This is a genomic window from Vibrio mimicus CAIM 602, assembly GCF_000338875.1.
In the GTDB taxonomy this organism is placed as follows: domain Bacteria; phylum Pseudomonadota; class Gammaproteobacteria; order Enterobacterales; family Vibrionaceae; genus Vibrio; species Vibrio mimicus.
This window is the reverse complement of record NZ_AOMO01000029.1, coordinates 115,343-159,054: the sequence shown is the minus strand read 5'-3', so window position 1 is coordinate 159,054 and position 43,712 is coordinate 115,343. Positions and strand designations below refer to the sequence as shown.

The window sequence follows — 43,712 nt, the reverse complement described above, 5'->3', positions numbered from 1 at the left end:
CCAGCAGTAAAGCAGCGATCCCGCCCATCATCCAGAGTGCACTCAGCCAATCACCACTGCTGTTACCCGCAAGAATCGGCAGCAGAGCCAACATGGGAATAACGGCAATATCTTGAAAAAGCAGTACAGCGAACCCTGAATGTCCAGCTTCGGTGTGGGTAAGCTCATGTTCTTCTATCACGCGTAGCGCAATCGCGGTTGAAGAGAGTGCCAGCCCCATACCAATCACTAAAGCACCTTGCCAACTCAGCCCAAGTAAATGAGCCACACTGGCGAGCACTGCGGTCGTCACCACAACCTGCGCACCGCCCAGACCTAAAATTGGCCCACGCAAATTCCACAGTTTTTTCGGGTTCAGTTCTAAACCAATCAGAAAAAGTAGGAGCACCACACCAAACTCGGCAAAGTGCATGATGGCTTCCACATCGCGGATTAAGCCCAATCCCCATGGACCAATCGCCACCCCCGCCAACAAATAGCCAAGCACGGAACCTAATCCAGCTCGTTGCGCTATGGGTACTGCAATCACTGCGGCGGCCAGAAACACCACGCTGCTACTGAGAAAATCACTGGTCAGTGGCGTCATAGGGCTCTCCTTGCCAGTGGGCGATCTCTTGTAACCATTGCCGATAGCGCCGCGCATGCTGCTCACGCTCTTCATCACTGATGTTGCGTGACCAGTAGAGCACCAAAGGCTCTACCCAATCCATCTGACACAAAGCGGCACTGAGTTCAAACGGCTGCAGGATTTCATTGAGCGGATAACGGTTATAACCGCGTTGATCATAAGCGGTATGGTTGCCACCAGTGGTGATCACGCTACGCCACAATTTACCTTTCAGCGCGCTATTTTTACCGAAAGCAAAGCCTTTACTCAGAACGCGATCGATCCACTCTTTCAAGAGCGCAGGGCAGGAATACATGTACAGTGGATGCTGCAATACCAGCACATCATGCTCACGCAGGCGTTGCTGTTCGACATGCACATCAATAAAGAAATTGGGGTAAGTGGCGTAGAGGTCGACAATCGATACATGCTCTAAATCCGCAATGTGTTCAATCATCACCTTATTGGCAACGGAGTTTTGTGGATCGGGGTGCGCATACACCACCAACACTTTGGCTTTCGTTTGCTCTCGGTTGACCAAGTTGCGCACTCCGCTTATTTGTTACTAATCCGTTACTAAGCATCATAACCCAATTTGTATAATGATCGACATTTATCCTTATTCCTCCTACTATTCCGGGCGAAAATTCAACGGGCGATAAAACGATTTTTATGATTACCTTCTCTGAGATTCAGCTACTGCGCGGCGGAAAACCGCTCCTTGAGCAAGCTTCGGCAACCATTCATCCCGGCGACAAAGTGGGTTTAGTGGGTAAAAACGGTTGTGGTAAATCCACCCTGTTTGCATTACTGAAAGATGAACTGACTATTGATGCAGGCTCCTTCAGCAAACCCGCCTACTGGGAACTTGCTTGGGTAGCGCAGGAAACCCCCGCTCTGGATCGCAGTGCGCTGGAATACGTGATCGATGGCGATCGCGAATATCGCGAACTAGAACGCCAATTGATAGAAGCCGAAGCGGCAGACAACGGCACCAAAGTGGCCGATCTGCATGGCAAAATCGAGATGGTAGGTGGTTATAGCATTCGCGCCCGAGCCTCTGAGTTACTTGACGGCTTAGGCTTTACACAAGAACAGATGAGCTGGAGTCTGACCCAATTTTCTGGTGGTTGGCGAATGCGTTTGAACTTGGCGCAAGCACTGATTTGTCGCTCTGACTTACTGCTGCTCGACGAACCGACCAACCACTTGGATTTGGATGCCGTCATGTGGCTGGAGCGTTGGCTGCAAAGCTACCCCGGAACGCTGATCCTGATTTCGCATGACCGCGATTTCCTCGACCCGATCGTCAATCGCATTGTGCATATTGAAAATCAGACGCTGAATGAATACACGGGGAACTACTCGTCGTTTGAAACTCAGCGCGCGCAAAAAATGCTTCAGCAACAAGCCATCTATCAAAAGCAACAAAAGCAGATGGCGCACATGCAAAGCTACATTGATCGCTTCCGCTATAAAGCTTCTAAAGCTCGCCAAGCACAAAGCCGGATCAAAGCGCTGGAACGGATGGAAAAAGTGCTGCCCGCCCAGTTTGATAACCCATTCAGTTTTGAATTTCGTGAACCCGCTGCACTACCTAACCCGATCCTGATGATGGATCAAGTCTCGGCTGGCTACGGCGATAACTTAATCCTTGAGAAAATCCGCCTCAACCTGGTGCCGGGCAGTCGTATCGGTTTGCTTGGTCGCAACGGTGCAGGTAAATCAACCTTGATTAAACTGCTCTCGGGTGAGCTCAAGCCTCAATCGGGTGACTGCACTTACTCGCAAGGGGTGAAAATTGGCTACTTTGCGCAGCATCAGTTGGAAACGCTGCATCCGGAAGAAACACCTCTACAACACATGATGCAAATCGCGCCAGACAAAAATGAGCTGGAACTGCGTAACTACTTAGGCAGCTTTGGTTTCCATGGCGATAAAGCGCTCGAAAAAGTCGCGCCCTTCTCTGGCGGTGAAAAAGCCCGTTTAGTGCTGGCGCTGATTGTGTGGCAAAAGCCCAACTTACTGCTGCTCGACGAACCCACCAACCATCTGGATTTGGATATGCGTCAAGCACTGACGCTTGCGCTGCAAAGCTATGAAGGCGCAATGGTGATCGTCAGCCATGATCGCTACTTGCTGCGTGCCACCACCGATGATCTCTATTTAGTACATGATCACCAAGTCGGCCCGTTTGATGGTGACTTGAATGACTACTACAAATGGCTAACCGATCAGCAAAAAGCAGAACGCAAAGAAGCCCAACCGACCAATACCGCGAATAGCGCTAACAGTGCTGCTGCGAAAAAAGAACAAAAGCGTCGTGAAGCAGATTTTCGCAAGCTCACTGCGCCAATTCGCAAAAAGCTGACACAGTTAGAAGAGAAACTCGATAAGTTGAACCACGTTGTCGGTGAGATGGAAGCACAATTGTCGGACACCTCACTGTACGAAGCACAGAATAAAGCGACACTGACTGAGGTGTTGGCTAAGCAAGCCGCCGCCAAATCCGAGCTAGAGCAAGTCGAGCTAGAATGGATGGCCGAGCAGGAAACCTTGGAAGAGATGGAACGGGAGTTCAACGGTTAAATGAATGATGAGCACGCCAAACCAAGATTAACACTGGAAAGACTCTGGCAATTCAGTTTGCAGTATTACAGTGTACGCGAGGTGAAAGAGGCGTGCTTACGATTGCAAAATAGCCATAACGGCAATGTCAATCTGCTGCTGTTGCTCAAATGGCTGGATGAACAGCAGCTTACATTAACCGAAGCCGACTGGCCGACCGTGCTCGAATGTCTCAATCATTCAGAAAATCTGTTGCACGGTTTTCGCGATTTGCGACGTCGGCTCAAAACCCATCTTCCGGACACCCTCTATCGCGAAGCGCTGCAGTTTGAACTACAACTGGAAAAGCAGCAGCAAGCAGATTTGGTAGAATGTCTCAATCGGTTAACACTCTATCCCACGCACGCTATACCGCTCACTCAGCAATACTGTAAAATGCTCGGCGCTGAATACTTAGCCGAGCAATTTTCTGCTCCGCACTGTGAACACAATAATTCAAAATCATGACTCATTTTATTGCTGCCAAGGGGCTTGCTAATCCCCATTTACAAACTCTGCTGCCACGCTTACTGCGTAAACAGCCGCTGTTTGCTGCCGAATGGCAAACCCTATTCACTCCAGATGGTGACTTCCTCGATTTAGCATGGAGTGAAGACTGGCGTACGCCAAACGCGCAGCACAAGCCACTGTTTGTTCTGTTTCACGGCTTAGAAGGCAGCTTTAATAGCCCCTATGCCAACGGATTGATGCACGCGTTTGCGAGGCAAGGCTGGCTCTCGGTCATGATGCATTTCCGCGGTTGCAGTGGTAAACCCAACCACTTAGCACGGGCTTACCATTCTGGTGAAACGGGTGATGCGCGTTTTGTGCTTGAGTACCTACGTAAACAATTACCGGGTCGCCCTATCGTTGCAGTCGGTGTTTCTCTCGGCGGCAACATGCTCGCGAACTATCTTGCGCAGTATCGTGATGATCCTATCGTCAGCGCCGCCACCTTGATTTCCGCTCCACTCGATTTAGCCGCCTGCTCACAACGTATCGAGCAAGGTTTCTCTAAAGTGTATCGCGCGTATCTGCTCTCTTCTTTGAAGAAAAATGCCATGGCTAAATACGCACTATTGGAAAATGCTTTGCCACTGAGCTCAGAGCGGATCAACGCCATCGCTAAACTCGCTGAGTTTGATGATGTGATCACCGCGCCACTACACGGCTTTAATGATGCGGCAGATTACTATCAGCAATGTTCGGGACTCAAGCAACTCACCCAGATCCGCGTCCCAACACAGATCATTCATGCCAAAGACGACCCATTTATGACCGAAGCCGTGATCCCAAATTTCCCACTGCCAGCGAACATCGATTACCGTTTGTTTGAGCATGGCGGCCATGTGGGTTTTCTGAGTGGATCATGGCTAAAGCCCCGCTTTTGGCTAGAGCAAACCCTGCCCGAGTATTATTCACATCTGCGTGATGACTTTCTGCATCAATCCTAACGCGCCCCTCCTCTTTTAATGCAGTATCATTGTAAGGGGAAAGACTCAAACGACTTGGAGTTAACGCTCCAAGTCGAGTTGGGAACCGTCATAAAATAAAGAGGTATTTATGATCATTCCATGGCAACAAATTGCGCCGGAAACACTCGACAATTTGATCCGTGAATTTGTGCTGCGTGAAGGCACAGATTATGGTGATGTAGAAGTGTCGCTGGAGGAAAAAATTGCTCAAGTACGCACGCAGTTACAATCAGGGCAAGCTGTGATCGTCTATTCAGAATTGCATGAAACCGTCGATATTAAATGCCATCCGTTTTAGCCAAGCAGTGACGGCTCCATTTTCCGTGCTATAGTGATTTTCCGGGTGGTGCCTGAGTTAGCACCAAAATCAAGGACTTAAGGACAAGGTTTGTCATGTCAGCCAAACATCCGATTATTGCGGTAACGGGGTCTTCCGGCGCCGGTACCACAACCACCTCTGAAGCCTTTCGCAAGATGTTCAATATGATGAGCATCAAGCCTGCTTGGGTTGAAGGGGACAGTTTTCATCGCTTCACCCGTCCAGAAATGGATGTGGAAATCCGCAAAGCGCGCGAGCAAGGTCGCCATATCAGTTACTTTGGTCCCCAAGCCAACGATTTCCCAACCCTTGAAGAATTCTTCCGCCAATACGGAAAAGTAGGCACCGGCCAAGTGCGCCGCTACTTGCACACCTTTGATGAAGCGGTGCCGTATAACCAGATGCCCGGCACGTTTACGCCTTGGCAATCACTGCCCGAAAACTCAGATGTGCTGTTTTATGAAGGCTTACACGGCGGTGTGGTCGATGGTGATGTCAATGTCGCACAACACGTCGACTTTTTGATTGGCATGGTGCCGATCGTTAACCTTGAGTGGATTCAGAAATACGTACGCGATACGCGCGATCGCGGCCATTCACGTGAAGCGGTGATGGATTCCATCGTACGTTCAATGGACGACTACCTCAAATTCATCACCCCGCAGTTTTCACGCACCCACATTAACTTTCAGCGCGTACCAACGGTCGATACCTCTAACCCGCTCAATGCCAAAGGCATTCCGACATTGGATGAAAGTTTTGTGGTCATTCGCTTTCGTGGGATCAAAAACGTCGATTTCCCGTACTTGCTTGCGATGATTGATGGTTCATTCATGTCGCGCCACAACACCATTGTGGTTCCGGGCGGCAAGATGAGTTTTGCAATGGATTTGATTGTGCGGCCGCTACTGCAACAACTGATCGAAACCGGAAAAATCGGCTAGATCCGACCAGTGATGGATGCTTACTTTTCATACCGTGATCATGTGCACAATTTTGCGTAGCAAATCGGACTAGTGACACGATTAAAATCAAGAAATCGATTTCGAAAAAGGATACTATTCTTAACCGAAACATAAGATAGCTTGCAGCCTTGGGTAACACCTCTTATTCTAGTAAGCCCAATTGAGGCTTCGCTAAAATATGGATAGCGGCAAGCGTACCCTGCAGAGGAAGTGAGATTATTATGGTTCTAGGTAAACCTCAAACCGATCCAACACTAGAGTGGTTTCTTTCACATTGTCACATTCATAAGTACCCATCAAAAAGCACGCTGATCCATGCGGGTGAGAAAGCGGAAACGCTGTACTACATCGTTAAAGGTTCAGTTGCGGTACTGATTAAAGATGAAGAAGGTAAAGAGATGATCCTCTCTTACCTGAACCAAGGTGACTTCATCGGTGAGCTTGGCTTGTTTGAAGAAGGCCAAGAGCGTACCGCTTGGGTTCGTGCTAAAACACCGTGTGAAGTGGCTGAGATCTCATTTAAGAAATTCCGTCAGTTGATCCAAGTAAACCCTGACATCTTGATGCGCCTTTCAGGTCAAATGGCTCGTCGTCTGCAAGTGACCAGCCAGAAAGTTGGCGACCTTGCGTTCCTAGACGTAACTGGCCGTATCGCTCAAACTCTGCTGAACCTTGCGCGTCAGCCAGACGCGATGACTCACCCAGATGGCATGCAAATCAAGATCACTCGTCAAGAGATCGGTCAAATCGTTGGCTGTTCTCGTGAAACCGTTGGCCGCATCCTGAAGATGCTGGAAGAGCAGAACCTGATCTCTGCCCACGGTAAAACCATCGTGGTTTACGGTACTCGCTAAGCATTCCGTTATAAAAAATAGCCACCCAGCGGTGGCTATTTTTTTGCTTGTATCACACGACAACCTTAGCGGTTCGTGCTTTCAAAAATCTTATCCGCCGATGCTTCGACAAATCCGGGGTAGAGCAACCCATTTGCCATTGGGTAGCGTTTGGCGAACTCATAAAAACCACCGGGGATCATCTCCGCGCCTTCGTTAAAACGCACTAAGACTTTATCCGCCATAGTTGAAGATTGCTCTAGCAGCACTTCCGGCGTGCCTTTCACTTCCCCACCCGATTCATTAATGCTAAATCCATGCTGACGCAGATGGTCATTGACCTGTTTGACTTCATGCAAAGCGTTGAGCTGATTGACACTCACCGTAAAGTGGTTTGCACCATAGCCGTGTGCGGCGAGCCAAGCCGCGTACTCACTCTCTTTAGCTAAGGTGAGATAATCGGCATGGCTTAAGCTCCATAAACGACCACCATACAGAAAGTCCTCTCCTGCTAACGCTTCGTCATCTACCTGAGCAACCAACTTCGTCACAATGGCTTGCAGCGCTGGTGAACACTCTTCGACTTTCAGTTCACTGATGAAGACTTTCGGTTGCAAAGGGTCCGGATGTTCAAAATGCTTGGCTGCCAGCTTTTTGCTTTTGAATTCATACTCACCACACGGCTGATAGCCGAGCGCTAAAAACGGCTTCGCCAAAGTTTCTAAACCCAGCGGTGCAACATTAAAAGTCCGCAGCGCGATGTGATCATTAATCAGTGGCTCATCTTCTTGTAGTAGTTGATGCACTTTCTCTGCCGACGGGCAAAGGCGCTCAATATAATCATTCCAGAGCGATTGAAATAAAGCTGTTGGCGTCATAACGCCTCCTTGTTAATCCAGTGGCAAGAGTAAAAAATATCAACCTGTGACGAAAAAAGTGCCCGCTTGGCTGCGCAGGCACAACGTAAATTATGCTTAGAGTTCGATTCCCGGGCTCAAAGTAGCAGGCAACTGAGTTGCATCACCTTCCATAGATGCCATCGGATAAGCGCAATAATCGGCGGCATAAAAAGCACTCGGGCGTAAATTGCCTGACGCGCCAGGGCCACCAAACGGTGCATCACCACTTGCTCCGGTGAGCTGGCGGTTACGATTGACTATGCCAGCGCGAATATGATCAACAAAGTACTCCCACTCTTCATCTTGTGTTGAGACAAGTCCGGCGGATAAGCCAAAGCGGGTATCATTGGCTAGTTCCACCGCTTGCACCAAGGTTTGATAACGCACCACTTGTAGCAAAGGCCCGAAATATTCATCATCCGGTAAAAACTCAATCGCTGTGACATCAATGATCGCAGGTGTGATAAACGCAGCATGCAAAGCGCGAGCTTCAAGCAGACTTTTACCGCCTAATGCTTGTAGATGGGATTGCGCATTGAGGATCGCTTGTGCCGCAGCTTCAGAAACTAACGGCCCCATAAACGGTGCGGGCTCAGCAAATGGCTGATCGATACGGAGCTTAGCAGTTACGGCAACCAGTTTCTCAAGCAGCGCATCCCCTTTCACCCCAAGTGGAACATACAAACGGCGCGCACAGGTACAGCGTTGACCACTGCTGATAAACGCGGATTGAATAATGGTGTAGACGGTCGCGTCCAAATCGCCATAGTGCTCCGAAATCACCATGGGGTTATTGCCGCCCATTTCCAGAGCCAGCATTTTGTCCGGCTGACCAGCAAATTGGCGGTGCAACAGATGCCCGGTATTGGCGCTGCCCGTAAACAATAAGCCATCAATGCCCCGCGATTGCGCCAGCGCGATCCCTGTCTCTTTCGAGCCTTGTACCAGATTGATCACACCAGCCGGAATGCCCGCTTCTTGCCACAGAGACATTAAGACTTCACCAGTCCACGGCGTTTGTTCGGAAGGTTTGAAAACCACGGTATTGCCCGCGAGCAGAGCTGGCACTATATGCCCATTGGGCAAGTGGCCGGGGAAGTTATAGGGTCCAAAAACCGCCATTACCCCTAAAGGGCGATGGCGCAATACCAACTGATTACCCGCCGCTTCACGCACGTTTTCTCCGGTACGCTCATGATAAGCACGAATCGAGATCGCGATTTTTCCGGCAATCGAAGTTGCCTCAGTGCGCGTTTCCCAAAGCGGTTTTCCCGTTTCTTGGGCAATCACTTTCGCAATACGCTCACTGTTGGCTTTTACTAACTCCGCAAACGCCAGCACGATCTGTTCACGCTCTGCAAACGAGCGTTTTTTCCAATCGAGAAAAGCCAAACGAGCCGCACTCACTGCCTCTTCTACCTGCTTATCACTGGCGCTGTAGCCTTGCCATAAAAGCTCATGGCTATAAGGCGTATGTGATTCCAGCTTGTCACCCGTTCCCGTAACCCATTCGCCTGCTATCCAATGTGTCATTGCTATCCCCTACTGCGCCAAAATCCGTAAATAATCCCCAGTGCTCACTTCTAATGCCGCGGCAACTTTGGGCGAAATGATCACCGCGTTATCTTCTTGGCTATAAGCCGCTTTGGCAGCCGTAGCGCGGAAGTTCTCAAACGAGGTATTACACATCAAAAAGTTCTGTGAGCTCGAGTGTTCCGCGACTTCTACCATCGCGCGCACTGAGTGGCGCACCGATTCGATATTGCTCAGCTCACACTCCACGGTTGGACCTGCATCAAAAATGTCGACGTAATTTCGGCAGGTAAAACCCTCTTTCTCAAGCAATACCAAGGCAGGTCGCGTGTTTTCATGCACTTGACCAATCACCGCTTGCGCTTCTTTACTCAACAAGTTGACGTAAATCGGTAATTTTGGCATTAAGTCTGCGATAAAGCCTTTCTTGCCAATGCCAGTGAGATAATCGGCCAAAGTGAAATCAATCGAGAAAAAGTGCTCTTGCAACCATTTCCAGAATGGCGAGTTACCTTCTTCATCTGATACGCCGCGCATCTCCGCAAAAATGGTTTTTGAAAAGCGGTGCGGATGTTCAGCCATCATCAGAAAACGGCACTTGGACATCAAACGTCCATTCAAGCCTTGGCGAAATTGCGGACGCAAAAACAGAGTGCAGATTTCGCTGCATCCAGTGTAGTTGTTACCGAAGGTCAGCAGCTTAACCACATTGTTGACACCCAGTTTGGGGGAAGAGTGCACTATGGTGCTGATGTGATAGGAATAAAAAGGGACATCCCAACCAATGGAGGCTTCAATGCCCGTGGTTCCGGCCACTTGCCCAGTTTCACTATCCACCCCCACCATCAAGTAGCCTTCATCCCCCGGCGTGGTTACGTTCGGTTTACTGAAGCTGTATTCTGAATGGGTAATGCGATTGGTCAACAGTTCTTGATCAACCGGTAATGAGGTGAAGCCATGTCCAGACTCGACGGCGCACGTATGCAGCGCCTCATAGTCCGCCATGCTAATAGGACGAACAACCAACATCTTTACTCCCTCCCGATGCGTATTCTCTGCATTTTCGAAAGAGGGCGAACGATTTTAGCTCTCCGTTCGCCCCAGATCCTTGATGCAGTGAGTGATAGCGCAAACCTCCGAGGTTCGCGGTCAGGGCTTGCAGTACAAGCCCATCGCTATCACACCAGTGTGGCGATCGCTTTGTCTAAGCGAGCCATACCTTCTTCTATTTCTTGTTGGCTGATGATTAGTGATGGCGTGAAACGAACGACGCTCGCCCCTGCCACCAACACCATCAAGCCTTGCTTGCCTGCGGCAACCAGAATGTCACGTGCACGGCCTTGCCACTCATCGTTCAGTGCTACACCGAGCAACAAACCTTTACCACGGATCTCTTTGAAAATATGGTATTTCTCATTGAGTTTGGTGAGTTCAGCGCGCATCCACTGCTCACGCTGCTTCACACCCGCTAGAATTTCAGGCTGGGCAACGAAATCCACCACAGCTTCTGCCACGGCACACGCCAACGGGTTACCACCGTATGTCGAACCGTGTACGCCAACTTTCATGTGTTCAGCAATTTTGGTTGTGGTTAGCATGGCACCAATCGGGAAGCCACCACCGAGTGATTTGGCGGTTGCCAGAATATCTGGCGTAACGCCAATGCCTTGATAAGCATAGAAATCACCGGTGCGGCCATTACCCGTCTGCACTTCATCGAACACCAGTAGCGCATTGTGTTTGTCACACAGCTCACGTACGGCTTGCACAAATTCAGCACTAGGCGAAATAATGCCACCTTCTCCTTGCAGTGGTTCCATCATTACCGCGCAGGTACGATCCGAAATCTGTGCTTGCAGCGCAGCAAGATCGTTATAAGGCAGGTGAACAATGTCGCCCGGTTTAGGACCAAAGCCATCCGAGTAAGTCGCTTGGCCACCAACAGAGACAGTAAAGAAAGTACGTCCGTGGAAACCTTGGTTAAAGGCAATAATTTCAGACTTCTCAGGGCCATACACATCGGCCGCATAGCGGCGTGCCAGTTTCAGCGCCGCTTCGTTTGCTTCGGCACCTGAGTTAGCAAAAAAGACTTTCTCAGCAAAGCTCACTTGGATGAGCTTTTTCGCCAGACGCAGCGCTGGCTCATTGGTCATTACGTTGCTTAAATGCCACAGCTTATTGGCTTGCGTGGTCAGAGCTTGCACCATCACTGGGTGACAATGTCCCAAACAACTCACCGCAATCCCGCCAGCGAAGTCAATGTACTCATGACCTTGCTGATCCCAAATCCGTGAACCAAAACCTTTTACCGGAATAAACTCCATCGGGTTGTAGCAAGGTACCATCACCTCATCAAACGAACTCCGATTCACACTCATTTCCACCGTCATTACCCATTCCTTCTTGATACCGCATGCCTAGAGATAAGCAAATCTTCCACAAAATGCCCCTGTGTTAGATTATGTATTTACTTAAAGCATTTGCAGCATTGTATTTACAATTATTTAACCATTTCAATGGTGAAATATCCTGTATCCGATACAAGACGCCATCAACAACACACCACGAATGACTATTTATGCAATAAAAAAGATTAATTATGAAGCTATTTTTATAAAAAGAAGGAAAATGAATAAGCGATGCAGGAAAATCAATCACTGGAAGAGATAGCAGAATCCACTATGAATAAGCACAAAAAGCCATCAAATCATTTTAAATGTTTGATAAAAAGCGAAAAAAGTGATCGGCGTCAGAGCTTATGCCCTACACATAAGCCTTCTAGATAGGCGAAAAAATCAAATCCAACACCCTGAACATCGTTAAAGTAAAATGCTGCGTATACATCTATCGATATTAAGGCAGAGAGTGTTAACGGCGTAAGAAATTGGCCAATAACTGATGCCCTTGCTCAGTTTTGATCGACTCAGGATGAAACTGCACTGCCTCAAGCGGTAAGGTTTTGTGTTGAAAGCCCATGATTTCGTCGATACTGCCATCACTGAGTTCTGTCCATGCAGTCAATTCAAAGCACTCTGGTAAAGTATCATTTTTTACGACCAGTGAATGGTAGCGAGTCACCGTGAGTGGATTGTTCAGCCCAGAGAATAGGCCTTGCCCAGTATGGCGAATAGGTGACGTTTTACCATGCATGACCTGACGAGCACGCACTACTTGCCCACCAAAAACTTGTGCGATCGCTTGATGCCCTAAGCAGACCCCTAAAATCGGTAGCTGCCCAGCAAACGCGTCAATCGCCGCGAGCGAGATCCCCGCTTCATTGGGAGTACATGGCCCAGGAGAAATCACCAAATGTGTCGGTGCTAGAGCGCGGATCCCATCAAGATCGATTTCATCATTGCGCACTACTTTCACCTGAGCCCCTAACTCACAAAAGTATTGGTACAGGTTGTAGGTGAATGAATCGTAGTTATCGATCATGAGTAGCATAAGCATCCTTCTTCGCGGCGGGAAATCAGTGGCATTCTACGAATCTCACCCACACTTTCAATGGAAACCTCTTCATGATGCCATAGCAGCTCACCCTGCCGATAACTAACCCTTTGCTAGCTCGTCCTCTTTGTCCACTTTTTGTTCATTTTTTCTGCTTCACCTCTATTCAATTTTTTCTTGTCAGTTATAATTCGCCGACTTTTTAGACCCCGCTCACGTTCTCTGTTGCCTGCGTTTGCAACATCGAATCAGCAGGCGAATAAACCATAATTAGGTAGCACACAGAGCAATGACAGTTCAGACTTTTACGCCAAATCAAACCACAACTCTAGAGACGGCGAAAAAAACCATCGCAGAGCAAAGCCAAAACAGCCAAACCACTGGCAACAAGATTGGTTTTGTTTCGTTAGGTTGCCCGAAAAACTTAGTGGATTCAGAACGCATTCTGACCCAACTGCGTACCGAAGGTTATGAGATCGTCAACAGCTACCACGATTCTGATGTGGTGATCGTCAACACCTGTGGTTTTATCGACAGTGCGGTACAAGAGTCTCTGGATACCATTGGCGAAGCGTTGAAAGAGAACGGCAAAGTGATTGTGACTGGCTGCCTAGGTGCACGCGAAGATGAAATTCGCCAAGTACACCCGAACGTACTCGGCATCACAGGCCCACACGCTTATCAAAACGTGTTGGAGCATGTACACCAATACGCGCCAAAACCAGTACATAACCCGTTTACCAGCCTAGTGCCGGATCACGGTGTAAAACTGACACCAAAGCATTACGCCTACCTGAAAATTTCTGAAGGCTGCAACCATCGTTGTACTTTCTGCATCATTCCATCGATGCGTGGTGACTTAGTCAGCCGCCCAGTGGGTGAAATTATTGGTGAAGCAGAACGCCTGAAAAACGCGGGTGTGAAAGAGCTGCTCGTGATCAGCCAAGACACCAGTGCTTACGGTGTGGATACCAAACACAGCTTAGGTTTCGCCAACGGTTCTCCTGTACGCCATAACATCAAGGCACTGAGCGAAGAACTGGGCAAAATGGGCATTTGGGTTCGTCTGCACTACGTTTACCCTTACCCACATGTGGATGAAATCATCCCATTGATGGCTGAAGGAAAAGTGTTGCCTTACTTGGATATTCCATTCCAACACGCCAGCCCACGTGTTCTGAAAATGATGAAGCGTCCGGGCCAAGCTGAGCGCACTTTAGAACGCATCAAAAAATGGCGTGAGATCTGCCCAGAGCTCGTGATCCGCTCAACCTTTATCGTGGGCTTCCCGGGCGAAACTGAAGAAGATTTCCAAATCCTGCTTGATTGGCTGAAAGAAGCACAACTCGATCGCGTTGGCTGCTTTAAGTATTCACCAGTTGAAGGCGCTATGGCGAATGAGATTGAAGACCAGATCCCAGAAGAAGTGAAACAAGATCGTTTCGAACGCTTTATGCTGGTGCAGCAAGAGATCAGTGCCGCCAAACTGCAAAAACGCATCGGCAGCACCATGCAAGTGCTGATTGATGAAGTCGATGAAGAAGGCGCGATCGGCCGTACTTATGCCGATGCACCGGAGATCGATGGTTTAGTTTACCTCAACAGTGAAACCAATCTGAAACCGGGTGAATTGGTCAACGTTGTGATTGAACACGCCGATGAATATGACCTGTGGGGCAGCGTACTGCACGAAGCGCAGTAAGTTGATGCCATAAACTCATAAAGCAAAAAGGCTAGCGCAAGCTAGCCTTTTGTTTATCAATAATATCGCTTTCTATTTCTAGCGACGGCGACGCCACATTCCAAGACCGAATAGGCCAAGCAATGCGCCTAAACCTAGTGAGCCACCGTAGATGTTAAGCTCCAGTACTGCTGGATCATGATCCGAGGCGCGGAACTGATCGCTGTATTTCGGCAAGTTGCCTTTGAACTCATTGTTGTAGTCAAACAGCGTCGATTCCGCACCATTGATGTGCCAATCGGTCGCATCCACCACATTGTTTTTGAGGCTTGGGCTGACCAACAGATGATCCAGCGCGCCGACTTCATCATTAAACGAGTAGCTCCAGCTGTCTGGGTGCTTCATCGCAACTGCGTTGAGATAGCCGTAACTGTGTTTGATCTCTGCGCCCGCATCACCAAACTGCTCAACACCCGCAATGTAAGTATTGCGTGCTGCGCGAATGGTTTTACCGTATTTTTCTGGCGTGTAGTCAGTCAATATCAGCATTGGATCTTCCATGCCGTATGAATTCATATCGCCTAGAATGACTTTGTGCCCATCAATTTTGCTGAGCGCATCACCCAACGCGACTGCCGCAGCCACACGGAAGTTCTCACAAGCGCCTTGGTAATCCAAATCTTGACCACCTTGTCCGCCTTGCTCAACTGGTGCGGCATCCTCCCAACAGGCTGAACCTTTAGATTTGAGGTGATTCACCGCTACTGTGATTTTCTCGTTGCCACCTTTCACTTTAAAAGTAGGAGCTAAGGTATCACGCTGGTAGTTCTTGCCATCTTCAATCACTTTACCGTTCGCATCCACCACTTCTGGTGCTTGCTGACTTGGCATTGGAATGACACGATTTTTCGCCAACTTCACCACTTTATCGCGGTAGATGACACCTGTTGTGATCACATCTGTGCCCAGTGAATCCGCTGCATCGGTTTTGCCATCGCCATTAGAATCAATCGCTACAAAGCGGTAATGTTTTTTCTTATCCGCTATTTGGCTGTTGAGCTGGTTAACCAACTGTGCAATTGCAGAACCTTCACCAAAGCCGTTATTTTCAATTTCCATTAAGCCGACGATATCGGCATCCAAACGGACAATCGCATTCACAATCTTAGCTTGCTGTACTTCAAACTCGGCAAGGTTGCTTGCACCACGGCTGCCACCATGCTGATTAGCATCACCACCAAATGGCGAGTTGAAGTAGTTAAGAACGTTGAAGGTTGCGATGCGCAGATCACCTTCATCCATATCTGGCTTTGCTTCACGTGGCGCGTTATGCACCAAATTTTCCTGAGTGATGGTGTTCGTCGCAATTAGGCGATATTCGTTATAGCTGTAGCTCAGTACCCCTTCGAGACCTGAAACCGTGTCATCAATACGCAGGTAATCTTCGGTTGAGCCATCTTGATCCACATCGGTGCGACCAAACGTTGGGTAATACGGAATTTGACCATCAGGTGCTTTGACATCCGATTCCACAAACAAGCGTCGCTGTGCGTTATCCTGCTTCTGCTGCTGAGCTTGCTCTGAACCCGCAGGATGTTGTTGGTTTGGCTGCATATTAATGCGACCTTGCGCCAACACCATATTGTTACGGCGAGCATCATAGTCATAACCAAAAGTACGAGTCACACGCATATCCAGCTCAGGCGTGGTTTTCACCAACATGCCTTCGTAGCGCTCTAACGTTTGCGCAAAATGCTCGTCCGATGAAAGGATGTCTATCGCTTGCGCTTCTGGTGCGGCTTGCTGGCCTTGCTTCACCCACTGATTGTTTTCCGCCTTCAGCTGAGTCAGGTTGTAATACTCTTGCACCTTGCCTTTTACGCACACCACATCGCCCGGCACGAGATCGGAACTACTTTGGTTAGTGAAGACAAACAGACCCTCAGATGTATTCGGGTTGTAATCATCTTCCAGAGCTTGAAGATAGAAGCCTTTGGTGAGACCTGTTGTTACTGCACTAACAACGCCTTTCACGAAGAACTCTTCATTGGTGATGTAAGGGTAACCTTGAATATACGGAGATGTGCTACCTTCACCTTGAATTTGCTGGATAGTTGTAAAGCTTGGTTCTGCACCATCAACCGTACAATTGAATGCGGTAGGTGGTGTGCTGGTATCAAGCGCGCCAAGGCCATCAATATTGTCTTTGCCTTGCGATGCCCAATCCCCAGCCTGGTAAGTGGCACTTGGTGTTAGCTTAGTTCTTGCTAACGTGTTGTCTTTAGCAAAATCTGTCCCGCCCATGTTGCCGACAACATCATGCACGCTGCCATCGCTATTGAGCAACGCAACCGGATCATTACCGTTGAAATTAACCACCGTATTATTGGTGATATCAGCGGTCGCAAGAATCGCACCGCTGGCACTGCCGTGTGCAATCACCAGAACATCGTGTGCTGCAATTACCTGTCCATCGAGCGGCAGGGTTTTATCCCAGTTACCACTGCCATTGGTTGACATTGCCAGTTGGTAGCCATTGAGGCTGACGACTTGATCGGAAGTATTAGCAATTTCAATCGCCTTATTGAAACTACTGCCTTCAACGTACTGGGAAATCAATACATCGGCATACGTTGGCGCAGCCAAGCCGAATGTGATGGCCAATGCCAATGTAGAACGCGTTAAATTAGGGGTTGATCTCATTTCCATGATGCACCTTTTTCTCCCTGTTCTTTACCAATCGTAAACAGGGTGTTTTTAGTCACTGTTTGGTTGAAGCAAAAACCACTTTGCGCGATGAGTGTTGCCATTTTTCATGCAACACGGAAACATTCATCATTAGTATTGAGATATCCATCTCATCACCTGAGCAAATACTTGAATCGGGAGCAAAGTTTCAACAAGCAAGGTAAGTGGGTTTTACAACCAGCAGATGTCAGTAGGATTAAGATTTGAATGCATCAAAAGAGCTGAAGAATGGGCACGTTTTCCTATAGCTCAAAGGGCTATTGAGGAGATTTCAAAACGAGGTAGCGATCAAACACCATTTGGGCATGACCTGTTTTTTGAGCTTCCAGAATGTATTGATTCAAGCCTTCAACAAGTAGTAACGCATTAGGCAAGCTGCGGCGAACCTGAATATGGTACTGTTTATATTGACCAAGAGATTGGTGAACAATAGAACGCTCTAATTCGTAGATTCCTAGCTGAATCCCACCGTAGATAGGCTCCACTTCACTCACAAACCAGTCACAACGCTCTTTTTGCAGCATGTTGAGTGCGTGTTGTACCGAATTTAAATAGAGCGATGGCTTTCGGGGTAACGTGAAGTTTTCATAGTTAAAACCATTCACTCCACACAATACCCCCTCTGTTGTAGAGGCGGAGAGTAAATCCTTCTTTTGATCTGCGAGAGTGAAATACCCTAATTGAATGGTGTAGAGCGGCACAGAGAAATAGCTGTACACTTCTCGTTCCATTTGGTGGCTGGCATCCCACGTCAGATCGCAACGGCCGCTATCATGAGCCAGTTCATGCTGAATCCGCGCCCAAGGCATAAACTTAAGCTGATAATCAATATGCTGAGCTTTTAACGCTTCAAACACCAATGTGGTTGCTGAACCTGTCAATGATGCCGTTTTCTCTTGCTCTGAGGTTCCCTGCCAATAGGTAAAAGGTGGCCAAACATTCACATCCCCCACACAAATACGCAGCGGATTAGCAAAAGCGCCATTTGCGATCAAAGCTAACCCCAGCAACAAAAGATGTCTCATATGCAAAACTCATCGTGGTGACTATGACTTAAAGTGTAGCCTTCTACCTATGAAAGGAATGCATAAGAGAAAACGCCTGCGACAGAAAAGAATAAAGCTAGATAACCTAGCTTTATTCTTGATCTTATTGTCACATTTGCCAATACAACTTATGGACGAGCAACAAAACCGACGGCTGCGTACACTTTTTTCAGAGTTTGCAGTGCTTTAGCAGAGGCTTTTTCTGCACCATCACGCATTACGCTGTTGAGGTATTCACGATCATTACGAATACGGTGGTATTCCGCCTGAACAGGCTCAAGCATAGCGACAATCGCCTCACCCACATCTTTCTTAAATGGGCCGTACATTTCTACGCCAGCATACTGAGCTTCAATCTCTGCGAAGGTTTTCCCTGTTGCAGCAGAATAGAGTCCCATCAAGTTCGCGATGCCCGCTTTGTTTTCGACATCGTAAGCGATGCGAGGTGGTGTTTCGGCATCAGTCTGCGCTTTATTGATCTTCTTGATGATCGATTTAGGGTCTTCCAGCAAGGTGATCACGTTCTTGCGGTTATCGTCTGATTTCGACATTTTCTTTGTCGCATCTTGCAGACTCATTACACGTGCATTCACTGTTGGAATATAAGGCTCAGGAATCGTAAAAATTGGCTGTTCTGGGCTGTAGATATTATTGAAACGGGTAGCAATATCACGCGCCAATTCAAGATGTTGTTTCTGGTCGCTGCCCACCGGTACTTGGTGTGCACCATACAACAGAATATCCGCCGCCATCAGCACTGGATAACCAAACAGACCCGCGTTGACATCGTTGGCGTAACGAGCGGATTTGTCTTTAAACTGAGTCATACGGCTGAGTTCACCCATCTGTGTATAACAGTTCAAAACCCAACCCAATTGAGCATGCTCAGGTACATGTGACTGAACAAATAGCGTGCTCTTTTTCGGATCAACACCAACAGCTAGACAGATAGCCAAAGCATCTAATGTCGCTTCATGCAGTGCTTTCGGATCTTGGCGAACCGTAATCGCATGCAAATCAACAACACAGTACTGGCAGTCATAGTCATCTTGCATCTGTTGCCATTGACGTAGAGCACCCAAGTAGTTACCGATACTTAGTTCACCTGACGGTTGAACACCACTCAATACAATGGGTTTGCTCATGGGTTTGATTTCCTTGTGACTGAAATTGAAATTACACAAAACAAAGTGAGAAAAACCGCGCACGGAGTCTGCGCGGTTCAAGCAGTGTACTCATTAACGAGTATTTTACTAGTGCGTACGGCAACTTTTACGCCGAAACGAGCACCACTTCAAGCAGTGCCGCGATGTCATCGGCCACAAAGTCTGGGCCCGCATCAGCAATAGGTTCACCATGGTTGTAACCGTAGGTCAAACCAAAAGAAGGGCAACCTGCATTTTTAGCTGCCAGAATGTCGTTTTTCGAATCACCAACCATCAACATTTGCTGTGCAGTGAGTTGATGCTTTTCGAGCAACCAGTTCAGTGCCATAGGATCCGGCTTCTTATTTGGGAAAGTATCGCCACCAATCACATCACTAAAAAAGTGGTCGATACCATGCTGCTCAAGCACTTCAGGAACGAACTTGGAAGGCTTATTGGTCACGAGTGCTAAAGTAAATCCCGCATTCTTCAGCTCAGTTAATGTTGACTTTACATTGGCATACAAGTGGCTCAACTTATGACCTGTTTGCGCGTAAAAACCATCAAATAGGTGGCGAGCTTGCTCACGCAGCTCTGTGCTGAGTTCTGGATTAATAGTGAGACTCTGGCTTAATGCGCGTGCAACTAACACATCAGCACCATTGCCCACATAATCACGCACTTGCGCTTCGCTTACCCCTGGGTAGCCAACAGCTTGTACGGCTTGATCTGCTGCAACCGCCAAATCTGGCACGCTATCGAGCAGCGTACCATCCAAATCAAAAGCAATTAATTTTATTGATTTCAAAACAACATCCTAGAAGAGATTAAATCTTGGCTTTCGCCAGTTCTGCGCGCATCTGCTCAATTACGGCGTGGTAATCTGGCTGACCAAAAATGGCGGAACCTGCAACAAACATATCCGCGCCCGCTTCTGCGATTTCACGGATATTATCCACTTTGACACCACCATCAATTTCCAAACGAATTTGGCGACCGCTTTGCTTAATACGCTCACGCACCGCACGCAGTTTATCTAAGGTGTGGGGAATGAAAGATTGACCACCAAAGCCAGGGTTCACCGACATCAGCAGAATCAAATCGACTTTATCCATGATGTAGTCGAGGTGATGCAAAGGCGTTGCTGGGTTGAGTACCACGCCGGCCTGACAACCACACTCTTTGATCAGTTGCAAAGTACGATCAACATGCTCTGATGCTTCCACGTGGAAAGTGATCATCGATGCGCCCGCTTTAGCAAAATCCGGAATAATGCGATCGACAGGTTTTACCATCAAATGCACATCAATCGGCGCAGTAATGCCGTAATCACGTAATGCTTTACAAATCGGCGCGCCAAAAGTCAGGTTCGGTACGTAGTGGTTGTCCATCACATCGAAATGCACCACATCCGCGCCTGCGGCGAGTACCTTTTCAACGTCTTCGCCTAAACGGGCAAAATCTGCGGAGAGAATGGATGGAGCAATTAGAAAATCTTTCATACCGACCTCATTAGGAATTGAATGCGAGCTGAACACAATGTGGCCGCCATTCTACCTAAGCTCGCTACGAGATCCTAGCGCACTGCTTGCAGCTAATCGGCGAAATCCGCCGCTTAGCCCACAAGATCACTGATTGTGTTGAAGGCCGGGAGTGAATAAAGCCAATAGCTCATCAACTTTATTGCGCCCAGCACCATTACGGCTGATGGTACGGTTCACTTTGACCACACTAAGCCGTGCATTTTGATAAATTTCTCGAGTCTGAGCCGTATCATGATTGGAAATCAGCACAGGAATTCTACGCTCTTTTGCCGTGTTATCGGCCATATCAGCCAAGGCTTTCTGATCAAGCATAGTGAAACCATTACCTGCATAAGAGGTAAAGTTGGCCGTATTCGATAACGGTGCGTAAGGGGGATCACAATAGATCACGCTATCGCTTTGCGCGCGGGCAAATGTCTCACCATAAGAGGCGCAGATAAACGTTGCACGCTGTGCTTTGTTGGCAAAAAACTCCAGCTCTTGCTCTGGAAAATAGGGCTTTTTGTAGGAACCAAACGGCACATTGAAGCCCCCTTTCTTGTTGTAACGGCACAGGCCGTTAAAACCAAATCGGTTCATGTACAGAAAGGCAAGCGAACGAAACATTACATCATCGCTTTGGTTAAACTGCTTGCGAATATCGAGATAGGCTTCTTTGCGGTTATTTTCCGGCACGAACCAACGCTTGGCTTCCGAAATGTAAGACTGCGGCTGCGTTTTCAGCAGGTTGTAGAAATTGATCAGATCAGGATTGATGTCCGCCAGCAGATAACGCTCGAAATCGGTGTTAAGAAAAACCGAACCAGCGCCAACAAAAGGCTCCACGAGCTCACGAGCCTCTGGTAGATGACGTTGAATGTCCTCTACTAGGCTATATTTACCCCCAGCCCATTTCAGAAAGGCGCGCTGCTTTTTCATCTACTGCTCTAATCTTTCGCCACAAAATAAGGCTGCGGAATGTAACATATTTTTCAGTGAAGCTCAGGTTTATTTCTTACGCTCAATTTCCCGCTGTACTTGGCTGAGCGATTTCGCCCAAGGGCCTAAAGCTTGTAGCGGAGCAGAGAGTTTTTCCGAAGCATCCCGCGCCATTTGAATGGTCGGATAATTCCCCATTGTGACGATAAACCACTCCACATCATTACGCAGTGTTGGATAGACGTAGGCTTTGTTTTCCAGCTTGTGCTCATCAATAAATGCCTGAACATCTGACATTGAATTCATGGCAGCGAGCTGGAGGGTGTAGCTGCGTGGCGACATGGCTTTCAGTTCATCACGCGCAAAAGAAAATCGAACGGATTTAGGCTGAGAGGTTTGAGCGGGCGTTTGCTCCAAGGTTTGAGTTTTCAGCTCTGTTGCCGCTTGGGTTGATTCAACCAGATTATTGATAGCCGAAGTATCGGCAGTTTCTGCTTTACCTTGCAGTAGTGCATCCACCACATCAGAGTTAATCACGACGCGCTTACCATCATCTTCGATGCCTACGCTCGCGGTAGTATCGACTACATCAGGCGGTAAAGCGGCAGAGTCATCCACTGCGCCAAAATCATCTCCATTATTTGAAGTCGATTCTGAGCCAGACGCAGCATCACCTTGGCCTGTATTCCCAGTCGTTGTGTTAAGTGTTGGAATGGCTGTTTGTTCGCTCCCTGTCGTTTCAGAGGCAAGCCCGTCTTCAGGTACAGGTTTAGAAAGTAGCCACCAATAGCCACCGCCGAGTAATAACAGCAGTAACAACACAACTAAAGCAATGTTAAACGGTGAACCGACAATCGAGCGGATCACGACTCGTTTTTCACTTTTGGTTTCCGCCAACGCCATAATTTCCCCCGGTAACGGATTCACTTTTTTATAAGCATTACGCACTTTACGCTCAAGTTGCGAATCAACATAGCGCATGACTCTATTTTCGAATAAGCGATCCGCTTCGTCTTCGGACAACATCTCAATTTCTAAATCGACGGGCTTATGCTCTTGGCCATAGCTAAGACGAGTGAGCAATGCATCAAGGCCATTATCTTGAGCAAATAAGACGACATTGACGTTCCAACGCGGATTACCTTGCGCTTCCAGCACCAGCATCCATAACTCGGAAACTAAAGATTCATTAAGGAGATGCGCATCATCAACCACGATCACTATATCGCAGCTAAGATCAGCAAACAGGCGAGTAAAACTCTCCACCAAAGAATCTTTCGGGTTATACAGCGGTTCGGAAACCAACTGTGACAGTACCGTTACTCGACGCTGTTCATCATTTTGATTTGGATGACACATCAGCAAAGACTGGTTTTTATCTTGTGCCCAACTCTCTAAAAAGCGTTGGGCAAGCCAAGATTTACCCGCCCCTTGACGACCACAAACATTCACCAAATTAGAACCAAAGCGAGTCAGCAGTTGCAACCGCTCCAATAGTTCAGTTTGAGATTCTAAATCCAGTTCATGTGCCAAACTCATTGGGCCATCCTAATGACAATTGTCTGATATCAAAATGTTTCGCAAATACCTAGTTATACGGTGCGGCAATATTCTATGGCTTGTTCAATCACCGCTTCAGGCACACCTTTAACCACTGCCGAAGTACCGATACTGGTCGGTAAAACTAAACGTAGCTCACCTGAGAGTACCTTTTTATCACGCATCATATGCTGCATAAAATCCGCAAAGGTCATGCTATCGGGTGTGCGAATAGGTAATTGTGCTTTTTTCAGTATAGCCACGATGCGCTCAAACTGGGTTTGATCGATAAGACCATGTAGCAACGCTGTTTTTGCGGCCATCACAGTGCCAGCCGCAACGGCTTCACCGTGGAGCCAGTTGCCGTAGCCCATGTGTGCTTCAATCGCATGGCCAAAGGTGTGACCAAGATTGAGTAAAGCTCGGATTCCCGACTCTTTTTCATCTTGCGCCACGACATCTGCTTTAATTTGGCAACAGCGAGCAATCGCATAGGTTAAGGCTTGTTCATCCAGAGCATACAAGGCATCCATTTGCTCTTCTAACCAGTAGAAAAACGCTTCATCGTAGATGATGCCGTACTTGATGACTTCGGCCATACCCGCCGCGAACTCACGCTTTGGCAGTGTGGCTAAACAATTAGTATCAATCACTACCGCTTTCGGTTGGTAAAAGGCACCAATCATGTTCTTACCGAGCGGGTGATTAACCGCCGTTTTCCCCCCAACCGAAGAATCAACTTGCGACAATAAGGTGGTGGGAATTTGAATGAAATCGACCCCTCGCTGATAACAAGCCGCAGCAAAACCGACTAAATCGCCAATCACACCACCACCAAGCGCAATGATCATCACATCGCGGCTGTAATTGTGCTCAAGCAAAAAACTCATCACTGTGTTGAAGGTTTCTAGGGTTTTATATTGCTCTCCATCAGGCAACTCAAGCAAAGCATGCTGACAGCCGATCTGTTCGAGCAGGGAGATAATGGAAGAAGCATACAGAGGGGCAACCGTTTGATTGGTGATAATCACCACCTTCTGTTTTGCCGAAAGAGAAAGAAGCGCCGGATTGGCAAACAATCCGGCACCGATTGAGATTGGGTAGCTACGTTCACCTAAGTTGACCGTAATCCGCTCCATGGTTTTGCACTCCAATTCGAAGAAACATTACATTATGTGTTCTTCTAGCATTTTTACGATCTGGTTGGCTACCACTTTTGCACTTTGATCGTCGGTACGTACAGTGATATCAGCGATCTCTTCGTACAGAGGATTACGATCTTCGGCCAATTGCTCTAACACATCTCGTGGGCAATCAGTCTGCAGTAGTGGACGCTTTTTATCGCGATTGGTACGTGCTAGTTGTTTTTCGATAGTGGTCTCAAGATATACCACGATGCCACGAGCAGACAGTCGGTTGCGGTTCTCTTTACTAATTACTGAGCCACCACCCGTCGCCAGTACGATACCCTGTTGCTCGGTTAGATCGTTAATGACGGCTTCTTCGCGTTTGCGGAAACCTTCTTCACCTTCAACATCAAAAACCCATGCGATATCCGCTCCGGTACGTTCTTCGATAACCGTATCAGAGTCGATAAACTCCATGTGCAGTTGTTGAGCTAGGTGTCTACCAATTGTGCTTTTGCCAGCGCCCATAGGGCCAACAAGGAAAATATTGCGTTTCTCAGCCATGTTCAGCAGTAATTTACAACGTTAATTCAATGACATCGCCACAAGAGTTGCTGGACATACGCCAACTATAGGAATGCTTGTGGCACCTATTCCTCACCGATATTTCGTGATAAGACCCGAAATTATCTAGATATGGTGCCACTATTGCAACTTTAATTTTTGTTCGCTTGTTACACACACGCTAAGTTATTGAATGACCACTTTCGGTGTGACGAAAATCAGCAGCTCACTTTTGCCCATTTGTTCGTAAGTTCGTCTAAACAACGCACCTAAAACAGGGAGATCACCTAGCAACGGCACCTTATCCACTGAATTATTGATGCTGTGTTGGAAAATGCCACCCAACACGACGGTTTCACCATTATTGACCAGAACTTGTGTACCAATACGCTGTGTATCGATCGATACCGCTTCACCTGTTCCTGTTTTCACCGTTTCGCCACGACGGTCCTGAGTCACACTCAAATCCAGTACTAAACGATTATCCGGCGTAATTTGTGGTGTCACTTTCAAGCTCAACACGGCTTTCTTGAACGATACGGTTGTTGCACCACTAGATGAAGATTCGAGATAAGGAATTTCAGTACCTTGTTCAATATACGCAGGCTGTTTATTGGTCGTAATCAAACGAGGGCTAGAAATGATTTCTGCCTTCGATTCATTTTGTAACGCAGATAGCTCTAAATCCAATAAGGTATCTGAGCCCAACTTAGCAACTTGGAAAGCGATAGAAGAGGCATTAGCGGACGTAGAAGCTAAGTTAACATTCAAAAATTCATCAACTGGAAACTCATCTTCCGCCAGCAGTCCTTGTTGCCATAAGTTACTTTCAATTGTTCCACCCACAGAGTGGCTGCCGTTGGTTGACATAACACCCCAACGCACACCAAGCTCATCCAAGTTACCTTCTTTTACGGTGACAATACGTGCTTCAATCTGGACTTGCTTGACCGGAATATCTAGCGATTCGATGATTTCACGGATCACCGCGATATTATCGGGCAATTCACGAATCAGCAGTGAGTTAGTACGCTCATCAATACTGATCGTGCCACGCTCAGACAGCATATTGACGTTACCTTCACCACCAATCATTGATGCGATATCAGATGCTTTGGCAAAATTAATTTTGATGATTTCAGATTTTAAATCACCTAACTCTTCTGCCATACGTGCTTTTTCTAACGCTTGTTTCTCACGCAAATCCAGCTCTTCTTTTGGCGCAATCAGGATTACATTGCCATCAACGCGTTTATCAAGCCCTTTAACCTGCAGGATAATATCCAGCACTTGCTGCCAAGGTACACCATCCAAACGCAAAGTCAGATTGCCCGAGACTGAGTCTGAAACAACGAGGTTGAAACCGTTATAATCAGCAATCAACTGCAGTACGTTACGCACTGGAATGTCTTGGAAGTTAATCGAGATCAGCTTGCCCTCTTTTTCCAAAATACTTTTAGGCTGAGGCTTCTCGTCTGCTTTGAGCTTGCTGATTACCACCTCAAGGTATTTCCCTTTTAAAGTGTAGTCATGCTTAAACTCACCTTCGATGGTTGCAATAAGCTGGGTACTGGGTTCTTTACGGAAGACTTCTACGCTTTGTACTGGTGTAGAGAAATCCTTCACATCCAATAAATAGAGTTTGTCATCTGCCACATCGGTTTTCAGGAGCTCAATACTCAGCCCTTCTTGGACTTTTTGTACATCCACCACCGCTGATGGCGAAGCCAATTCGACAATCAACACAGCCGCTTTGTCTTTATTGACCCGAAAATCAATGTTCTCTAGTTGATTGGCGGAAGCTGATTCAGCGCTAATCGCCAAGGAAGAAGCACAAAGTGCCAAGCCTGCCCATAAGGTCAGCCAAGTCTGTGCGACATAAGTTTTCAATCCATTTCTCATCATTATATCTCTATACTTCAACCAATTATTTTAAAGCCAGCTTGACGTTACGCTGATTCCAACACCCTAAGCCATCAGGCAAAGTTTCGTTAATTAATAAATAGTTATCATCCACTCGTGTAATTTTTCCGTTATTGTTACCCACGTACTGTCCTGCTTTAACTTTGACGACATTACCCGCGGGGGTTTGCACTAACGCCGAGATGGATCCGCCACTGCTCATTACCCCTTTCAGGCGCAATTGACTTAATGGATAACGCTCTAATGGGCCATTTTTAGCTCGTGGAGAAGGCTGCCAGCAGTCTGATTTCGCAACAGGTTGGTTTTGCACCAAAGCTTCTTTAGGTAACACAAATGGCTCACGTCCTGAGTGCTGTTGATAGGCCGTCACTTCAAATTCCAAAATCGGTTTGAGTTTAGTGACTTCCTTGCGTGCCTCACGTTCTACTTGTGCGACATAACCGGCCAGATCTTCTTGATTAGCCTTACACCCCACCAACAGAAACAAGGTGATGAGAGACAACCATGCAGGGTTATTTTTCATCTTCAACCTCCTGTTTAAACTGGTAGGTGTAAGCTTTTACCCGGAAGTGTAGAGTGCTACTTTCTTGGCTCACCCGCTGCCAATCCACGTCATCGAAATTGATGATGCGCGGTAGTTTGGCAATCGCCTCTGAAAAATCGCCGATATCGTGATAGTTACCCGTCAGTTCAATATTGAGCGGTAGACGGTAGAGGAATTCTTGTGTTTGGCGCTCACCCCAGTCGATACGCGTAAAGGTCAGCGAATTATCGAGACCAAGTTGGTTAACGGAGGCAAGCATGCTGGCCAGCTCTTTTTGAACTGGTAATTGTCGCAATAGAAAATCATAACGCTCTTTCAATTCATCTAACTGAGCTTGGATCTGCGGTAACGCTGCTACTTTATTGGCTTTGATCCTTAAGGTCGCTTTTACCGTTTCCTCTTCTTGTTTTAACGCCACAATTTCATCTTGCTTGGGCATAAGATAAAACCAGTAGCCAGCGCCTTGAATTAGCAACATCAACAACAAGATAACAAGCAGCTGAGGCAGCAATGGCCATTCTGCAATTTCATCCAATTCTAATTCTTGAAAACTAGCCATTATGCGTACCTCCATTTTTCAGGTCAGGGACTGGCGTCAGAATTTGAAATGAGACTTTGAATGTCTGGAATTGCTTACCAAAGCGTTTATTACCCGAAACAATCTCATGCATCTCCACCTCACCTAACTTGGCGGATTTTTCCAGGTTATCGAGCATGGTCGCTAAGCGCGCGGTGGAATCGCTGATCCCCGAAATCTCAATGTCATGACCATTCATTTTGATCTTGTCGACATAAACTCCCTCGGGAATAAGAGTCGGCATTTGGTTCATAAAGTCTGTAGTCTTATTGCGTTTTTGCTGCAACTGCTCAACAACAGTAAGACGAGTCAGCAGCGCTTTATGCTCTTCCTCGGCCATTTTGAGTTTAGCGATTTGCTGATCCAACGAGAAGATGTGTTGCTTCAAATAGCCAATTCGTTCCTGCTGCTTTGCAACTTGACTGCTTAAGTATTCTCCAGCCCCAAATTGCATGAGTACAGCCATCAAAACGCCAAGAACAACGAGCCCTAAAAAACGCCGTTTATGTGCTTCGCGACGCTCATCTCGCCACGGTAATAAGTTAATGTTATGCAGCATGTTCACTCTCCAACCATGCTAAACCACGCAATGCAAGGCCAGCGGCAGTGCTAAAGCGCTGCCCATCAGCCACTTGGCGCTTGCGTCTTGAGACATTCGTTTTGAATAGTGAGAATGGATTCAACACTTCACAGGGAAGTGATAAACGTTGGTGTAACGCTTCCTCAAGTCCAGCAATGGTTGCACCGCCGCCGGAAAGCCATAAACCGCCAAGACTTTGAGCTCCATGTACGGAGGTGAACAATTGAATTTGGCGCGCAACCTTATCCACGAATTCATTAACAAAACGTTGAGTGGGGTCCTGCATTAATGAATCGCCTAATACGGGAGTGCTGCTCGGCTCTGCGCCCAACACTCGCGTACCCAATGGAACATCTTTGTAAAAAGGCATTTTTTCTGCGAAATCAAGGCACAATGAACTCTGGGTATGGCCAATATCAATCAGCATCCAATCCGGTCGTCGATAGGCACGGCTAGCGAGCTGCCATAAATGGAGCAAGCTATGGACTTGCACATCCATCAAAATCGGCTCAAACCCTGCTTTCTTACTCGCTTGTAAGCGGCTTTCCACTACTTCTTTTTTCGTGGCATAGACTTGGAAGGTGCTTGTACTACTGCGCGCGATATTTTTTTCCGCCACTTTGACGAAATCGAGGCTAAGATCTTCAACGGGAAATGGAGACTGATGAGAGAAGGCTGATAGATGGCAAATTCCTGTTCTCGACGCTCAAGATCGCTATCTATTTGTAATACTTTGCTAATTACAGCGTTATCCGGAATTGCAATCGCGACTTTGTGACTAAATAAGGGCAACCCCTTTTTTAGTTCTTTGAGTTTCTTTACAATTTTCTGATAATCGAGCGTGTGATTATCGGTGAAAATATCAGCGGTAACGAGCAACTCCTCATACCCCATAAGCGCATAAGTGTCGCCCATAGGTTTGAGCACTACGGCTTTTATGCTGTGGTGGCCGATATCAATACCCGTAACTAATGTTTTACCCATGAGGCTGAGCTCCAGTAAATATGTTCAGCTCGATATGCCTATTTCTCAATAAATAGGCAGATGATATTTTGCGAGCTAAGGTTTTAGCCTAGAGTACAAGGGTTTGCATTAGTGCAGCCTCAACTAAACAGGGATTCTCCGGTGAAGTTCATAAAGCGTTTATTAGTATTTTCATTGATTTGCATTATTCTTGGAGTCACTACAATCTTTGGTTTCTATTTTTATGTGAAATCAGAATTGCCAGATGTCGCCACTCTGCGTGACGTCCAATTACAAACTCCGATGCAAGTCTTCAGTCAAGACGGCAAGTTGATCGCCCAATTCGGTGAAAAACGCCGTATTCCTCTCAAACTGGAAGAGATGCCCAAAGAGTTGATCGAAGCGGTGATTGCCACCGAAGATTCTCGTTACTACGAACATTACGGTTTCGACCCGATTGGTATTACTCGTGCAGCCTTTGCTGTGGTTGCATCCGGTAGTGCTTCTCAAGGTGCAAGTACCATTACTCAGCAGCTTGCGCGTAACTTCTTCCTCTCTAATGAGAAGAAAGTGATGCGTAAAATCAAAGAGATCTTCATTGCTATCCATATTGAGCAACTGCTAAGCAAACAAGAGATCTTAGAGCTTTACCTGAACAAGATTTATCTCGGTTACCGCTCTTATGGCGTGGGCGCTGCTGCTCAAGCTTATTTTGGTAAAGAAGTAAAAGATCTCACTTTAGGTGAAATTGCTCTGATTGCAGGTCTGCCGAAAGCCCCTTCAACCATGAACCCAATTTACTCGGTGGAACGTGCAACTAATCGCCGCAACGTAGTTTTGCTGCGTATGCTGGATGAAAAATACATCACTCAGGCTGAATATGATGCTGCGCGTGCCGAGCCAATTCAGTCAAAGTATCACGGTGCTGAGATTGAACTGAATGCTCCGTATGTAGCAGAAATCGCTCGCGCTTGGATGGTAGAACGCTACGGTGAAGAAGCGGCTTACACTTCAGGCATGAATGTCTACACCACGGTGGACTCCAAACTGCAAAAGGCCGCAAACCAAGCTGCAATCAATAACCTACTCGCTTACGATGAGCGTCACGGTTATCGCGGAGCAGAAAAAGAACTGTGGCAAGAAAAACAACCTGCATGGGACAGCACTCAGCTCACTGAATACCTGAGTAATGAACCCACTTATGGCGATATGTTCCCTGCTGTGGTTCTAAAGGTAGAAGATAAATCAGCCAAGTGTGGGTGAAAAGCTATGGCGAGCAAACTATCGCTTGGGAAGATATGAATTGGGCGCGCCGTTTCATTAACGATGATCGCCAAGGTCCACTCCCTCGCAGTGCTGCTGAATTTTTGGCAGTTGGACAGCAGATTTGGGTTCGTCCACGTACGAATGATGGAGAGATTGCCGCTTGGAAACTGACTCAGGTTCCGAATGCCAACACTGCGTTTGTGGCGATGAACCCAGACAATGGTGCGGTATTGGCGCTAGTCGGTGGTTTTAACTTTGTACACAACAAGTTTAACCGGGCGACACAGTCTGTTCGTCAGGTTGGCTCAAGTATCAAACCGTTTATCTATTCGGCCGCTCTCAATAAAGGGATGACTTTGGCATCCTTGATCAACGATGCCCCCATTAACCAATGGGATGAAAGTCAAGGTACTGCATGGCGTCCTAAAAACTCACCGCCAACGTATACCGGCCCTACTCGTTTAAGAATTGGTTTAGCGCAATCCAAAAACGTAATGGCAGTGCGTGTGCTGCGAGAAGTCGGATTGGATGAAACACGCGAATACCTGACTCGTTTTGGCTTTAATTTAGCTGAATTACCACGTTCAGAAACCATTGCACTCGGTGCAGGCAGCTTAACCCCTATCAAGGTTGCACAAGGTTTCTCTGTGTTCGTGAATAATGGTTATTATGTTGAGCCGTTCTACATCAGCCGTGTCGTAGACCCATTTGGTAAAGAAGAGTTTAACGCGGAGCCTAAAGTGGTCTGCCATAAGCAATGTTCTTCTGAGCTGGATGAGTTTGCAGAACAAGACTCCACTAGCCCTTATGCTCCAAAAGTGATTTCTGAGCAAAATGCCTTCTTAACTCGTGAAATGTTGTATAGCAATATTTGGGGTGGCGGCGAATGGGGCGCAGGTACAGGTTGGAATGGAACGGGTTGGCGTGCTCAAGCACTGAAACGACGTGACATCGGTGGTAAAACTGGTACCACGAACGATTCTAAAGATGCTTGGTACAACGGTTATGGTCCCGGCATCGTTGGGGTTGCTTGGGTTGGCTTTGATGATCATAGCCGTAACTTAGGTAAAACCGCACCAAACCCAAATATCGAAGATGATGTTTCTGGCGCAGAATCTGGCGGTAAAACAGCACTTCCTGCTTGGGTCGAGTTTATGTCTCTGGCTCTGGATGGCGTTCCAGTACAGGAGAAAGCAGTGCCTGACAACATCATCCGTGTGCGCATTGATCGTGATAGCGGGTTGCTCACGAACAAGCTCGATTCAAGCTCTATGTTTGAGTATTTCGAAGCGGGTACTGAACCAACAGAATACGTCAGTGAACATGTGAATGAATCGATTTACTCAACCGGTTTTGGCGAAGAGTTGTTCTGATTGAATTAAAAAACAAAGAGGCTGATTTTTCAGCCTCTTTTTATTTCGACAGAATTCAATCCGGCATTAATGATCTTGCTGTAAACGTTGCTTGATTACAGCAGCCAGCTGTTCAAAGCGCTGGCGAAGAGGTGAACCAGGACGATACGCCAGCACCAGACGGCGCGAAGGGATAGGGTTCACCGCACGCAAATAGCACACTCCATCTTTATTCTTATCTTCAGGAAGCGCTAATTCAGGAAGCAAGGTAATGCCTGCTCCCGCCGCAACCATATTGCGCAACGTTTCTAAACTGGTTGCTTTAAAGCGCTCATCATCTTTTGCACCTGCTGCAAAACAGAAACCTAAAGCCTGATCTCGCAAACAGTGGCCATCTCCCAGAGCCAACACCGTTTTTCCTTTGAGTTCGAGCATTTCGACTTCATCGCGATCTGCCCAAGCATGATCACAAGGCACTGCAATACTCATCACCTCATCATAAAGCTCAATCTCTTTAAAAGGTGCCGTTTCGTCAACGGATGCCAGCACTAAACAATCCAACTTACCCTCTTCGAGCTGGCGTACCAATTGATTCGTCTGTGCTTCGTGTAAATAAAGCTCTAGTTCAGGAAAACGATCTTTCAGAGTTGGGATGATCCGTGGCAACAGATAAGGCCCTAACGTCGGGATAAATCCGATGTGCAGCGGTCCAGTCATAGCTCCAGTTTGCTGGTTCGCCATATCCTTGAAAGTTTTCACTTCAGTGAGAATTTTCTTCGCTTGCTCAACCAACTGTAAACCAGCCTCAGTAAACAATACTCGGCGACTACTACGTTCAAGCAGTGTTGTACCAATTTCATCTTCAAGTTTGCGGATTTGGCCACTGAGTGTGGGTTGGCTGACAAAGCAGGCTTCTGCCGCTTTACGAAAATGCTTGTGGTCGGCCAAGGCCACCAAATATTCAAAATCACGAATGTTCATTGTTCACCCAGATAGAATGCATCTATCAAAACCATAGCATTAAACGATTAGAGCTATCAAAGCTTTTCTTTAACAATACCCATCAACAAGAAAACACATCTTATTGATTAAAAAAGAATTATTACAATTAAGGAACAAAATGTTTACATCTAAAGAAGGTCACACCATTCCACAAGTTACTTTCCCAACTCGCCAAGGTGACGCTTGGGTTAACGTAACTACCGATGAACTGTTCAAAGGCAAAACCGTTATCGTATTTAGCTTGCCGGGTGCATTTACCCCGACGTGCTCATCCAGCCACCTGCCTCGTTATAACGAGCTGTTCCCAGTATTCAAGGAACACGGTGTCGACAGTATTCTGTGTGTTTCTGTTAACGATACGTTTGTAATGAATGCTTGGAAAGATGACCAAAACGCTGAAAACATTACTTTCATTCCAGATGGCAACGGTGAGTTCACTGACGGCATGGGTATGTTAGTTGAGAAAAATGATCTCGGCTTTGGTAAGCGCTCATGGCGTTACAGCATGCTCGTCAAAGACGGTGTTGTAGAAAAAATGTTTATCGAACCCAATGAACCGGGTGACCCGTTCAAAGTCTCTGATGCGGACACCATGCTCAAACACATTGCACCTCAATACAAAGTGCAAGAATCAGTGACTATTTTTACTAAACCTGGCTGCCCTTATTGCACCAAGGCGAAACAAGCGCTGATTGATGCCGGTCTACAGTATGAAGAGCTGATTTTAGGTAAAGACGCAACCACAGTGAGCCTGCGTGCCGTCTCAGGCCGCACCACAGTTCCACAAGTGTTTATCGGTGGTAAACACATTGGTGGTAGCGACGATTTAGAAATCTACCTAAATCAATAAGCTCGGTGGGCTCCCGCTTGGGAGCCCCATTTCCATGCAGACGAATAAAAACCGATTGAGGATCCATAATGAAACAAATTCACGTTGATGTCGCCGTAATCGGCGGTGGTACTGCTGGCCTTGGCGCTTATCGTGCGGCGAAATCCTACACCCAAGATGTCGTAATCATTGAAGGCGGCCCATACGGCACCACTTGTGCTCGAGTTGGCTGTATGCCATCCAAATTGCTGATCGCCGCAGCAGAAAGCGTACACCAAATTGAAAAAGCTCCGGGCTTCGGTGTTTACCCACAAGGTGAAATTGTCATTAATGGTCGTGAAGTGATGGATCGCGTCAAACGCGAGCGTGATCGCTTTGTCGGTTTTGTACTGGAAGGGGTGGATTCAATTCCTGAACAAGACAAGATTGCTGGCTACGCTCAATTTATCGATAACCATACTCTGCAAGTTGATGATCACACACGCATTCATGCTAAACGTGTTGTTATTGCGACAGGATCACGCCCTGCGTACCCTGCCGTATGGAATGAACTAGGTGATCGCCTAGTCGTTAACGATGATGTGTTTGAGTGGGATGATCTCCCAGAAGCCGTCGCTGTGTTTGGTCCGGGTGTGATCGGTTTAGAGCTTGGCCAATCCCTACATCGTTTAGGGGTGAAAGTGAAAGTGTTTGGCTTAGGCGGTCAAGTGGGACCACTGACTGATCCAGAAGTCATGGCTTACGCTAATCGTGCTTTCCAACAAGAGTTTTATCTCGATGCAGACGTGAAAGTCGAAAGCATGAAACGTATTGATGGCGATAAAGTGGAAATCCAATTTATCAACCAGCAAGGTGAGCTAGAAAACTTCATCGTGGATTATGTGCTTGCAGCGACAGGTCGTCGTCCCAACGTTGATAAGCTAGCACTGGAAAATACCAACGTGGCACTGGATGAACGTGGCGTACCCAAAGCGGATCACTACACACTGCAAACCTCGGTACCTTCGATTTTTATCGCTGGTGATGCCAGCAACCAAATTCCGCTGCTGCATGAAGCCGCTGACCAAGGTCGTATTGCGGGTGATAACGCAGGTCGCTTCCCAGACATTCGCGCGGGTTTGCGCCGCTCTGCGATTTCTGCGGTGTTTTCTGACCCACAAATTGCCATGGTCGGAGAAACCTATAAGCAGCTGACCCAGCGTCTGGGTAACTGTGGCTGCTTTGCCGTGGGTGAAGTGTCGTTTGAAAATCAAGGCCGTTCACGAGTAATGCTACGCAATAAAGGTTTGCTGCATGTGTATGGCGAGCAAGGCACAGGTCGTTTCCTTGGTGCTGAAATGATGGGACCCAATGCCGAGCATTTAGCACACTTGCTGGCTTGGGCGCACCAAAACCAAATGACTATTTCGCAAATGCTCGATATGCCTTTCTACCATCCGGTGATTGAGGAAGGTGTGCGCACTGCTTTGCGTGATCTAAACGCGAAACTGCATCTTGGTCCAGAAATGATCAAACACTGTTTGGATTGTGGCCCCGGCTGTTAATTTGCCATAGTCCAAAGCCCTTCCCGTTTTAAGTTGCAGCTTTAAGTGGGATAGGCATAAGCGAATGTTCTTACCCTAGTGAACATAAAAGACCAAGCCTGACTTCAACGTCAGGCTTTTCTGTTGGGTTCAATCCACAGCGCTTACCACAAAACCCGTTGAGAGGAATGGATGCATCGTGCTTTTGGTGCGTTATACTCCCTATGCCCTAGCTTGGCATAGTCAATAAGCTAGGAATGAGCTCGGTTAACTTAAGGTGGCATCTATGGCTTGTCGGGATTGTAGCGAACATTGGTTTTGGCAAAAAATCGGCCGCTGCCAGCGCTGTATGGATCAACTCACGGTATTGTCAGTTGTCGTCTGGATCGTTTGGTTCTGGGGCTTTAAGGACGATCCTACCAGTATTGAATCGATCACCTTGATCATCGCAGGCTTTGCCTTTAACGGCCTATTATTTCTGCATTTATGGATGAAGTATGTGATCTTGCCTTGGCGAAAAAGACAAGGAAAAGAGGATTAAAAACAGTGCAAATGCTTCTGTACTGCCGGAAAGAAAAAAGCCCTAAACCTAGTACAGATTTAGGGCCTTCTTAGATTCTTCTAAGAAAAAGCAGTGGTATTGTAATAGACCGGACTTTCACCGAAAGGTTCACAAAAAAATGATCTTTTTTACGATCTTTTTTGTTTGAACGATTTTCCACTGATTAGTCAGTGAGTTAACCAACAACTTTCTCTCTATTCCCTTATGGTGAAGTAAATTATCGCGATTTAAGACTTCACCCGCGTTTGAGCTTGTTCCACCGCATAAGCCACTTGTTTTGGCGATACCCCACCGAGTGCGCAGCGTTTCTCTAAACAAGACTCAATGGTCAGGATCGGATACACATCTTGCTCGATCAACGATGAAAACTGTTGTAGTTCAGCCAGAGAAAGTTCTTCCAAAGCCACACCTTTACCGATTGCCGCGACAACAGCCACACCGACAATATGGTGCGCCTCGCGAAATGGAATCCCTTTCGCGACTAGATAATCCGCCAATTCAGTCGCGTTCGAGTAGCCTTGCTTGGCCGCTTCTAACGTACGCGCAGCATTCACTTTAATGCCATCAAAGCAGAGTCCCGCCATTTGCAAGCAATCAAACCAAGTGTCGAGCGCATCAAACAGCCCTTCTTTGTCTTCTTGCATGTCTTTGTTGTACGCGAGAGGCAGTGCTTTCACTGTCATCATCATCCCAGCCAATGCACCGTAGACGCGTCCCGTTTTACCGCGGATCAACTCCAGCGCATCGGGGTTTTTCTTTTGTGGCATCAGTGAAGAACCAGATGTCACCGTATCGGCTAATTCAATAAAGCCCGCTTCACCTGTGGTGTAGAAGATCATATCTTCCGCAAGACGCGACAAATGCAACATAGAGATCGATGCTACTGACATCAGCTCCATCACATGATCGCGATCGGAGACTGCATCCAGCGAGTTACGTGTCGCGCGAGTGAAACCAAGATCCGCGGCTAACACCTCACGATCAATCGCGTAAGCGGTTCCTGCTAATGCACCAGAACCAAGCGGCGACGTGTTTAAACGAGCTAGAGCATCAGTCAAACGGGATTCATCACGCTCAAACATTTCTAAATAAGCCAAACACCAATGGGCAAAAGTTACCGGTTGCGCACGTTGCAAATGAGTGTAGCCCGGCAAAACCGTCGCTTGGTGCTCAGCAGCCACCGCCACCAACTGTTGTTGCAGCGTTTTCAGAGCAAGGAGCAGATGAACGCCCTGATCACGACACCAAAGCTTAAGATCGGTCGCGACTTGATCGTTACGCGAACGCCCTGTGTGCAGTTTTTTACCAAGATCACCGACTTGCTCAATCAGCTTCTGTTCCACCCAAGAGTGAATATCTTCCGCATCAGACGCTAAGATTTGCTCCGGATCTTGCTGAACAGATTGCAATAGTTGATTTAACGCCTGCTCTAACTGTTGTTGCTCCTGCACGCTCAAGACATTGACGGAGACCAAGGCTTTTGACCAAGCGATTGATCCAACAATATCTTGCTCAGCCAATCGATAATCAAAACGTAAGGAATCGTTGAATGCTTTGAACCGACTGTCTGCCGCTTGGGTAAATCTTCCGCCCCATAATGCCATGCTAAATCTCCTGCTTTCCTTTGACTGCGACCACAGTCAGGATGTGATAACTGAAAAATAAGGATCGCAGTGCGATCCTTATGTTATAAACCGATGACAGTGCTGATTACTGCTTGTTTTGGCTCAGAGCGCGGATGCGGCTCGACAGCGAGTAAAGACGGATGAAGCCGCCTGCGTGGCTGTGGTCATACACTTCATCTGCGCCAAAGGTCGCGAAATCTTCTGAGTAGAGGCTGTTGGCTGAACGTTTTTGCGTTGCAACGGCTTGGCCTTTGTACAGTTTGATCACCACTTCACCGTTAACATCTTTCGCCAGCTCATCGGCTGCCGCAAATACTGCCTGACGTAGTGGAGTGAACCAACGACCATCATAAACAAGGTGTGACGCTTTAATACCCAGCTCTTCACGGAATTCGAATGAGGTTTTATCCAGCACCAGTTGTTCAACGGCACGCAGCGCTTCCATGATGATGGTGCCTCCCGGAGTTTCGTAACAGCCGCGAGATTTCATACCTACCAGACGGTTTTCCACGATGTCGATACGACCCACACCATGCTTCGCACCTTTTTGGTTGAGGTACAGCAAAGCGTTGTAAGGGGTCATGGCTTCACCATCAACGGCGACCACTTCGCCATGCGCAACTTGCAGCGTGACATATTCTGCTTCGTTAGGCGCTTGCTCAGGATCGACTGTCCACACCCAGCAATCTTCATTTGGCGCATTCCATGTACTTTCCAGTACACCGCCTTCGGTAGAAACGTGCCATGCGTTGGCATCACGCGAGTAGATCTTGGTCAATGACGCTGCACAAGGAATGTTGCGCTCGGCAAGGTAATCCAAACACGCTTCACGGCTACGCAGATCCCATTCACGCCAAGGCGCAATCACATGCAGATCTGGGGCAAGTGCCGCAAATGCACCTTCAAAACGCACTTGGTCGTTACCTTTACCGGTACAACCGTGTGCCAGTGCATCCGCCCCCACTTTACGAGCGATTTCGACTTGTGCCTTAGCAATCACCGGACGCGCCATTGAAGTACCGAGTAGGTATTTACCTTCATAGTAAGCGCCCGTTTTCAGCGTTGGGTAGATGTACTCTTTAACGAATTCTTCTTTCAGGTCAACGATGTAACATTCCGAGGCACCAGAAGAGAGCGCTTTCGCTTCTACGCCTTTCAGCTCTTCATCACCTTGACCAACGTCAGCCACAAACGCCACCACTTCACAGTCATAATTTTCTTTTAACCATGGAATGATCACCGACGTGTCCAGACCGCCAGAATATGCCACAACTACTTTTTTAACTTGTACTTTACTCATTGATGTATCTCCATATTCCTGGCTCTGCGCTTGGCGGTCAGTGCTCAGGTTTAATCAAATTAGTGACTTAAAATCTTAAGGTAGAAAACGGGTGCCGATGCTTTCGCCGCCAAATAACTTGGCGAGCTTCTCTGGGTAACGCCAGGTAGCCACTTCAATCGGGCGCCCTAAATCTTGCGCCGCTTCCAAAGCTGCTTTCACTTTGACAATCATGCCGTCGGTAATGACTTTGCCAGCAATCAGTGCATCCGCTTGTTTGGCATCTAAGGTGGCGATGAGGTGGCCTTTGCCATCCAGTACACCGCTGACATCAGAGAGCAGTACCAATTCCGCATCCAGAGCACCCGCTACAGCAACCGCCGCTTGGTCAGCGTTGACGTTCATCATCTGCCCTTCCGCAGTTAGGCCAATCGAGCTAATGATGGGCATCGCACCGGTAGCCAAAATCGCTTGCAGCAGAGTGGAATCGCCCGGCATGGCTTTGCCGACTGCGCCCAGTTCAGGATCTAATTCCTCGACGTGGCATAAACCGCCATCCGCCAGTGACAAACCTACGGCATTGATGCCATCTTTGATCGCTTGGCCTTGCAGTATCTTGTTCGCTGTACCTGCGAGAGCTCCGGCAATGATCGGAATTTGATCATACGGAGTGACGCGCAAACCATCTTTCTTGACCGATTTCAGTTGCAGCTTCGCCATTAACTCATCGATCAGATAACCACCGCCATGCACGATTACAATGCGTCGTTGGGCTTGGTTCTGATATTGGGCAATCGCACCAAACAGTTTGCTAAGTGTCTCTGCGCAATCGAGCGCCGCACCACCTAACTTAATCACTAAAGGACTGAGCTTGAGATCTGACATGTTGAACCCTTACACCAACGCGGTTAATTCATCGAAACCGTAGTGAATGTTTAAACACTGCATCGCTTGACTCGATGCGCCTTTCAATAAATTGTCGATAGCAGACACCACAATGATGTGACGTCCTTGTACCTTCCAGCCGAGGTCACAAAATGGTGTGAACTCGACATCTTGAATCCGTGGCAAACCATTCGGGAAACGTACGAGTGGCTTATCTTGATACGCCTTGCTAAAGGCTTCTACGACTTGCTGCTCCGTCACTCCATCCGCCAATTTCATGGTGATGGTGGCCAGAATGCCGCGCTTAAAGTTGCCAAGATGCGGAGTGAAGATCACTTCACAGCCTAGGTGAGTCGCAATTTCTGGTTGATGACGATGGTTAAACACACCGTAAGGCTGCAAGCTCACTTCGCAGAAGCTGTTGGTCATGGTGGCTTTACGCCCCGCACCAGAGACACCACTCACCGCGTTAATCACTGGCCATTGGGCAGTGTCGAGTAACCCTTCCACCAACAGAGGCTTAATCGCCAGTTGCGATGCAGTTGGGTAGCAACCCGCAACTGCAATCATTGGGCTGGCTTTGATCGCTTCCGCATTCCACTCAGCAAGGCCATACACCGCTTTTTCTAACCATTCAGAATGCTGATGAGCAAAGCCATAAAAGGTTGGATAAAACGCTTCACTTTGCACCCGAAATGCGCCAGACAGATCGAATACCTGACAACCTTGGGCTAAAAATTGTGGCGCCAGGTCATGACTCACTTCATGCGCCGTTGCCAAAAAAACCACATCACACTCGGCAGCAACAGCATCTACATCGGTCAAGGCTTGCACAGGCATATCAATCAGCCCAGCCACTCGACCATGCAACTGCGCCAGCGATTTCCCTGCATCCGCACTGTTGGCGGAAACGTATAAACCTGATAGCGTGAGTTGTGGGTGTTTGTGCACCATAAGAGCCAGTTCTGCTCCGGTGTAACCGCTTGCGCCGATGATGGTGGTTTTTAACATCAAAAACATCCGTATTAAGTTGTGAAAGAGAGCGGATAACGCTGACTATTCATCTTTCAAAATTGCGATTAATTGGTTTTTTATTCACTTAAAGTGATTTAATATGTGTTTTACATTTTCACCGACACTCTGTCAATAGCAGGAGCAAAGATAAAATGCCGTTACCCAGTTTCCTTGAGGTCTATGAAGGCCTGATTTCAACGTCCTCGATCAGTTCAACCGATGCGCGCTGGGATGAAGGCAATGAACAGGTGATCGCCAAATTAGCGGATTGGTTAAGCGCAATCGGCTTTGCCATTCAGATTGAGCAAGTAGCGCCCAACAAACAGAATTTGATTGCCAAATTAGGCAATGGTGAAGGTGGGCTGCTGTTGGCAGGACACAGTGATACCGTGCCTTTTGATGAGGGCCGCTGGAATTACAATCCGCATGCGCTCACACAAGCCAATAATCGCTTCTATGGATTAGGGACTGCGGATATGAAAGGTTTCTTCGCCTTTATTTATGAAGCGGTGAAAAAAGTCGATTGGAGCAAGCAAACCAAGCCGTTATATGTACTCGCAACGTGCGATGAAGAAACCACCATGCTTGGCGCGCGCCATTTTACAGAGAATGCCCCCTTTAAACCGGATCACTGCATCATCGGTGAACCGACCAGCTTAGTCCCGATTCGAGCGCATAAAGGCCATGTGGCGAATGCAATTCGTGTCACAGGAAAATCAGGCCATTCCTCTAACCCGGCTTTAGGGGTGAATGCGATTGAGATCATGCACGAAGTGCTGTTTGCCCTAATGCAGCTGCGCGATCGCTTAATTAAAGAATATCACCATCCGGGATTTGAAATTCCAACTCCGACCCTGAACCTTGGTCACATTCATGGTGGCGATAGCCCGAACCGAATTTGTGGTTGCTGCGAACTGCATTATGACGTTCGCCCGCTGCCCGGTATTAGTTTGGATGGTTTAGATAACCTGATGCGTGATGCTCTAAGTGAAGTACAGCAAAAGTGGCCGGGGCGTATTGAATTAATCCCACTGCATGACCCAATCCCAGGCTATGAGTGCGCGCATGATCATCCGTTTATTCACGGCATCAGTGAAATCTGTGAGCAAGAAGCGCAAACCGTGAATTACTGCACTGAAGCCCCTTTCTTGCAGCAAGTTTGCCCGACCTTAGTGCTTGGCCCTGGTTCGATCGATCAAGCCCACCAGCCGGATGAGTTTTTAGCCTTTGAATTCATTGATCCAACCGTGCGTGTGCTGTCACGCGCGATGCAGAAATATTGTTTCTAAATTGATCTCCCCAAGCTCAGCCTTGGGGCTTTTTGTAAGAAAATTTCAACAATTTCGCGTTTTTGGTTAAACAATGTATGCGTCAAACTGGCAAGACAATAAATGGAATCTTAGTCTGAACAACGAGCATACTGGACAAAGTGATCAAGATTGTGTAATTAACTGAACTAACACTGGATGTAATTTTTTTTCAAGGCAGGATGACAATGAACGAAAAATACGCTGCGCTCAAAAGTAACGTAAGCATGTTAGGACGACTACTCGGACAGACTATTCAAGCCGCCGATGGTGACGTTATTTTAGAGAAAGTGGAAACCATCCGAAAACTTTCGAAATCCGCCAGAACTGGCAACCAAGCAGACCGCGAGCTCCTCATCGAAGAGATAAAAAATCTTCCCAATCATCAGTTGACCCCAGTTGCTCGCGCATTTAACCAATTCCTTAATCTGACCAATATTGCCGAGCAGTATCACACCATCTCTCGCCACTGTGAGAGCCACGTGAATGAGCTTGATGCCATTGGCAGCTTGTTTGCCAAACTCGCGCAAAACTCGGTCAGTAAATTCGATACGGCACAGGCCATTCGTGATCTGAACATTGAGCTGGTATTGACCGCTCACCCGACTGAGATCACTCGTCGCACCATGATCAACAAACTGGTCAAAATTAACGAATGCTTGTCCAAACTCGAACTGAGCGATCTGTCTTCAAAAGAGCGCCATAAAACGGAGCGCCGTCTTGAGCAGCTAATCGCTCAAAGCTGGCATTCGGATGTGATCCGTCAGCAGCGCCCAACGCCATTGGATGAAGCCAAATGGGGCTTTGCTGTGGTGGAAAACTCACTATGGCATGCGGTACCGGAATTTTTACGCGAGCTGAATGAGCAGGTGAAATCTCACTTAGGTGAAGGTTTACCGATTGATGCACGCCCAGTGCACTTCTCGTCATGGATGGGGGGTGACCGCGATGGTAACCCATTTGTCACCCACACTATCACTCGCGAAGTGCTATTACTGTCACGCTGGAAAGCGGCAGATTTGTATCTTACCGACATCAATGAGCTGGTCAGCGAACTTTCCATGACCAAGTGTAATGAGGCAGTACGCGCTTTAGCGGGTGATGAACACGAACCTTATCGCGCTATCCTCAAGCAACTGCGCAGTTTGCTACAAGAGACGATTGATATTCTTGAAGCCAAACTGAACGGTCAAAAGCTGGCAGTGAAAGCCCCACTACAAAATGTCGATCAGCTGTGGGAACCGCTTTACGCTTGTTACCAATCACTGCATGAGTGTGGCATGGGTGTAATTGCTGATGGCTCACTGCTTGATACCCTACGCCGCATCAAAGCGTTTGGCGTGCATCTAGTTCGTCTCGATATTCGTCAGGAAAGCTCACGCCATGCGGAAGTGATCTCGGAACTGACCCGTTATCTGGGCATCGGTGATTACAATCAGTGGAGCGAACAAGACAAGATAGCGTTCCTGACGACAGAACTT

The 43,712-nt window shown here is 47.6% G+C and carries 36 protein-coding genes and 3 pseudogenes (1 of these 39 cut by a window edge); 13 read left to right on the top strand and 26 right to left on the bottom strand.

Annotated elements, in window-relative coordinates; all coding sequences use genetic code 11:
• On the bottom strand, nt 1-586 hold a 586-nt coding region (locus tag D908_RS10045; RefSeq protein ID WP_005524392.1), incomplete at its 3' end, for a cation:proton antiporter domain-containing protein.
• Nucleotides 567-1,157 carry a glutathione-regulated potassium-efflux system ancillary protein KefG gene (gene kefG, locus D908_RS10050; RefSeq protein WP_001245319.1) on the bottom strand — a complete coding sequence of 197 codons (591 nt, stop codon included), beginning with the start codon at nt 1,155-1,157 and terminating at the stop codon, nt 567-569. The genes kefG and D908_RS10045, both read right to left, overlap by 20 nt.
• Nucleotides 1,158-1,279: 122 nt before the next feature.
• Here kefG and D908_RS10055 point away from each other — a divergent pair, with 122 nt between their 5' ends.
• From D908_RS10055 to crp, 6 genes are all read left to right on the top strand, one after another.
• Nucleotides 1,280-3,196, top strand: a complete 1,917-nt coding sequence (locus tag D908_RS10055; RefSeq protein ID WP_000627686.1) for an ABC transporter ATP-binding protein — start codon at nt 1,280-1,282, stop codon at nt 3,194-3,196.
• Nucleotides 3,197-3,682 carry a TIGR02444 family protein gene (locus D908_RS10060; protein WP_005524388.1) on the top strand — a complete coding sequence of 162 codons (486 nt, stop codon included), beginning with the start codon at nt 3,197-3,199 and terminating at the stop codon, nt 3,680-3,682.
• Nucleotides 3,679-4,668 carry a hydrolase gene (locus D908_RS10065; RefSeq protein ID WP_005524386.1) on the top strand — a complete coding sequence of 330 codons (990 nt, stop codon included), beginning with the start codon at nt 3,679-3,681 and terminating at the stop codon, nt 4,666-4,668. Before D908_RS10060 ends, D908_RS10065 begins: the two co-directional genes overlap by 4 nt.
• Nucleotides 4,669-4,777: 109 nt before the next feature.
• The gene (locus tag D908_RS10070) at nt 4,778-4,987 is read left to right on the top strand and encodes a YheU family protein (RefSeq protein ID WP_000586576.1); all 210 of its coding nucleotides are present in this window, start codon (nt 4,778-4,780) and stop codon (nt 4,985-4,987) included.
• Between the two features lie 95 nt (nt 4,988-5,082).
• On the top strand, nt 5,083-5,952 hold the full coding sequence (locus D908_RS10075) for a phosphoribulokinase (protein WP_001274669.1): 870 nt from the start codon (nt 5,083-5,085) through the stop codon (nt 5,950-5,952).
• Nucleotides 5,953-6,194: 242 nt separating this feature from the next.
• Nucleotides 6,195-6,827 (top strand): cAMP-activated global transcriptional regulator CRP, encoded by a 633-nt coding sequence (gene crp, locus D908_RS10080; protein WP_000242749.1) that lies wholly within the window; start codon nt 6,195-6,197, stop codon nt 6,825-6,827.
• A 65-nt stretch (nt 6,828-6,892) separates the two neighbouring features.
• Here crp and D908_RS10085 read toward each other — a convergent pair whose 3' ends face one another.
• The 5 genes from D908_RS10085 to D908_RS10105 form a co-directional block, all read right to left on the bottom strand.
• Nucleotides 6,893-7,684 (bottom strand): DUF1338 domain-containing protein, encoded by a 792-nt coding sequence (locus D908_RS10085; protein WP_005524384.1) that lies wholly within the window; start codon nt 7,682-7,684, stop codon nt 6,893-6,895.
• Nucleotides 7,685-7,780: 96 nt separating this feature from the next.
• Complete coding sequence (astD, locus tag D908_RS10090) at nt 7,781-9,238, bottom strand: succinylglutamate-semialdehyde dehydrogenase (protein ID WP_005524382.1); 1,458 nt, start codon at nt 9,236-9,238, stop codon at nt 7,781-7,783.
• A gap of 9 nt (nt 9,239-9,247) precedes the next feature.
• Entirely contained in the window at nt 9,248-10,267 is a 1,020-nt protein-coding gene (astA, locus tag D908_RS10095; protein ID WP_005524381.1) for an arginine N-succinyltransferase, read from the bottom strand.
• A 149-nt stretch (nt 10,268-10,416) separates the two neighbouring features.
• Nucleotides 10,417-11,628: an aspartate aminotransferase family protein gene (locus D908_RS10100; protein ID WP_005524379.1), complete on the bottom strand. Its 1,212-nt coding sequence runs from the start codon at nt 11,626-11,628 to the stop codon at nt 10,417-10,419.
• Nucleotides 11,629-12,106: 478 nt separating this feature from the next.
• Nucleotides 12,107-12,685, bottom strand: a complete 579-nt coding sequence (locus tag D908_RS10105) for an aminodeoxychorismate/anthranilate synthase component II (protein WP_005524377.1) — start codon at nt 12,683-12,685, stop codon at nt 12,107-12,109.
• A gap of 292 nt (nt 12,686-12,977) precedes the next feature.
• Between D908_RS10105 and rimO the strand changes: the two genes are divergently transcribed.
• Nucleotides 12,978-14,390 (top strand): 30S ribosomal protein S12 methylthiotransferase RimO, encoded by a 1,413-nt coding sequence (gene rimO / locus D908_RS10110; protein ID WP_005524375.1) that lies wholly within the window; start codon nt 12,978-12,980, stop codon nt 14,388-14,390.
• Between the two features lie 78 nt (nt 14,391-14,468).
• Here the strand turns inward: rimO and D908_RS10115 are convergent, their stop codons facing one another.
• The 14 genes and pseudogenes from D908_RS10115 to pilM all read right to left on the bottom strand — a co-directional run bounded on the left by D908_RS10115 (nt 14,469) and on the right by pilM (nt 29,608).
• Entirely contained in the window at nt 14,469-17,078 is a 2,610-nt protein-coding gene (locus D908_RS10115) for an endonuclease/exonuclease/phosphatase family protein (protein ID WP_005524373.1), read from the bottom strand.
• Nucleotides 17,079-17,374: 296 nt separating this feature from the next.
• A complete protein-coding gene (locus D908_RS10120) occupies nt 17,375-18,142 on the bottom strand; it encodes a substrate-binding periplasmic protein (protein ID WP_005524371.1) in 768 nt (255 codons plus the stop codon).
• 149 nt (nt 18,143-18,291) lie between these two features.
• Nucleotides 18,292-19,308: a tryptophan--tRNA ligase gene (trpS, locus tag D908_RS10125; protein ID WP_000042606.1), complete on the bottom strand. Its 1,017-nt coding sequence runs from the start codon at nt 19,306-19,308 to the stop codon at nt 18,292-18,294.
• A gap of 127 nt (nt 19,309-19,435) precedes the next feature.
• Nucleotides 19,436-20,116 carry a phosphoglycolate phosphatase gene (locus D908_RS10130; protein ID WP_005524369.1) on the bottom strand — a complete coding sequence of 227 codons (681 nt, stop codon included), beginning with the start codon at nt 20,114-20,116 and terminating at the stop codon, nt 19,436-19,438.
• A gap of 19 nt (nt 20,117-20,135) precedes the next feature.
• Nucleotides 20,136-20,810 carry a ribulose-phosphate 3-epimerase gene (rpe, locus tag D908_RS10135; RefSeq protein WP_000651343.1) on the bottom strand — a complete coding sequence of 225 codons (675 nt, stop codon included), beginning with the start codon at nt 20,808-20,810 and terminating at the stop codon, nt 20,136-20,138.
• Nucleotides 20,811-20,936: 126 nt separating this feature from the next.
• Complete coding sequence (locus D908_RS10140) at nt 20,937-21,770, bottom strand: Dam family site-specific DNA-(adenine-N6)-methyltransferase (RefSeq protein ID WP_005524367.1); 834 nt, start codon at nt 21,768-21,770, stop codon at nt 20,937-20,939.
• A 126-nt stretch (nt 21,771-21,896) separates the two neighbouring features.
• Nucleotides 21,897-23,309: pseudogene (locus D908_RS10145) on the bottom strand (AAA family ATPase); the annotation flags it as partial.
• Between the two features lie 53 nt (nt 23,310-23,362).
• Nucleotides 23,363-24,448 carry a 3-dehydroquinate synthase gene (aroB, locus tag D908_RS10150; RefSeq protein WP_005524364.1) on the bottom strand — a complete coding sequence of 362 codons (1,086 nt, stop codon included), beginning with the start codon at nt 24,446-24,448 and terminating at the stop codon, nt 23,363-23,365.
• A 27-nt stretch (nt 24,449-24,475) separates the two neighbouring features.
• Nucleotides 24,476-25,000: a shikimate kinase AroK gene (aroK, locus tag D908_RS10155; RefSeq protein WP_000818614.1), complete on the bottom strand. Its 525-nt coding sequence runs from the start codon at nt 24,998-25,000 to the stop codon at nt 24,476-24,478.
• Between the two features lie 186 nt (nt 25,001-25,186).
• Nucleotides 25,187-26,902 carry a type IV pilus secretin PilQ gene (locus tag D908_RS10160; RefSeq protein WP_005524362.1) on the bottom strand — a complete coding sequence of 572 codons (1,716 nt, stop codon included), beginning with the start codon at nt 26,900-26,902 and terminating at the stop codon, nt 25,187-25,189.
• Nucleotides 26,903-26,927: 25 nt separating this feature from the next.
• Nucleotides 26,928-27,446 carry a pilus assembly protein PilP gene (locus D908_RS10165; RefSeq protein ID WP_005524360.1) on the bottom strand — a complete coding sequence of 173 codons (519 nt, stop codon included), beginning with the start codon at nt 27,444-27,446 and terminating at the stop codon, nt 26,928-26,930.
• On the bottom strand, nt 27,436-28,026 hold the full coding sequence (locus D908_RS10170; protein ID WP_000135848.1) for a type IV pilus inner membrane component PilO: 591 nt from the start codon (nt 28,024-28,026) through the stop codon (nt 27,436-27,438). Before D908_RS10170 ends, D908_RS10165 begins: the two co-directional genes overlap by 11 nt.
• A complete protein-coding gene (locus tag D908_RS10175) occupies nt 28,019-28,603 on the bottom strand; it encodes a PilN domain-containing protein (protein WP_000903041.1) in 585 nt (194 codons plus the stop codon). Before D908_RS10175 ends, D908_RS10170 begins: the two co-directional genes overlap by 8 nt.
• Nucleotides 28,593-29,608, bottom strand: a pseudogene (pilM, locus tag D908_RS0119345) (type IV pilus assembly protein PilM). Before pilM ends, D908_RS10175 begins: the two are co-directional and overlap by 11 nt.
• 141 nt (nt 29,609-29,749) lie before the next feature.
• On the opposite strand from pilM, the pseudogene D908_RS0119340 reads away from it, so the two are divergent.
• A pseudogene (locus D908_RS0119340) lies at nt 29,750-32,226 on the top strand (penicillin-binding protein 1A).
• Between the two features lie 66 nt (nt 32,227-32,292).
• On the opposite strand, the gene oxyR reads toward D908_RS0119340, so the two are convergent.
• Complete coding sequence (oxyR, locus tag D908_RS10180) at nt 32,293-33,186, bottom strand: DNA-binding transcriptional regulator OxyR (RefSeq protein ID WP_001025914.1); 894 nt, start codon at nt 33,184-33,186, stop codon at nt 32,293-32,295.
• Between the two features lie 139 nt (nt 33,187-33,325).
• Here oxyR and D908_RS10185 point away from each other — a divergent pair, with 139 nt between their 5' ends.
• The 3 genes from D908_RS10185 to D908_RS10195 all read left to right on the top strand — a co-directional run bounded on the left by D908_RS10185 (nt 33,326) and on the right by D908_RS10195 (nt 36,100).
• Complete coding sequence (locus D908_RS10185; protein WP_000495220.1) at nt 33,326-34,057, top strand: glutathione peroxidase; 732 nt, start codon at nt 33,326-33,328, stop codon at nt 34,055-34,057.
• Between the two features lie 68 nt (nt 34,058-34,125).
• Nucleotides 34,126-35,580 carry a dihydrolipoyl dehydrogenase gene (locus D908_RS10190; RefSeq protein ID WP_005524357.1) on the top strand — a complete coding sequence of 485 codons (1,455 nt, stop codon included), beginning with the start codon at nt 34,126-34,128 and terminating at the stop codon, nt 35,578-35,580.
• 265 nt (nt 35,581-35,845) lie between these two features.
• A complete protein-coding gene (locus D908_RS10195; RefSeq protein WP_000752408.1) occupies nt 35,846-36,100 on the top strand; it encodes a DUF3624 domain-containing protein in 255 nt (84 codons plus the stop codon).
• A gap of 248 nt (nt 36,101-36,348) precedes the next feature.
• On the opposite strand, the gene argH is transcribed toward D908_RS10195, so the two are convergent.
• The 4 genes from argH to argC form a co-directional block, all read right to left on the bottom strand.
• The gene (gene argH / locus D908_RS10200) at nt 36,349-37,725 is read right to left on the bottom strand and encodes an argininosuccinate lyase (protein WP_005524354.1); all 1,377 of its coding nucleotides are present in this window, start codon (nt 37,723-37,725) and stop codon (nt 36,349-36,351) included.
• Between the two features lie 106 nt (nt 37,726-37,831).
• Entirely contained in the window at nt 37,832-39,046 is a 1,215-nt protein-coding gene (locus D908_RS10205; protein ID WP_000049171.1) for an argininosuccinate synthase, read from the bottom strand.
• Between the two features lie 75 nt (nt 39,047-39,121).
• Entirely contained in the window at nt 39,122-39,910 is a 789-nt protein-coding gene (gene argB, locus D908_RS10210) for an acetylglutamate kinase (protein ID WP_005524353.1), read from the bottom strand.
• A gap of 9 nt (nt 39,911-39,919) precedes the next feature.
• Nucleotides 39,920-40,921, bottom strand: a complete 1,002-nt coding sequence (gene argC / locus D908_RS10215; RefSeq protein WP_000921309.1) for an N-acetyl-gamma-glutamyl-phosphate reductase — start codon at nt 40,919-40,921, stop codon at nt 39,920-39,922.
• Nucleotides 40,922-41,076: 155 nt separating this feature from the next.
• On the opposite strand from argC, the gene argE reads away from it, so the two are divergent.
• Entirely contained in the window at nt 41,077-42,213 is a 1,137-nt protein-coding gene (gene argE, locus D908_RS10220; protein WP_005524352.1) for an acetylornithine deacetylase, read from the top strand.
• Between the two features lie 206 nt (nt 42,214-42,419).
• On the top strand, nt 42,420-43,712 hold the 5' portion of the coding sequence (ppc, locus tag D908_RS10225; RefSeq protein WP_005524351.1) for a phosphoenolpyruvate carboxylase. The gene runs 1,338 nt beyond the window's last position; the window shows 1,293 of its 2,631 coding nt (coding positions 1-1,293); the start codon lies at nt 42,420-42,422; its stop codon lies off the right edge, out of view.

Excerpts from the sequence above, each read along its gene's own strand:
- D908_RS10055 (WP_000627686.1), top strand. The coding sequence starts at position 1,280 with ATGATTACCTTCTCTGAGATTCAGCTACTGCGCGGCGGAAAACCGCTC.
- D908_RS10060 (WP_005524388.1), top strand. The coding sequence starts at position 3,197 with ATGAATGATGAGCACGCCAAACCAAGATTAACACTGGAAAGACTCTGG.
- D908_RS10065 (WP_005524386.1), top strand. The coding sequence starts at position 3,679 with ATGACTCATTTTATTGCTGCCAAGGGGCTTGCTAATCCCCATTTACAA.
- D908_RS10070 (WP_000586576.1), top strand. The coding sequence starts at position 4,778 with ATGATCATTCCATGGCAACAAATTGCGCCGGAAACACTCGACAATTTG.
- D908_RS10075 (WP_001274669.1), top strand. The coding sequence starts at position 5,083 with ATGTCAGCCAAACATCCGATTATTGCGGTAACGGGGTCTTCCGGCGCC.
- crp (WP_000242749.1), top strand. The coding sequence starts at position 6,195 with ATGGTTCTAGGTAAACCTCAAACCGATCCAACACTAGAGTGGTTTCTT.
- D908_RS10085 (WP_005524384.1), bottom strand. The coding sequence starts at position 7,684 with ATGACGCCAACAGCTTTATTTCAATCGCTCTGGAATGATTATATTGAG.
- astD (WP_005524382.1), bottom strand. The coding sequence starts at position 9,238 with ATGACACATTGGATAGCAGGCGAATGGGTTACGGGAACGGGTGACAAG.
- astA (WP_005524381.1), bottom strand. The coding sequence starts at position 10,267 with ATGTTGGTTGTTCGTCCTATTAGCATGGCGGACTATGAGGCGCTGCAT.
- D908_RS10100 (WP_005524379.1), bottom strand. The coding sequence starts at position 11,628 with ATGACGGTGGAAATGAGTGTGAATCGGAGTTCGTTTGATGAGGTGATG.
- D908_RS10105 (WP_005524377.1), bottom strand. The coding sequence starts at position 12,685 with ATGCTACTCATGATCGATAACTACGATTCATTCACCTACAACCTGTAC.
- rimO (WP_005524375.1), top strand. The coding sequence starts at position 12,978 with ATGACAGTTCAGACTTTTACGCCAAATCAAACCACAACTCTAGAGACG.
- D908_RS10115 (WP_005524373.1), bottom strand. The coding sequence starts at position 17,078 with ATGGAAATGAGATCAACCCCTAATTTAACGCGTTCTACATTGGCATTG.
- D908_RS10120 (WP_005524371.1), bottom strand. The coding sequence starts at position 18,142 with ATGAGACATCTTTTGTTGCTGGGGTTAGCTTTGATCGCAAATGGCGCT.
- trpS (WP_000042606.1), bottom strand. The coding sequence starts at position 19,308 with ATGAGCAAACCCATTGTATTGAGTGGTGTTCAACCGTCAGGTGAACTA.
- rpe (WP_000651343.1), bottom strand. The coding sequence starts at position 20,810 with ATGAAAGATTTTCTAATTGCTCCATCCATTCTCTCCGCAGATTTTGCC.
- D908_RS10140 (WP_005524367.1), bottom strand. The coding sequence starts at position 21,770 with ATGAAAAAGCAGCGCGCCTTTCTGAAATGGGCTGGGGGTAAATATAGC.
- aroB (WP_005524364.1), bottom strand. The coding sequence starts at position 24,448 with ATGGAGCGGATTACGGTCAACTTAGGTGAACGTAGCTACCCAATCTCA.
- aroK (WP_000818614.1), bottom strand. The coding sequence starts at position 25,000 with ATGGCTGAGAAACGCAATATTTTCCTTGTTGGCCCTATGGGCGCTGGC.
- D908_RS10160 (WP_005524362.1), bottom strand. The coding sequence starts at position 26,902 with ATGAGAAATGGATTGAAAACTTATGTCGCACAGACTTGGCTGACCTTA.
- D908_RS10165 (WP_005524360.1), bottom strand. The coding sequence starts at position 27,446 with ATGAAAAATAACCCTGCATGGTTGTCTCTCATCACCTTGTTTCTGTTG.
- D908_RS10170 (WP_000135848.1), bottom strand. The coding sequence starts at position 28,026 with ATGGCTAGTTTTCAAGAATTAGAATTGGATGAAATTGCAGAATGGCCA.
- D908_RS10175 (WP_000903041.1), bottom strand. The coding sequence starts at position 28,603 with ATGCTGCATAACATTAACTTATTACCGTGGCGAGATGAGCGTCGCGAA.
- oxyR (WP_001025914.1), bottom strand. The coding sequence starts at position 33,186 with ATGAACATTCGTGATTTTGAATATTTGGTGGCCTTGGCCGACCACAAG.
- D908_RS10185 (WP_000495220.1), top strand. The coding sequence starts at position 33,326 with ATGTTTACATCTAAAGAAGGTCACACCATTCCACAAGTTACTTTCCCA.
- D908_RS10190 (WP_005524357.1), top strand. The coding sequence starts at position 34,126 with ATGAAACAAATTCACGTTGATGTCGCCGTAATCGGCGGTGGTACTGCT.
- D908_RS10195 (WP_000752408.1), top strand. The coding sequence starts at position 35,846 with ATGGCTTGTCGGGATTGTAGCGAACATTGGTTTTGGCAAAAAATCGGC.
- argH (WP_005524354.1), bottom strand. The coding sequence starts at position 37,725 with ATGGCATTATGGGGCGGAAGATTTACCCAAGCGGCAGACAGTCGGTTC.
- D908_RS10205 (WP_000049171.1), bottom strand. The coding sequence starts at position 39,046 with ATGAGTAAAGTACAAGTTAAAAAAGTAGTTGTGGCATATTCTGGCGGT.
- argB (WP_005524353.1), bottom strand. The coding sequence starts at position 39,910 with ATGTCAGATCTCAAGCTCAGTCCTTTAGTGATTAAGTTAGGTGGTGCG.
- argC (WP_000921309.1), bottom strand. The coding sequence starts at position 40,921 with ATGTTAAAAACCACCATCATCGGCGCAAGCGGTTACACCGGAGCAGAA.
- argE (WP_005524352.1), top strand. The coding sequence starts at position 41,077 with ATGCCGTTACCCAGTTTCCTTGAGGTCTATGAAGGCCTGATTTCAACG.